Origin of the sequence: Kitasatospora sp. NPDC056446 (assembly GCF_042796115.1) — a bacterium.
Lineage (GTDB): Bacteria > Actinomycetota > Actinomycetes > Streptomycetales > Streptomycetaceae > Kitasatospora.
In genome coordinates this window covers 1-48,753 of sequence record NZ_JBHTRF010000070.1, presented here as the reverse complement: position 1 = coordinate 48,753, position 48,753 = coordinate 1, and the positions used below count along the sequence as shown (strand labels likewise).

Here is a 48,753-nt window from a genome sequence, read left to right as displayed (position 1 = left end):
GGTTTTTTTTAAAAAGACACCCCCCCCACCCCCCCCCGCCCCCCCGCCCCGGGCCCCCCCCACCCCGGCGCGGTGGGCGCCGCCACCGCCGGCGCCCTGGTCGGCGTCCTCGTCGAGGTGGGCGACCATCTTCCGCCGCCACCCCGCACCACCGAGCTCCTTCAGCCGGGCCTGGTGCGCGGCGACCGCCTCCCCGTACCCGCCCAGCAGCTCGGCCGTCGCGGCGGCGTCCGGGCGCAGCGCCCGGGCCAGCGCGGCCGTGTCGGCCGGTGAGGGCACCCGGTTGGCCTTCGCAGCGAGGAGCTGCCGACGGCCCTTCAGCCAGTAGGACAGCAGCGGCTCGTCGATGCGGTGCCCGGCCAGTTGGAGCCGCCGCACCAGCACCTTGCGCGACGGCCGCTGGTCGCCGTCGGTGGCCTCCCCCAGGCACCGGGCCCAGTCGTCCAGTGCCCGGGCGAACGCGCCCGCGGCCTCCTCGAAAGCCTTCTCCCGCTGCTCCACAGGCGTCCTCCCGGAGTGGTCCGACCTGCACCGCCGACCGCTCGGGCGCAGGTCAGCGCGGTGCAAGACGAAGTGCAAGTTCCACTGTTCCGCATCCGATGGACGGCCAACCCCGGTGCCCGGAAGTCTCGGTGACGGCGCCGGGGACCGACCCGGGCCGAACCGAACAGAAGCGGACAGGAGCAGGACATGTGTACGAACCACTCGCACTCCGAGCACGGCACCCCCCGGCCGGCCCTCACCTCCCTGGTGCTCGCCGCCGGCCTCGCGGCGGCCTTCGCGACCGTGACCGCGCCCACCGCGCAGGCGGCGGACAACGGCGTCCGGATGACCTTCGTCAAGAACCACGAGCACCCCGACCACTCCACCCTCACGGTCCGCGTCAACGGCGAGACCATCGCCTCCTACCGGGCCGGGTCCGGCATCGGCGCGAGCACCGAGGGCCGCGACAGCTGCCGGACCGACAAGGGCTGGCTGCCGAACGGCACCTACCGGATCGAGGGCCACGAGCGCCACCGCGACCGCACCATCAAGGGCTTCGCCATCGCCCTGTCGGACAAGAAGTGCTCCGACGGCACCCTGCGGTCGGACCTCTTCATCCACAGCGAGATGACGGCCGACGGCGACCAGGGCAGCACCGAACCCACCAAGTGGGACGGCGACCAGGACTACCGCTCGCTCGGCTGCATCAAGCTGCACCCCGACCACATCAAGGCGCTCTTCACCAAGCTCGACGACCGGGGCTGGCCCACCACCCTGGAGGTCAGCGGCTGACCCGGCCCCACCCGGACGCCCCGGCCCGACGAGGAGGACCCCCGCCCGATCCCGGGCGGGGGTCCTCCTCCGGCTCCGGCACCGTACTACCCCTTCAGGGCGCCGAAGGCCTTCGTGAGCGCGTCCGCCACCTTCGCCCGGGTCTGCGGCCCCGGCGCGACCACCGTCACGTTCCCGCCGGCGGCGGCCTCCCCGACCACCAGGAAGCGCACCGCGGGGTTCGCCGGGGCGATCTGCGTCACCGCCTGCACCTGGACGCTCCCCGCCGCCAGCACGACGTCGCACTTCCGGGCCACCAGCGTGTTCGCGTACGGCACGGCGTTGCCCACCGACTGGTCCCCGATCACCGGCAGGCTCGACACCTTCCCCGCGGTGGCGGACGAACTGTCCTGCATCGCCCCCCACACTTCGGCGGCCTCCGGCTCCGCGACGCCCTGCTGACCCGTCAGCAGGCATGCCTGCGACGCCGCGTACTGCCGGGCCCGCGCCGGCGGCGGGTCCCCGTCGTCCTGGGCCGGCCAGACGGCCGTGCCGACGATCCCCACCAGGCAGGCACCGCCCAGCGCCGCGGCGGCGGCCCGCCGCTTCCCGGCCCGCCCGGTGCTCCCGGCCCTCCCCGCGCTACTGCTCATTGACCTGGTACGGGTGCTCGGCGTCCACGGTGCAGACGAAGACGCGCAGCGAGCCGTCCCGGCCCAGGACGACCCGGGTCGGGATGTTGAGGCCGCGGGTGGTGTCGTCCGCCTCCTCGACGGGGCGCCAGCTGAGGTTCCCGTTGTCCCATTCCCGGCTGGCGGCGGTGACCAGCAGGCGCATCGGCGCGCCGCACTCGCACACCATGGGCGCGGGGCCGGTCAGGTGCCAGGAGGCAAAGCCGCCGGCCTTCCAGCCCGGGGCGACGGACAGGTCGAACTGGTAGCCGGGGGCGTTCTCGTCGGCCTCCTCCTGCTCCTCCTCCCAGGCGCCGATGGCCTCCTGGAGGGAGACCGGGAGCAGTTCGACGTCCTGGTGCTCGGTGACCCGCTCCGGCTGGAGCAGGCAGGGCTCCGGGAGGTAGCCCTTGTTCCCGACGACCGTCAGCCGGGGCGGCTCCGGGAGCGGGTCGACGACCTTCGCCGAGTCCCGCCAGACCAGCCGGACGTCGATGGCGCGGTTCTCTCCGTGCGCGTCGAACGGGCACCAGAGGACCTGCAGCAGGTCCTTTCCTTCCGGGAATTCCAGATCCGGCACGTCCGAGCGGAAGAGCTGGAGCACCGGGAGCAGCGGGATCGGGGCGTCGTCCGCGATTTCTGGGGCGTATTTCCCCCGCTTCGTGAGGGCGTCCAATTCGAGGCGTTCGTCGGCGGAAGGGCCGACGGGATTCCCCGCGGAATCACGCCGGCTCCAGATCTCGGACAACAGTCGCCGGTACTGCCGGATGTTCGCCACGAGTTCACCGCGGGACTTCCGGTGGACCGCCGTACAGGTCGGCCAGGGCTCGCCGGAGGGCCAGGACAGCATGCCCCCGACCGAGCTGTCGGACGGCTTCGGGTCGCCCGGCCTCGGGTGGAGCCTGGTCGCCGGGGCGGTGTGGTGCCGGAGCTCGGGAAAGAGGGCTTCGACGTCCACCGGCCGGGCCGGCGTGGTGCGGGACATGCGGACCTACCTCCGGATTCGCAAAAAAAGTCGCGTCAGTATAACGGACCGTTCAGGCCCGCGCGGGGGCGCGGGCCTGAAAGCGGTTCACCCGATATCGAATCCCGGGGTGAGGGGATTTGCGGCCGGGTTGTCCAGGTGCCCGGTCAATTGGAAGCCCTGGTTACCGTGCGCCGTGAATTCCAGGCGGATCGGAGCGGGATTGCTCCCCGCGTAGATAGGCGTCACGGTGTACTGGACGACCTGTCCCTTGTCGACGGCGTCGTAGATGGGCCCCTCGACGATGTCGCGCATCCACGGCGAGTTGACCGGGTTCTGGGTCAGCGTGACCAGGTTGTACTTGGACATCGGGCCCTTGCCGGGCCCGCCCAGGCGGCCGGCGAGCAGGTGGCCGCGCGCCTCGTTCCAGAGGGTCCCGTGGCCGCGCCAGCCAGGGGTGCGGCGCTTCCCGGCCTCGGTGCCCTTGTCCAGCATGTCGCCGCGGACCGAGGCGTGCATGGCTCCGGGCCGGCCGAGCGCGTCCGGGGCTTCGAACCGGACGCTGCCGTCCCAGATGTACTGGTCGCCGCCGCAGTTGTGGACCAGGAGCGGGGTGGTCCCGGCGAGGACGTAGTAGGTGTGGAGGCCGTCGACCGTGAGGTCGTAGGTGGTGGTTCCGGCTTCGTAGCGGTGGGTGGTGCGGACGGTGGCGGTGCCGGTGGGGGTCTGGAGGCGGTCGCCGGGGCGGAGGTCCTTCGCCGGGACGAAGGCGTTCCGGGTGAGGTCGTAGAAGGGGTGGTTGTCGGTGGTGGTCAGGGTCGAACCGGCAGCCGGGGCGGTGGCCGCGACCGGGGCCGGGGCGGTGGCCGCGGCGGCCTCCGGGGCGGCACCGGGGACCGCCGACAGGGCGGTGAAGGCGGCGACCGAGGCGGCGAGGCCGAGGGCGAGGCGCTTCAGCGGGCCGAGCCGGCCGGTGCCGCTGCCGCCGTTGTCGGCAGCGGTCCCGGCACCGGTCCCGGCAGCGTCCGGGGTGACGGTGACGTCGACGTAGTCGTGGTCGGTCGTGGTGACGATGACCTTGTCGACCTTGTGGGTCTCCGTTCCCTCCTTGCCCGGGACCGAGTTGGCGATCTCGTCGCCCTCCTTGAGCTGCGCGATCGGCCGGGTGCTGCCGTCGGCCATCAGGACCGGGGTGTCGCCGGTGAAGCTGTGCGTCTCGCAGCCTTCCGCGCCCCGGCCCGAGCCGGAGCCGCCGCGGTCCTTCACGGCCCGGACGCCCGCGCCGAAGGCCCCGCCGGCCGCTCCGCCGACGGCGCCGTCGACGGCTCCGCTGACGGTGGCCTGCCCGGCACCGGCCCAACTGCAGCCGGTCTGGGAGGAGTCGCAGGTGACGCCGTAGTTGAGGGCGCCGGTGGCGGCTCCGGAGATGCCGCCGATGGCGGTCTCCTCCAGGACGGTGGTGACCGCGCGGGGCAGCATCTTGCCGACGACGGTCTGGGCGAGCTTGCCGCCCAGGGCCCCGCCGATGCCGCCGCCGAGCGCTCCGCCCAGGGCGCCGAGGCCGGCCGCCATCGCGAAGCTGCCGACGGAGCAGGCGCCCTGCTGGCCGCCGAGGCACTTGGCGCCCTGGTCGACGGCCCCGCCGGCCGCGCCGGCGAGGGCGCCGCAGGCCATGGCGCCGGGAATGGACATGGTGCCGCCGGTGGCGACCGTCACCACGGCTTCGCAGCCCATGAAGACGGCGGCCGAGACCGCGAAGGAGGCGATGGTGGCGGCGTGGTCCTTGACGTACTGGGTGACGCCCTTGGCGGTCTCCACCACGGTGTCGGCCGCGGTGGAGACGAACTGCTCGGTGGCGTGGTACGCCTGGGCGACTTGCTGGCGGGCCTGGCTGACGTAGGCGGCGGTCTGTCGCTGGAGCCTGGCGATGTTGTCCTTGATCCGCGCGATGTCCTGTTCGATCGAGCGGTAGACCCGCTCGGCCTGCCGGACGGCGGCCTTGACCGCGTTGTTGTAGGTGTCGACGACGAAGTGGTAGGCGTCCCGGGCGCGGTCGGCGACCCAGCTGGTGGCGGCGTGGTAGGTCTCGGTGACGGCGTGCCAGGCCGTACCGGCCGCGCTGGTGACCGCGTTCCAGGCCGAACTCGCCACGCTGACGACCTTGTTGACGGCCTTGTTCGCAAAGCTCTTGATGCTGCCCCAGAGTCCGTGCCCGCTCGGGTCGGTGCCGCTGAAGGGGTTGTCGTCGGCGTAGGCGAAGGGGTTGGCCGCGGCCGAGTTGGGGGTGGGGCTGAGCGACCAGGTGTCCTTGTTCATGAACTGGCCGGTGCCGGGGTTGTACCAGCGGGCGGCCATGTTGACCCGGCCGGTGGACTGCTCGGTCCAGCCGGACTGGTAGCCGAGTTGGCCGATCGACGCGCCGCTGGCACCGATCGAGGCGCCGAAGGGGTCGTACGCGACGGAGGAGGTGAGCGTGGTGCCGGTGGCGGTGAAGTCGGCGACCACGTCGGTGTGCTGGTCGGTGAAGGCCAGCGTGTTGGCGGTGGCCTGGCCGACTGTACCGATGCCGATCAGGTCGCCCGCGACGCCCCGGCTGTAGGTGCTGGTGCCGTCGGAGGCGACCAGGTTCCCCTGGCCCGAGTAGCTGAACGTACGGCTGCCGACCGTGGTGGTCTGGCCGGTGACGACCCGGCCGAGGGCGTCCGCGGTGTAGCGCTGGGCGCCCTGGAGGACCTGCTGGCCGAAGGCGTCGGAGCCGTTGGCGGTGATGGTGAGCCCGGCCTTGACGGTGGTCAGGGTGCCGCGCGCGCTGTACGTGTACATCGCGTTGCCGTCGCCGGTGAGCTGGTTGCGCTCGTCGTAGGTGTAGACGTTGCCGCCGACCCGGGTGCGGTTGCCGGAGGCGTCGTACTCGTACGCCGTGGTGGTGGTGCCGTTGTTCCAGGAGGCGAGCCGGTTGGCGTAGTCGTAGGTGTAGGTGTTGGCGGCCGGCCCCGCGAAGCCCTGGGTGGTCTTGGAGGTCAGGTTGCCGGCCGGGTCGTAGCCGTAGCCGATGGCGGCGACGGTCGCTCCGCCGGGCTTGGCGAGGGTGTCGCTGGTGAGCCGGTGCAGCTTGTCGTAGCCGTAGCTGCGGATGTTGCCGCCGGCGCCGTAGGTGACGGTGGCGGGCTGGTTGAGCGCGTTGTAGCCGAGGCTGAGGGCGGTGCCGGTGACCGGGTCGTTGAGCGTCTTGAGCCGGCCGGCGCCGTCGTAGCCGTAGGTCGCGGTCCCGGCGGCGTCGGTGCGTGAGGTCATCAGGCCGTCGGTGTTGTACGCGAAGCTGCTGGACCCGCCGCTGCCGCCCGCGGTGAGCAGGCCGCCGCGGTCGTTGTAGCTGAAGGTCTCCGCGGTGGCCGCGGTGGTGGTGCCGACGGCAGCGGTGGAGGCGCCGGTCATCCGGCCGTCGGGGTCGTAGTCGAAGGTGCGGGTGGCGGTGTCCGCTTCGGCGCCGCTGCCGCTCTGCGAGGTGACCTGGTCGAGGTCGTCGTAACCGAGCTGCTGGCGCACCCCGCCGGGGGCGAGCTTCAGGGTCGGGCGTCCGGCCGCGTCGTAGACGGTGCGGCTGGTGCGGTCCGCGTCGGCGGTGTAGGTGTACGCGGCCGTGGAGACGGCCGGTTCGGTGACGCTTTCCGGCAGGTTCCAGCTGTTGTAGCCGTAGATCCAGTTGTGGTTGCGGCCGTCGGTGAAGCGGGTCCGGTGTCCGGCCGCGTCGTAGCCGTAGGTGGTGGTGATCGAGGCGGTGTCGCTGACCGGTTCGGTCTGGCTGGTCAGCGCGCCGGTGGCATCGTAGGTGAAGCGCTCGGTGCGGCCGGTCGGGTTGGTGGTGGAGAGCATCCGGCCGCCGGCGTCGTAGGTGGCGGTGCTGGCGGCCAGGACGGTGCTGCCGTCCAGGTCGAGCCGGCGGGTCCGGACCACGTTGCCGGTCTGGTCGTAGGTCACCTTGGTCCAGGTGCCGTCGGGTGCCCGGGTGGCGGCGGGGCGGCCCAGGGCGTCGTACTGGACCTGGGTGATGTTGCCGGCGCCGTCGGTGGTGGAGACGGCCTCGCCGACCTGGTCGTAGCCGGTGGAGGTGGTGATGCCGCCGGGGCTGGTGACGGAGGCCAGGAAGGCGCCGCCGGGGTTGCTCGCGGAGGGGGCGTAGGAGTAGGTGGTGGTGGCGGTGACCGGGGCGGGGTAGCGCTCCAGCGTGGTGGTGGTGGTCCGTCGGCCGAGCCAGTCGTAGGTGGCCCGGCTCTCGGCGCCGCCGCGGCTGACGGTGGCGAGCACCTGGCCGGCGGCGTCCCGGACGGTCCGGGTGGTGCCGCCCTTGGGGTCGGTGGTGACCGCGAGGTCGCCGAGCTGGGTGTAGCGGTAGGTGGTGACGCGCTGGAGCGGGTCGGTGCTCTTGGTGAGGCGCCCGTCGGGGTCGTACTCGCGGGTCGACCTGGCCCCGGTGACGGTACCGCTGCCGTCCGGCTTGGCGTAGGCGGGCAGGGTCACGCTGGTGGGGCGGCCGCCCGCGTCGTACGCGGTGGTGACGGTGTTGCCGTTGGGGTCCTGCTGCTCGGTGATGTCGCCGAAGGTGTCGTACCCGACCGTGGTGGTGGGGTGCATGGCGACGGGGGTGCCGCCGCCGGTCTCGACGTTGACGGTGGGGGCGCTGGTGAGCACCCGGTGGCCGGCCTCGTCGGTGAGGTAGCCGGACTTGTTGCCGTTGGGGTCGGTCATCTCGACGGGCAGGCCGCGCTGGTCGAGCTTCCAGCTGACGGTGGCCTGCTGGGGGGTGGTGGAGGTGACGGTGGCGCCGGTGCGGCCGTTCCTGGCGAGGTCGGCGACGTCGCCGTCGCGCAGGGCCCAGCGGTACAGCTGGACGTTGGCGACCTGACCCTTCATCAGATCGCGGGGCGAGTCGTTGGCGGGCATGGTGGCGCCGATGACGGTGCCGGCGGTGCCGTTCCAGGCGGTGGTGTTGGTGCCGGTGCCGGCGAGGGCGCCGTCCACGTAGAGCCGCATGGTGCCGGTCGGGGCGTCGAAGACGCCGACCAGGTGGGTCCAGGTGTCGCGCTTGGGCGCGGCGGTGCCGGAGGAGGCGGTGCGCCAGACCGGGCTGTAGACGTCGGTCGAGGTGGTGTGGAAGGCCCAGCCGACCGTCGGGGAGTACTGGAGGATGAAGGCCGCGGTCTGCGACCCGCTCTGGGTGACGATGCTGCGGTAGTCGGAGAAGTCGGAGACCTTGGCCCAGGCCGAGACGGTGTACGAGGCCGTGGTGTCGACCACCGACGCGGCCTTGACCGCGCCGCCGGTACCGTCGAAGGACGCGGAGGAGTCGGTCCAGCCCACGGCCTTGAGCGCGGTGGCGCCGCGGTTGCCGCCGCCGGCGTCGGGCACGGCCGGGCCGTTGGCCTGGTCGAGCTTCCAGACGGCGGCGGGCTGGCCGAGCTGGGTGGCGGCGGTGCGGCCGGCCGTGTACAGGGTGCCGGCGTCGGTGTCGGTGACCGCCCGCTGGTACAGCTGGACGTTGGATATCTGGCCGTTCATCAGGTCGCGGGCGTTGCCGGTGGCCGCCTGGGTGGCGCCGAGGTACACGTTGCCGGTGCCGTTCCACGGCGTCGGGTTGGTGCCGGTGCCGGCGAGGACGCCGTTGACGTACAGCTTGATCGCGCCGCCGGCGGAGTCGTAGACGCCGACCAGGTGGGTCCAGGTGCCGGTCTTGACCGCGGCGAGGCCGGAGGCGGCCTGGGTGTAGCCGGTGTTGGTGTTGTCCGTGCCGGCGATGGTGAAGGCCCAGCCGGTGTTCTTGTCGAAGCCGAGCAGCATCGCGAGGTTGTTGGTGCCGCCCTGCATGACGGCGGCGTGCCAGTTGCCGGTGTCCGCGAGGTTCACCCAGGCGGAGGCCGTGAAGGAGGTGGCGGTGTTCAGCACCGGGCCGGTGCCGGCGATCAGGGCGCCGTTGTTGTCGAAGGCGGCCGCGTCGCCGGTCCAGCGGACGGTGTTGGGGACGGTGCCGGGGTAGCCGTTGCCGGTGCTGTCGGGGACGCCGAGCCCGGAGGTCTGGTCGAGCTTCCAGGCGGCCGCGGCCGGGCGGGGCGCGTTGGTGGTGCCGCCGCCGCGTCCGGTGGTGAACAGCGCCGAGGCCTCGGAGTCGCCGAGGGCGCGCTGGTACGCCTGGACGTTGGCGACCTGTCCGTTCATCAGGTCGCGGGCGGGGCCGGTGGCCGCCTTGGTCGCGCCGATGACCAGCGGGCCGCCGCCGCTCCACGGCGAGGGGTTGGTGCCGGAGCCGGCCAGGACGCCGTTGACGTACAGCTTGATCGCGCCGCCGGCGGAGTCGTAGACGCCGACCAGGTGGGTCCAGGTGTTGGTCTTGACCGCGGCGAGGCCGGTGGAGGCCTGGCTGAATCCGGAGCCCGCGGAGTCCCGTCCGGAGACGGTGAACGCCCAGCCGGCCCACCGGTCGAAGCCGAGGAGCATGGAGAGCTGGTTGGTGCCGCCCTGCATGACGGCGGCGTGCCAGGTCCCGGTGTCCGCGAGGTTCACCCAGGCGGAGACGGTGAAGGAGGTGGCGGTGTTCAGCACCGGGCCGGTGGTGGAGACGGTACCGCCGGTGCCGTCGAAGCCCGCCGCGCCGCCGGGCCAGCTGACGGCGCCGGTGGTGCTCGCGGTGTTGCCGGTGCCGGAGGCGTCGGGCACGGTGGCGCCGGACGCCTGGTCCAGCACCCACCAGCCCACCGGGTTGCCCGCACCGTCGAACTGGATCGAGCGGCTGGTCTGCTGGCCGGTCGCGTCGTAGGTGCTGCTGGTGGTGTGGGTGGCGCCGGTGGCGTCGCGCAGTTGCTGGGCGGCGACGTGGTCGTCCGGCGTGTAGGTGAGCGTGGTGGTGCGGTTGACGCCGTTGGGGTCGACGGTGCTGGCGGTGGTGCGGTTGGCCGCGTCGTAGGCGTTGCGGGTGACGGTGGCGCCGTTGTTGGTGCGCTGTTCGGCGACGTTGCCCGCCGCGTCGTAGCTGTTGGACTGCAGCACGTACGACTGGGCGCCGGTCGGGTCGGTTCGTGTGACGGTCGCGGTCAGGCCGTTGTCGGTGTAGGTGTACTTGGTGGTGTTGCCGTTGACGTCGGTCAGCGAGGCGAGCCGGCCGGCCGGGTCGTAGGCGCGCGAGGACTGCACCAGGTCCTTGGCCGGGGAGGGGTTCGCCGGATCGCCGGTGTGGTTCTTGAGGGTCTGGGTGAGCAGCCGGCCCAGCGCGTCGTACGCGGTCGCGGTGGTGTTGCCGCCCGGGGCGGTCTCGCTGGTCCGGGCGCCGCTCGGGTCGTAGGTGTTACGGGTGACGCCGCCCGCCGCGTTGGTGGTGGTCTCCAGCTGGTCGTAGGCGTTGTAGGTGTTGGCGACGGTGCGCGGGGCGTCCCCGCCGCTGAGGTCGCTGACGGTCTGCGCGGTGACCAGTCCGTCGGCGTCGAAGGTGCTGGCGGTCCTGGCCTGGTGGACCGCGCCGGTGACCCGGTTGGTGGTGGCCGGGTCGGTCCGGGTGTCCTGCTGGCCGGCCTTGTTGTAGGTGTAGGCGGTGGTCAGTCCGGCCGGGTAGGTGTCCGAGACGGTGGTCTTGGTGAGGATCTGGCCGAGGTTGTCGTAGGTGAACCGGGTGACCAGGCCGCTGGGCGAGGTCACCGAGGCGATGTCGCCGTTGCGGTTGTACGCGATGGCGGTGACGGCGCCGCCGGGCGAGGTGGTCCGGTACGGCAGGCCCTTGGGGGCGAGGCCGGAGTCTGCGGCGGCGTTGGTGGTGCCGTCGGTGTAGGCGATCGCGGTGGTGCGGCCGTTGGGGAAGCCGGCCACCGCCGGGGTGGTGACGCCGGTCTGGTTGCCTGCGGCGTCGTAGCTGTAGGAGGTCTGGTAGCTGGTGTCGGCGGCGTCGGCTGAGCGGCCGTCGCGGACGCTGGAGACCAGGTCGTTGAGCGGGCTCGGGGTGAGCTTGGTGGTGGTGGCGTCCGGCAGGAAGGAGGAGTAGGTGGTCGAGCACTTCTGCCGGGCCTGGTCCTGGCAGGTGGTCTTGGTGACCACGTTGCCGCGGGCGTCGTGGCCGGTGGTGGTGACGTTGCCGTTGGGGTCGGTCTCGGTGAGCAGGAAGCCCGAGGTGTCGTAGCCGTAGGTGGTGCGGGCGCCGAGCGCGGTGGTCTGCGCGATCATGCGGTTGCCGTTGCGCAGGTCGTGCTCGTACTTGACCGTACCGCCGCGCGGGTCGGTGACGGCGATGGTCTGCACGGGGGCGAGGCCGCCGGAGTCCGCGCCGGCCGCCCAGTGCGCGCCGACCTGGGCGGCACTCAGCTGGGCCCGGTAGTAGGCGACCTCGGCGATCCGGCCGGGGAAGTAGCCGAGCTGGTTGGTCGGGCCGGCGGGCCAGCTGTAGGACTCGCCGGCGCCGACGTAGACGTGGTCGGAGGCGGAGGCGGCGCGGGTGCCGTTGGTGTAGCCGACCTGCTTGCCGTCCAGGTAGAGGGTCTGCCCGGTGGCATTGGCGGCGAGCACGGTGTGGTGCCACTTGCCGTCGTTGACGGTGCCGGGGGTGACGATCTGCCAGTTGGTGCCGTACTGGTCCCAGAACTTGCCGCGGAGCTTGCCGTCGGTGCCCACGTACAGCGCGGGGACCCAGTTGTTGGCGCGCGGATTGTCGCTGTTGATCGGGGCGCCGGCATAGTCGAACAGCACGCCGCCGGCGGTGGAGCCGCTGTTCATGGTGAACCACAGCTCGACCGAGTCGTTGCCGGTCGACACCTGGACGGTGGACGGCATTTTCAGGAAGGAGGAGGTGCCGTCGAAGCCGGCCGCCTTGGCGTCGGCGAACGGGCCGTCGCCGCCCAGCGCGGTGTTGTTGTACGTGGCCAGGCCGGAGTTGACCTCGTTGACGGCACCGGAAGCTCCGGCGCCCTCGTTGAGCCGGAAGTAGGCGGCGGGGGCGGAGCCCATGACCGCGCCGCGGTAGACCTGGCTGGAGCCGGTGACGGTGGGGGCGGCCGGAGTCCAGGTCCCGCCGTTCTCGTCGGTGAGCTTGGTGACACCCGCGGTGGCGGTGTCGTAGCCGACCGAGGCGAAGGTCTTGCCGGAGGGGCGCAGCGCGCTGTTCAGCAGGTTGGCGGGGGTGGTGCCGGCCTGGTAGAGGGCGCTGACGTCGTCCTTGCCGAGCGGCTTGGTGTACCAGCCGGCCTGCGCGATGGAGCCCTTGAAGTAGGTGGCGTAGACGGTGCTGGGGTTGGGGCCGGGGTGCGGCTGGTTGGGCCAGTTCGCGCCGAGGTAGCCGGTGCCGAGATAGACCTGGTTGTACATCCAGGGCAGGGCGTTGGTGTGGCCGAGGGTGCCGAAGCCCGGGGCCGGGTTGCCGACCTGCTTGCCGTCGAGGTAGAGGGTCTGGGCGTTCCAGGAGCCGGTGAGCGCGACGTGGTGCCAGGTGCCGTCGTTGACCGGGGCGGCGGTGGTGATCGGGGCCGGGGTGTCGCCGGTCCAGAAGATGCCGTGGAGCTTGCCGTCGTCGCCGATGTACAGGGCGGGGGTGAAGTTCCCGCGGGCGGAGGTCGCGGCGATCGGGCGGTCGGAGTAGGAGAACAGCACGCCCGGACCGGAGCCCGCGTCGGCCTTGAACCACATCGCGACGCTCTGCGAGGAGGTGGTGCCGAGGCCGAGCTTGGGCAGCTGGACGTACGAGGAGGTCCCGTCGAAGCCGGCGGCGGTGGCGGTGGTGCCGGCCAGCGGTCCCGGCTTGCCGAGGGTGACGCCGTGGTAGGTGGCGTTGTCGTTGCCCTGGCGGGCGATCACGGCGCTGGCGGCGGTGGTGCCGCCGGCCTCGCCGAGCGGCCAGAAGGAGGCCGCGTCCTGGTCGAGGGAGAGGCTGCGGTACTGCGACGCGGCGGTGTAGCCGTAGGTGGTGCACTGGGTGGTGCTGACCGGGGAGCAGACCTTGGTGAGCTGGTCGCCGGTGAAGCCGTAGGTCCACACCAGGGAGCTGGTGGCGTCGCCCGCGGTGACCGGGTCGGTGGTGACCTGGGTGACGTGCGGGTTGGCGGCGCCGCTCGGGGTGGACCAGGTGAGCGCGAGGCTGCGGCCGGCGGCGGCCGAGGTCATCGTGGTGATCCGGCCCGAGGCCCAGGTCAGGTTGAGGGCGCGGCCGTTGGCGTCGGCGATCGCGGTGAGGCCGTAGCCGCCGGAGCCGAGGCCCTGGGCGAAGGTGTAGACGTTGGCGCTCTTGTCGGTGAGCGTGTAGCCGGTGGCCGGAGCGGTGGCGCGGGCGAGGGTGGCGAAGCGGCCCTGCGGCGGGGCGAAGGTACCGTCGGTGTTTCGGCCGAAGCCGACGGCGGAGCCGTCCGGGTAGGTCACCACCACGCCGGTCTGGGTGCCGGCCGGGTCGTACTGCTCGGCGACCTTGGCGTCGAGCAGGCTCGACCAGCCGGCGCCGAACGCCCCCGTGATGCGCGGGTCGAGCGAGTTGTAGTCGCGTTCGACGGCCAGGCTCGGGCCGGGGACGGAGATCTTGGCGTCGGTGGCGCGGGTGGTGTAGTTCCCGATGGCCGGGTTGAGGCCGTGGTCGTCGGTGTTCTGGGAGAGCTTGGAGGTGACGACGGGCTGCGGGACCTGGGTGGTCAGCGCGTACCAGGACGGGTTGGGAGAGTAGCCGACGCCGTCGAAGGCCTGGACGGTCCAGTAGTAGGTCTGACCCCAGGCCAGCTTCCCGGCCGGAACGGCCCAGCTGGACTGGAAGTCGGTGGAGTCGACGGTGCCGGACTCGGCGACCTTGGTGCCGTCGGTGGAGAACACCTGGAAGGCGAACTTCGGGCTGATCAGCGGTCGGCCGCCGGACTGGTCGATCTGTCCGCTGGCCGCCAGCAGCGGGGTGAGCGTCTGGACGCCGGAGCCGTTCGGCGGCGACTGGATCAGGACCTGCGGCTGGAGGACCCCGGTGTAGGTGATGGTCAGCGTCGGCGCGCCGTCCGGGTTGTACATCGACCCGAACTTCTTGTAGGACGCCGCGTCGTTGGTCGCCGCGTAGAGCGCCACGCCGTAGTCGGGACCGCCCTGGGCCCAGCCGTTGAGGGTCGCCGGGGACAGCGCGACGGTGATGTTGTCGCCCTTGGAGGGGTCGCCGGCGGAGTTGGCGCAGGCTGCGGAGGGGGTCGGGCTCGCACTGCCGATCGAGCCGCCGTACGCCGGGCCCGGAGCGGCGGTGACCTCCGCGGGGGTCCAGGGCGTGGTGATCGCCGCGGCGTCGAAGCGCTGCGGCGTGCAGCTCGCGGCGTAGGTCATGAAGAGGTTGAGCGTTGCCGACTGCACGGTGGCGAAGGAGCCGTCCAGCCCGAGGTTCGGGAAGGACAGGAACGAGGTGGAACTGTGGGTGCCGCCGTCGTAGGAGCCGACCTTGAGCTCCTGTTCCATGGAGTGGTCGCCGACGGGCGTGTTGGACTCGGTGTAGGTGGTCGAGCCGCCGGAGCTGAAGGAGGGGTCGACGGTCACCGGGAAGACGCGCTCGGGGGCGTGCAGCCACGCCTCGTCCAGGGTGACCACCAGCGAGGTGCGTCCGCCTTCGGTCTCCAACCGGTAGCCGACGGCGTGAGTGGTGACCGGGTCGCCGGAACGGGGGTCGATCTTCGAGTCGTACGCGTAGCCGGGAGGGATGGTGCCGGCGGGCTTGCCCTCGCCGTCACGCAGGTCGACGCCACCGTCCTTGGTCAGGGCGGCGGTCAGGCCGTGCAGCTCCAGCGGGAAGACCCAGCGATTCCCGGCCTGCGCGGACTTGAGGACGATGGCCTCCTTGAGGCCGCTCGGACGGGCGGTCAGGTGCAGGTCGGTGTCCGGGCCGACCTGCTGGTAGCGGACGGTGCCGTCCTTGGCGTCGGCGGCCGCGTCGGCGGCGCCCTGCAGCCCGAAGGCGAAGGACTTGTCGCCGCCGATGGTCACCTTTCCGAGGTGGTCGTCCTTGGCGTTGCCCGCGAAGTCGACCGCGTTCCCGGGGGACTTCTGCTGCCAGCGCCCGCCCTGGCCCTGGGTCAGCTTCGGCTCGGGCTTCTGCCAGTTCCCCTTGGCGTCCTTGACGTTGACCGCGCTCTGGTGGAACTCGCGGGTGTAGGAGCCGTCCGGGTTCTCGTAGTAGTCGGAGGTCTCGGTGGACTTGTCCGCGCGGCGCTTGCTGGCGCCGGGGTCGAAGCCGGCGGCGGTGGCGCTGCGCCCGGCCGGGACCTTCGCCACCGGCGGCTGGTAGGCGGGGAGTTCGCCCGGGCTGCGGCCCGCCGGCCGGCCGTCGGCCTCGCTTGTGTTGCTGGTCTCGGCCGCCGGGGCGTCGTGGCTCTTGCCCTCGGCCGTTCCTGAGGCCTGCTGCGGCAGCTTGCCCCAGTTCGGCGCGGGTTTGTCCGTCCAGAGGTCGGAGAACCAGGTGCGCACGGAGTCCAACGACAGCGGTTGGAGCGTCGCGCCCCGGGCCATCGCCGACTCGGTGGTGAGCAGCAGCGCGATCGACGTCAGGACGGCGAGCGCGACCGCGCGCGCCCAGCGTCGACCGGGCGAGAAGAGGCGAAGGTGCCGACGCGAAGTGCCGTGGCGGCGGGGCATGTCTGCTCCTGGAGAGATTCGTGCGCACAAGGGCGCCGCCGAATCTGTCCTACATGGACATGCCTTGACTAGGCATTGATCGGAAAATGTGGATCTTGTTTATCTGAATTTTACATAACGCAGGCATCTTGATCACTTACGTTCCGTGTGCGGTTTTCGTACGCAGATGGTTCGCCTCGTCACTGAATACCCCTTTGTTGACGTGTCGACAATCACAGCTTCAGCGGCGGGTGGTGAGGGTCTCCCAGGTGGGGCGGCGACCCGTGAGAGCCGGGCGGGGGCGGCCGCCTGGACGGGAGTGGTGGGCTGACAGGCTGTAGGGGTCGGGGTGCCGCCGGGCATCCCTCGGGCGAGGGGGTCCTGGTGGTGGACGGATCAGCGTCGGCAGCGGCATCGGTAGCGGTGTCGGCATCGGCAGCCCGGCGGGTGCCGGCGCCTCCGCTGGATCCGCAGGTGCGGGCCGCGGTGGCGGCCGCCGGTGAGCGGGCTCGGGAGGTGCTCACCCCGGACGGCCTGGCGGCGTGGCAGGAACGGGACGCCGCCACCCGGCCCCGACCGGCGCTCGACCGGCTGCGCGACGGCGGCCGGTTCGAGGTCGAGGAACTGCGCGTGCCGCGGGGCGGGACCGACGGCGGAGAGCGGGGCGGAGAGCGGGACGAGGAGCGGGGCGGGGAGCGGGACGAGGGCGACGTCACCCTCGTCTGCGCGCGGCCCGCCGGGGTCCGCGAACCGCTGCCGCTGCTCTACTACCTGCACGGCGGCGGGATGGTGACGGGCAACGCGTGGTCGGTCCTGCCCCGGCTGCTGCGCACCTGGGCGCTGCCCCTGCGGCTGGCGGTGGTGTCCGTCGAGTACCGGCTCGCGCCGGGCACCCGCTTCCCCGGCGCCGTCGAGGACTGCTACGCCGGGCTCCTGCGGGTGGCCGGGCACGCGGACGCACTGGGCGTGGACCCGCGGCGCATCGTCATCGGCGGCAAGAGCGCCGGCGGCGGGCTCGCCGCCGCCCTGGCCCTGCTGCTCCGCGACCGGGGCGGTCCGGCGCCGGTCGGCCAGCTGCTGCTGAGCCCGATGCTCGACGACCGCGGCGACACCTTCTCCAGCCGCCAGATGGCCGGCCACGACACCTGGGACCGCACCTCCAACGCCACCGCCTGGCAGGCCCTGCTCGGCGACCGGTACGGCGCCGCCGACCTGTCGCCGTACGCCGCCCCGGCCCGCGCCACCGACCTGTCCGGGCTGCCCCCGGCGTACGTCGACGTGGGCTCCGCCGAGACCTTCCGGGACGAGGCCGTCGCCTACGCCGACGCGATCTGGCGGGCGGGCGGCGAGGCCGAACTGCACGTGTGGCCCGGCGCCTGCCACGGCTTCGACACCCTCGCCCCGGACGCGGCCCTCTCCCAGGACGCCCACGAGGCCCGCACCCGCTGGCTGCGGCGCGCCCTCAACGGGTGAGCCCGGCAGACCCGGTGAGCCGACCGGGCCGGGCGGACCCGGTGCCCCGGTAATTCGAACGACCCCTGGCACCCCGTCAGGTACCGTCACACCTCGCCGCATCCGACCGGTGGGCCCTCCGAGCCTGCGGGAAACCGGGGAAGCGGAAAACGCGGGACAACGGAAAACCAGGGAGACGCGACAGATGGCGAACCAGCCGAACCAGGTCCTCCTCACCGGTGCCGCCGGCCGCATCGGCACCTGCCTGCGGGAACTGCTGCCCGCCTACGGCTACCGCCTGCGCTGCTTCGACCGCCTCCCGGTGCCCGGCGACCCCGACGCGATCACCGCGGACCTGCGGGACGCCGCGGCGCTGGCGGCGGCCACGGAGGGCGTCGACGCCGTGGTCCACCTGGCCGGGATCCCGGGCGAGGCGCCGTTCGCCGACATCCTGACCGCCAACATCGAGGGCACCTACCGGCTCTACGACGCCGCCCGGGCGGCAGGGGTCCGGCGGATCGTCAACGCCGGGAGCAACCACGCGGTGGGCTTCACCGAACGGCCCGCCGACGGCGGCACCGTGCCGGTGGACACCCCGCAGCGGCCCGACACGTACTACGGGCTCTCCAAGTGCTTCGGCGAGAACCTCGCCTCGCTGTACGCCGACCGGCACGGGATCGAGACGGTCTCGCTGCGGATCGGCTCCTTCGCCCCCGAACCCCGCAGCGTCCGGATGCTCGGCACCTGGCTCAGCCCGGGCGACTGCGCCCGGCTGATGCACGCCGCGCTCACCGGGCCGGTGGCCGGCCACACCGTCGTGTACGGGATCTCCGCCAACACCCGGGCCTGGTGGGACCTCGCCTCGGCCCGGGCGCTCGGCTACCGGCCGCTGGACGACGCCGAGGTGTTCGCCGCCGGCCTGATCGCGAAGCTCGGCGAACTGCCCGCCGACGACCCCGAGTTCCGCTACCTCGGCGGCCGCTTCACCCAGACCGGGGGCTGACCGCCGGGCCGGGCCGATCGCGGCGACCGGTCGGGCCTGAGGATACGAGGCCGGCCCTCACTTCCGAGCTGAGCGCACTGCTCGAACACTGGGGGGCGAGGCCTCAGGGTGTCAGGCGGGCCTCAGGGTGCGAGGCGGGCCTCGATCTCCTCCAGGAGCGGCCGGTAGGCCCGCTCGGCTGCCCGCATCAGGGCCTCGCAGTCGGCGAACAGCCGCCGGGAACGGGCCTTGCGGCCGGGCATCAGGTCGTACCGGCGTAGGCGCACCGAGCGGTGGTCCACCATGAAACCCGCCTTGCAGCGCACCCCGTGCGCGTATCGCACGGTGTCCTCGGCCTCGCGCAGCAGGGCGTGGTAGGCGTTGTGGGCCGACTTCCAGCGGGCGGCGTCCTCCTCGGTGCCGTCCACCTCGGCACCGCCGAACTGGACGACGTCGTACAGCGTGAACTCGAGCCCCTCCGGCACCTGGGCCCAGGACATCACCCGCCACGGCCACGGCGTCAAGGTGAAGGTGCCCTTCCGAACGCGTATCACGCAACCCCCCTGGATCTGTGCGCACCGGACCGGGCACCCGACGCCCGGCCCGGCGCCAGCGTAGAGGCACGCACCCGCTCCCGGCGAGCCCCGGCCGTACCCGCGCCCGCCTCCGCGCCCGCTCCCCCGTACCCGGGTTACAGGAGGACGAGCAGCTTGGTCCCCGGAACCAACTTCCGGTTGACGGAGGTCGATTGGACGAACACGGTGTACGACGGGTTGTCGCCCGGCTTCACCGTGGCCTCCGCCGCGGGCAGCCCGAGCAGCCGGCGGGCCGCCGGGCCCGAGAACACCCGGCCCGTCATCCGCCCGGTGGCCGGGTCCTTCTCCGCCACGGCGAGCTGCTTGCCGCCCTGGATCTTCTCCCGCTTGGACAGCTCGTAGAAGGCGCAGCCGGTCTTGTACGCGTGCCCGGCGCTGGTGACGAAGGCACGTATCGGCATCGCCTCGTCGACCGGGACCAGGATGTACTTGCCCGCGCCCAGGGCGTCGAGGTTGGCCTTCACGTCGGCCGTGCTCAGGTCCTGGCCCATGGCGAACAGGTTCCTGGTGCCGCGCACGCCCTGCTCGCGGCCCCGCAGGAAGCTGGTGGCGGCCGCCTTGACGGTGCCGATGGCCTCCTCGACGCCCTGGCTGGAGTCCGCGTCCCAGATCGCGATGTTGCCCGCCGGGAAGCCGTACTCCTGGGCGGTGCGCTTGGCCAGGGAGTTCGGCACCAGGATCGCCGAGGTCCAGTGGTCGGGCAGGTCGCCCAGGGCGCCGTGGATCCGCTCGATCCACCCGCGCAGGACGGCGCTGCCCTGGCCGCCGGCGATCCTGGTGTGCATCTGGCCGCTCTGCGAGTAGCCGGAGGCGTTCTCCTCGCCGTCGGTGACGACGACCTGGAGGAAGGAGTGCTCCCCGTACCCCTCCCAGATGTTCTTCAGGTCGTCGACGGACTTCACCGCCGCCTCGATCAGCGCCGTCGCGCCGTTGTCGACCCGGTAGAGGCCACGCAGCGACGGCAGGTGCTTCACGTCCATGTCCCAGACCAGGTTCTGCACCTCGTGGTCGAAGGCGTAGAGGCTGATCCGGGTCTCGTGCCCGAGCCGGTCGGACTCCTCCTGGAGGCCCTTCACGAACTCGTCGACCACGCGGACCAGTTGGCCCTCGTGCTGGCGCATCGAGCCGGACTTGTCGACCACCAGGGAAACGTGGTTGACCTTGTGCTTGATCCTGTTCGTGGACATTCTTCTCCCCTTTTCCCGTGCCTTCTCGACGCCATTCCCGGCGCCTTTCCGGCAGCCCCTCCGACGTGCTTCCACACTATGGGGAGGGTCTGACAATCCGTCCCGCCCGAGACGGATCGGAAAGCGGTCCTCGCGCTCCGTCCGCACCCCTGCACGCCGGTGACGATTCGCGTACGCAGCCATACCGTTGGCCGGTACCACGGGGCGCACCCGGCGACCCGGTGTCCAGGAGGTCCCCACATGCGACGCCTCGTCACGACGCTCGGTACCCTCATCGCCGCGGGAACGCTGGCCGTGGCCGTCCCCACGTCCGCCCAGGCCGCCACGGGCACCCTGACGTTCTACAACATCATCTTTCCCGGCGGGACGGGCGTCGGCCCGGGCGTGCCGTACGTCGACCCGGCCCCGGGCTGCTACGACGTGCCGAGGGAGGCGCAGGGACCGCTGTCGGGCGTGAACAACGCGACGGACAGCACGGTCCGCTTCTACTGGGGAGAGGACTGCACCGGCGGGTCGCTCTTCAGCGTGTCGGCCGGCCGTTCGGTCAGGTTCAACTCGCACCCGCGCTCCTACATGGTCGAGAGCTGACCGGAGGGCCCCTCCCCCGAACGCGGCCGCGCCGTCCCCGTGGTCGCCGCCCGATCTGCGACGACGACGGGCGACGACTACGGGGACGGCGGCGGCGGGAGGTACGGCTGTTCAGCGCTTCGCGTCACGCGCCCGGTGGAAGCGCTCCAGGACGAGCTCGACCAGTTCGGGTGCGTCGCCCAGCGGCTGGGAGACACCGACCGCCCCGGCCGCGGTCGACGCGTCGACGGTCACGCGGAACAGCAGGCCGGAGGCGAGGCAGAAGGACGCGACCGCGATCCGGCGGGCCCCGGCGCGGCGCAGTCCTTCCACCGCCTCGCCGGGGGCCGGTGCGGTGGTCGACGCGAACGCGGCCCGGCACGGCAGGCCGAGGGCGGTGCCCAGCACGGCCGCCATGGCCGTCACCGACGCGCACGCGCCGACGTCGACGCTGCCCGCCGCCGCCAGCACCAGGGCGTCGAACTCGACGTCCAGCTCGACGAGGCGGCGGCGCAGCGCCGCGACCAGCCGCCCGTCGGGCACGCCTGTGGGACCGCCCAGCACCGGCGTCAGGATCGGCGCCCTGCCGGGCGGGTCGGACAGCGCCTTGGGCAGGTCGACCCGGGCATGGAAGGCCGAGGTGAGCAGCAACGGCACCACGACCACCTGCTCGTGCCCTGCTTCGGCGAGCGTGCCCAGCGCCTGACGGGCCGTGGGGCCGGCGTGCCGCAGGAACGCGACCTCGACCCGGCCCGGCCCGGAGGCCCCGACCGCGCGGGCGAGCGCCCGGGTGGACTCCTGCGCCTGGGGTTCGAGACTGCCGTGCGCCAGCAGGAGCAGTCCGCTCGGACCCCGCTCGGCGACCGGTCGGGACGCCTCGATCGTGTCGGTCGTGTCGGTCACTGTCGTACCACCCTCGTCATGCGGCGCGAGTACAAGGAAGTGAGCACCAGGCTACCGTCAGTGACCAATCCCTGGGGCCGGACCGCGCTGCCACGGACACGGCCGGCGACGCCGGTGGGATGCCGGGAGGACCAGCCCCGGTCAGGCCGCCGGGACGGTGTCGGTGGCGTCCAGCGCCGCGCGCAGCGTGCGGGCGAGGGTGAGGCCGTCGCCGATCGCCCAGAAGTGGACGAAGAACAGCCGGGGTTCTTCCGTGAGGCTGTGGTTGTGGAGCCCGACGATGTCGATCCCGCCGCCCCGCAGCGCTGCCAGCACGTTCTGCACCTCGCCGGCGGTCACGGCGAAGTCGCCGTTGACGGCGGCCCGGCGGGCGCCGACCGGCTGGACGCTGATGAGGGTGGTCACGCCGGTGGCCGGGGGCAGGACGCGTCCGTGGTCGGTGACCGTCTCGCGGCGGTTGAAGGTGAACCGCTGGGTTCCGCTGTCGTTGACCCCCTTCGCGTCCAGCGCGTCCTCGATGGCGGCGGTGTCCAGGTCGACCTGCGGCTGCGAGGCGGCCGGCGGGGCGGCGGGCGTGGTCGTGACGGCCAGGGCGGCCTTCACGCCCCGGGCCAGGGCCGCGGGATCGTCGCCGTGCCCGTGGAAGTGGGTCCACCACATGGCCGGCTCGTGGGCGAGCAGGTGCAAGGGTCGGACGGAAGAGTCGGACGAAAGGGTCGGACGAAAGGGTCGGCGCCCGAGAACCCGGGCAAATCGCCCGGCCGGTGCCATCCCCCGCCTCGTTTGACCTCGCGCACGCCGTACCGAGAGCATGGCCGCGACCGCCGGGGAGGGCTCGTGACGCAAGGTGCCGTTCGTCAGAAATCGAAGCGCGGACGACGGAACAGCTTGACCGCCGTGGCTGCCATAGCCGTTCTCGGCGGCGGCTTCGCGATCGACGCTTGGATGAACCGGGACTCCGGGACCAAGGTCCACGAAGGACCCGTGGCCGGCTACCCGCTGCTGGTCGGCTCGGACGGCCGGACCCTGACACTCAGCATCGGCTGGAGCTGCGAGAAGCAACCCGAGCTCGTGGCCCGGGAGAGCGCCGGCGCGGTGAAGGTCTCCCTGCGGCACACGGTCGCCTCGGGGTTCTGCGACCCGGGCGGCTACGGACAGATCACCACCCACCTCAACAAGCCGCTCGGGAGCAGGGCGCTGAACGACACCACCGGCAAGCCCGCCGTCCACTTCGACGAGCGCACGTTCCTCCGGCCCGCGTTCCTGCCGGAGAACTGGTACCCCTACCCCACCGGCAGGATGGCCCAGGTACCCGGCCTGGCCGCGCTCCCGACCGACACCCCGGCCTGGGCCGTCGGGTACCGGCTGGGAACGGGACCCGAAGCGGGATCCCTGATCATCAGCCAGATCCTCCGGAACAGCCCACCACCGGACGGCCGGGCCACCAGCGTCAAGGGCCACCCCGCGACCATCACACCATCGAATCCCGATGGCGGGCCCCGTTCGCTGACCTGGTCGGACGGGACCTACACCTTCGTCGTCACCACCGGCGGCCCCCCACGGCTCTCCGACGAGGAACTCATCCACGTCGCGGAGAGCCTCGGGTAGCCGACACCACGCCGGCCCGGTGCGTGGAGTACGTGAAGCCGGAACGGACCTACGGAGCATGCCTACGGGTCGATACCGGCGTCCTCGGGGGTATCCGGGTCACGCAGATCCGAGGCGTCAATCCAACAGATCGTCGCCACCAGACCGGGAGCCTTGTCGGTCGCTTCGGCTGCAAGAAGTGCCCAGTCCCGGCAGTCGGCGACGATCCGAGCCCAGGACAACCGGCGGTCGATGTCCCAGTCGATGCCTGGGCCGTGGCCCCCAAAGGCCCCGTTGTCCTCCTTGACCCGCCACACCTGGAAACAGAGCACCGCCTGATCGTGAGCGGCGAGATCCTCGATGACCTCGGCGAGGTGGGCCGTCGGCCATGCCGGGTCCAGGCCACCCAGCGAGGTCCGCAGTGCGGCGGCCCGGGGCGGGATCACGACCTCGCGGGCTCCGAGATCCGTCAGGGCCCAGCGAAGTGCCACTCCTTCGCTGTCGTCGGGGGCCTCACCTCGCTGCCGGAAGGCGTCATAGGCCCGTTGAAGAGCCGGCACGGCTCGCTGGATCTCCAGGTCCGCCACAGCCTCGGCCGCCCACTGGCGGACGGTGGCGTTCTCGCTGTCCAGCAGGTCGATCAGGACGTCTCCCGGCCGCGGATCCTTCAGCGCGGTGAAGACGTCGATGGCGCAGAGCTGCCCGAAGGCCCCGAGGTGAGGCGCTGCCGCGATCAACTCGTCCAGCACCTCCGGCCCCATGGCGATCAGCGCATGCTGGGCATCTTCTGCCACCTCGCTCGAATCCGCGTCCAGCTCGCCGACCCGCTGAGCAACCCTGCCGTCCATGGTCACGGAGTCTGGCTCATCCGATCCACCACGACCAGTCGATTATCCGGAGGCCTCGCGCCCGGGGCAGACGCGAGCCCTCGGCCCTGCCCTCCGGGACTCCCGGCTCGCACGAGAGTGAGCACCGCAGGTATCGGTCTTCCGTGCGCGATGGGCGCCCTGTCGGGCAGCCCGGCTGTCACAGCGGCCGGCGCGTCCGGCACGGCGTCGTCGCAGCTCACGCATCCGGTGGTCCGACCAGGGCAACGGGCCGCGCTACAGTCCGTTTCATGAGTGAGTCCATGCGCCCTCCCTTCGGAAACTTCACGGCCGTCTTCGCGGCGCTGGAGGTCTGTGGCGACCTCGCCGTTCCTGTGGCCGACGCCCTGAAGAACTGGGACGCCCGGGAGGCGGCCGAGTCCGTGCTGTACGTGGACACCGATCCCGAGAAGGCGGACACGGCGGTGTTCTGCGAGGTCTACGAGGTGGCGCCGGAGCTTTCCGCGAACTGCGTGGTGGTCGCGGCCAAGCGCGGCGGGGAGGTCACCCTGGCCGCGTGCCTCGCGCTTGCCGACACCCGGGTGGACGTGAACAAGGCCGTCCGTACGCACCTGGGGGCTCGGAAGGCGTCGTTCGCCCCGATGGACACGGCGGTCGACCTGACCGGCATGGAGTACGGCGGTATCACCCCCGTCGGCCTGCCGGGCGCATGGCCCCTGCTCATCGACGAGGCGGTGGCCGCGGCCCCGTACGTTCTGGTCGGCAGTGGCCGGCGTCGGGGCAAGCTCATCCTCCCCGGCTGGGCACTGGCCCAGCTGCCGGGCGCCGAGGTGCTGGTCGGCCTGGCCGGCTGAGAGCCCGAGCTGCCGGGGTCCGGACGGCCTCCGCGCCTCGGCTGCGGCCGGCCGGCACCGCCTCGGCCGCCTTGGTCCGCCGGCCCGGTGCCTGCGCCCGGTCCGCCCCTGCGCCGTAGGGGCGGTGCTGCTGGAGCGGGTTCTGTCATACGTATAACCTTCCGTCATCCGCTATCGAGGAGTACGTCATGACCGATCAGATCCGCGCCCACCTGCTCGCGGCCATCGAGCTGGCGGCGAGCGCTCGGGAGCACGGCAACCACCCCTTCGGCGCCCTGCTCACCGACTCCGCCGGGGAAGTCCTGCTCACGGCCGAGAACACCGTGCTGACCGACCGCGACGTCACCGGCCATGCGGAGACCAACCTGGTGCGGCTGGCCTCGCGTACGCTCACCCCGGCCCAGCTCACCGACGCCACGCTGTACACGAGTACGGAGCCGTGTGCGATGTGTTCCGGCGCGATCTACTGGAGCGGCATCCCGCGAGTCGTGTACGCGCTCGCGGCGAGTGAGCTGAACGTCCTCGCGGGAGTGGATCCCGAGGAGCCGCTGCTCGATCTGCCGTGCCGCCAGGTCTTCGCGGCCGGAGGGAACACCGTGGAGGTGTCGGGGCCGTACCTCTACACGGAGGCCGCCGCCGTGCACGCCGCCTACTGGGGGTAGCCGACGCGACCGGATCGAAGCAGCGGGCCGACGAGCCGCCACCGCAGTCGACGGGGGGCCTGCGGGCCCGCGTCTGCGCCCCGGACCTCCTGGACCCCGCGACCCTCCCGAACCTCCCGAACGTCCCGGATCAGTGTCCGCCGGCGCGCCGGCGGGCCCGGTAGGCACGCAGGTTGGCGGTGTTTCCGCAGGTCTTCACGTCGTGCCAGACGCCGCTGTTGTTGCGGGAACGGTCGAAGAACGCCACCTTGCACCGGGGGTTGCGGCAGGTCTTCAGACGGCGGCGGGTGTCCGCCCGCTGTCCCTCGAAGGCGGCCGCGACGACCAGCGAGGCCAGGCGCCGCCATCCGGTGCCGCGCGGTTCGAGCCGCACCAGGCCGTCCTCGCCGAGCTGGAGCGCGGCGGTGGCGGTGTACAGGACGGACACCGCAGCCCCCGCGTCCTGTGCGGCACCCGGCTCCGAGCCGATGAGCGCCTGCAGATCGTCGCGGAACGCCCGTACCTCCGCGAGGCTGTCGGCGTCGAGGACGATCTCGGGAACGGCCTGCCCGACGCCCTCCGACCACCGGGCTGTCGCTTCGTCCACCCATCGCTGGGCGGCCTCGACGTTCCCCAGAAGGTCGGGCTCGCGGGGCGAGCCGGCCGAGATCGTGTTGAGCAGGTCCTGGACAAGGCCGAGGCTGCCCGGCGCGGCTTCGAGGTCGTACCGCGCGGTCGCGGGCCACGGCATGGCGGATGACACCTCCTGGAGGGCTGACTGGCCTCTTCATCTTTTCACAGGGCTGGAGAGAACCTCGGCGGGCCGGAGACCGGTGGCCGAGGGCAGGTCCCCGGGGCCCACCAGATCCTCACCCGGACGAACGCGAGGCCGCTGGGCACCGGCTCCAGGCCGTGCCGGGCCGTGGCCGCCCGGGCCGTGGCCGCCCGGGCCGATTCGGACACCGCCTTCCAGCAGGACGAAGGATTTTGAGGCGTTTCAGGATCCGAGGAGGCCGACCGCGCCGTACCACAGCGGCCCCGGGTTGAGGCGGGTGCCGTGGAGCCGCATCATCCGGTCGAAGAACTCGCGTGCGGTGGGCTTCTCGTCGAGCAGGCGCCGGGCGTCGCGCAGGTACTGCCGGGTCTCCTCGATGATGGCGGGGTCGTCGGGGCGGTCCTGGTTCTTGTGGCCGGCGACGACGGCGCGCGGTTCGAGCGCGGCGATCCGGTCGAGGGCTTCGAGCCAGGCCGTCAGGCCGCCGTCGCCGCCTTCGAGGATGTAGGGGTGGACGTCGTTGTAGGCGACGTCCCCGGCCACGACGAGGCCGATCGAGGGCACGTGGAGGAAGGTGGTGTCGTCGGTGTCGGTGTGCCCTGCCTCGTACGCCGTGACGACGTTGCCCTCCAGGAGGAAGCCGTCCGCGGGGATCGGCCGGGCCAGGACGGGGGTCGCCGGGATCCGGCCGGGGAAGACCCTGTCCCACATCTGCCCCCGGCCCGCCGTGGCCTGCTGGTGCATCATGCGGATCGTGCCCTCGGTCGCGTAGGCGACGGCGCCGGGGAAACGCTCGACGAGCTGCCCGGTGCCGAACCAGTGGTCGCCGTGCCCGTGGGTGGCGTAGATGACCGCGAGCCGCTTGCCGGAGCGCTCGACCCAGTCGCCGACCTGCCGGATCTGGTCGTGGGTGAACGGCGGGTCGACCAGGACGGCGTCCCGCTCGCCGTGGATCAGGGTGGACGTGATCGGCGAGGACACGATGGGGGTGCCGTCGGGCATCCGCTGGTCGCCCGCGCGGGGAGCGCCCGGCGAGACGAAAGCCTCGTAGGACAGGGGGGTGGGTGTGGCCATGGCGGCCACCTCCTTTCGGCGGACTCGGCCGCGGTGTAGTCGGTGGTGCGGGGGATACCGAGCCAGGACGGCACGGCCGGCACGGACAGCACGTCGAGCAGCGCGCCGCCGCCGTTCGCGGCGAGGGACGGGCGCGCCCGCGGGTCAGGCGCGGTGGAAGTGGTCGCGTCCGACGGCATCGCCGACGCGGTTGCCGAGTTCGTCGGAGAAGGCCAGCAGGTTGTCCAGCGGGCGGTGCTGGATGACGGCGCGGGCGATCCTGCCCTCGTCGTCGACGGTCAGGATGGTGGAGCCGCGCAGTTCCTTGCCGCCGAAGGCCTTCGCCTCCCACTCGATGCAGGTGCGGGTCCCGTCGCTGATCTCGTACGTGAAGACGAGCGCTTCGTAGATGCCGCTGGCGGCGCCCATGACCTGCTTGACGTTCTCACGCCCCCGGACGGGGCTGCGCAGCGCGCTGGCCTCAAGGACGACGTCCTCGGCGAACGCCGCGGCGAAGGCCTCGGCGTCCTTGGCGGCGAACGCCTTGGTCCAGGGCTGGGCCTTGACCTCGTCGCTGGTGTTCGTCCTGGCGGTGGAACTCATGGGGGTCACTCCTGCTCTGTGGTGCGAGGCGGTCCGAGCCTGGGCTGCGATGATTCCCGCCTCGATGGCTACGTAATAACCATAATCCTTTTACCTCTGTCGTCAATGAGCATCAAGCGCCGCCATTTCGATCTTGTAGCCGCTAGGAACACGGATGGTGTCCATGATCTCGACCCTTGCCGGACACGAGCTTGTGGCTTATGGCTCTTTCACTCGGTGAGCTGTGGCGACACCCCGAGGCGCACCGGCCCACCAACGCGATGACGCGGAGTACCGCAGATGATCAGCGTGCGACGGCCGGCACGCGTCCCCTTGAGCCGCGGGTCGCACCGACTGTCGCCGGGCCTTGACACTGCGTCACAGGCCGAGAACCCTTGGTGTCGAACTCCAGGGACGCGAGGGGCACGGCATGCCATGGGTTGACGAGAGCAGGCGCCATCAGGGTTTCCCGGCGGCGGTGTTGGCGGACGGCAGTGAGCCGGCGCCGTTGCCGGACGGGCGTACCACCTGGTGGCTCTACAACGGTGCGGATGGCCCTCGGGCCGTTGCGGTGCGCGGTGGTTGCAGTTGCGGCTGGCGGGGTGAGCGGACGCACCTGTTGGACTTCGGTGACGACGGGGCGACCGAGGCGGTGGGCGAGGCCACCGGTCCGTTCGCGGACTGGGAGTGGCACGTCGACCTGGTCGAGGGGGTGGTGCCGCGCGAGGTCGAGGAACTGCTCGCGGCGCTGGTGGACCGGATCTGCGATCTGACGGAGAGCAAGCCGTACGCCGCCGCCCGTGCGGCCGCCCGGTTCGAGCGCGCCGCCGGTTCGACCGCGCTGCTGGCCGGCCGCATGGCCCACAACAGCCTGATGACCTGGGAGTACATCGGCCGCGCCTTCGGCTGCGGGCCGGAGCAGGCGCGGGAGCGGTTCGGCGAGACACCGCACGATGCCGACCAGGGTGATGAGGGCGGCCTCTGAGCTGTCAGTACCCCTGGCGGGGTCGGTGCGTGGCGAGGTTGCGAACCGGAGGCGACACGAACAACCATGCCCGGGGCGGCGGGTGAGGTCAGGGACGGCCGTCGGAGGAGGCGGTTCCGACGGGATCGGCTCCCGAATCGGCGGGAACAGGGGGTCCGGATTCGATCCGGGCGCGGACGAGGTCGACCGGGCCCCGGAACCAGCCCAGTTTCTCCACCCACCAGGTGAGGCCGGCCGCCCGGTACGGGGCGACGACCATGGCGTCGGCGTCCCGCCGGAGCCCGGCCGTCCGGCCCTCCATGACGACGTCGAACGGCCCGTTCCGGACGGCCTGTTGGGCACGGACGTAGGAGACCACGGCTTCCAGGTCGGCCGGGGGCATCATCTGGGTGTGGCCCACCCCGGCCCGAGTGGGGAAGACACCGTCCCAGTGCGCGGCCCGCCGCATGGGGCGTCGCGAGGGCCAGGTGCCGGCGATCCACACCGGGATGCGCGGACGTTGCGGGCTCACCGGCTGGAAGGCGAGGTCCGTGACCGTGAACCAGCGGCCGTGGAAGGTGAACGGCCGCCCCGCCCACAGCCCGTCGAGGACCTGGAGGGCCTCGTCCAGCTTCTCCGCACGCACCCGTGGGTCCGGATCCTGGCCCAGCGCCCGGAACTCGGCGGAGGAGGACCCCAGGCCGGCGCCGAAGATCAGCCGTCCGCCGCTGAGAAGGTCCAGCGCGACGGTCGCGCGGGCGACTTCGGCAGGACGCTTGAGGGCGAGCACGCTCACCATGACGCCGAGTCGCAGGCGCTCCGTGTCGGCGGCGATCGCGGCGAGGGTGGTCCACGAGTCGGTGACGTGCTCGTCCGGGTGTTCCGCGACCTGGCCGTCCCAGAGGAAGAAGCCGTCCCAGCCGGACCGCTCTGCCAGCGCTCCCAGTTCGCGGAGCAGTCGGGGATCCGCGTACTCGCGCCTGTTGGGCAGTCCGACGGCGTAGCGCAGCGGTTGCTGTGGCGTGGCGTCCATCGGTTGTCGCCTTCCCGGTCGGACACGGCGGTCACTGACGCGACGGGTTCCAGCCTCGATGATGGCGGCCGCTCGACGACCGGGGCAACCGGACGGGCCGTCGCTCCGGTCACCTGGCCGGGTGACCGGAGCTGGGCGGGCGGAGCTGGGCGGGCGGAGACGGGTGACCGGAGCTGGGTGACCGGCGACGGGTGGCCGGAGACGGGCGGGCGGACGCCCCTGCGACGCCGTGGCCGCCTGCTGTCCCGTCGTCGGGCGATCGCCCGACCGGGCAGTCACCCGTGCCCGAATCAGAGCCGGATCTCCATGCCGCGCAGCAGGTCAGCGGTCCCTCCGCAGGCCGGGAGCCAGGCGCGGTGCTACGGTCCACTGGGAGCCTGAATCGCCGGCGGCGGTTCCGATGCCCTCGCCGCGCGGCGGCGTCCCCTTCGGCGGGACGGCACGCCACCCTCCCCTGACATCAGTGATCGACCGGAGTCCCCCGGCCGCTGCGGGTTGCGGCGGGGCGGAGGGCGCCTCCGATGCCGGCGCGGCCCGGCCTGCGCCGCCCAGACCTCCCACACCTCCCACACCCATCGCCTTCGGACGCGACAGCACCGGAGGAGTTCGAGGGGAGCAGCGATGTCCGAGAACAGCGCGGCCTCGGGGCTCGGTCCGCGGTACCTGATCAGCGTCGTGGTCCCGTGTTTCACCGAAGGGGCTGTCCTGCCCGCGACCTACGAGCGGCTGACCGCCGTGATGAGCCGTCTGGTCGGCTGCGACCACGATTTGGTTCTCGTGGACGACGGCAGCACGGACCGTACCTGGGAGGTGCTGCGGCAGCCGGTCGCCGGTGACCCCAGGGTCCACCTGGTGCGGTTCAGCCGGAACTTCGACGATCGGGCGGCGGCCTCGTGAGCGGCCCGACGGCGGGCGCGGGACGGCAGGACGGCCGGGCGCCCGCCCCGGCGCCCGGCGACGAGGTCCTGGTGATCGGCGGCGGGTTCACCGGCCTGGCCGCCGCCCACGAGCTCGCCCTGGCCGGGGTGGCCTGCCGGGTGCTGGAGCGTGAGCCGTACGTCGGCGGCCTGGCGGGGTCGTTCGAGGTCGGGGGAGCCCGGCTCGAACGCTTCTACCACCACTGGTTCTCCTCCGACCTGGAGATCCGGGGGCTGTGCGCGGAACTCGGCTGCTCCCACCTGCTCCAGCCGCACCGGACCCGGACCGGCGTCTACTACGCCAACTCGGTGTACCGGTTGTCGAGCCCGTGGGACGTGCTGCGCTTCGCCCCTCTCCCGCTGCCCGACCGGGTCCGGCTGGGCTGGTCCGCGGTGCGCGCCCACCGGGTGAAGCACTGGCGGGACCTGGAGGACCTCACGGCCCGCGAGTGGCTGGTGGAGCTGAGCGGGCCACACGTCTACGAGACGGTCTGGCGTCCGCTGCTGGAAGGCAAGTTCGGCCAGTACGCGAACGAGGTCGGCGCCACCTGGATGTGGACCAAGCTCCACCTGCGCGGTGGCAGCCGGTCACACAGCGGCCGCGAGGTCCTCTACTACCTGCGGGGTGGCTGCGCCGCCCTGCTGGACGCGTGGGTCTCGCGCCTCACCGAACTGGGGGTCCGGATCTGCACGAGCACCCCGGTCCGGCAGGTGCTGACCGACGCCCACGGGGTGTGCGGGGTCCGCACCGGCAGCGGCGTACTGCCCGCACGGCGGGTCCTGGCCACCACGGCACCGGACCTGCTCGCCGGCTTCCTCGACCCCGCCGCCGGACCACCGCCCCATCCGGACGTGCCCGCCGTCCGCCGGCGGCTGTCCGGCATCCCCTACCTCGCCAATCTGTGCCTGGTGCTGCAGAACGACCGGTCCCTGTCGGACACCTACTGGCTCAACGTCACCGACCCGTCGTTCCCCTACGTCGGCGTCATCGAGCACACCAACCTGGAGGCTTCCGACGCCTACGCCGGGCGCCACCTGGTCTACCTGTCCGCCTACCTCCCGACCAGCGCCGAGCTGTACCGGATGGACGACGACGCGGTGTTCCACGCCAGCCTTCCGCACCTGAGCCGGATGTTCCCGCAGTTCCGGCGCGACTGGGTCCGGCGCCACCACGTCTGGCGGGCCGATCACGCCCAGCCGGTCATCACCCCGCACTACTCCGACCGCATCCCGGCGATGGAGACCGACGTGCCGGGGCTCTACCTGGCCGGCATGGCCCAGGTCTACCCCCAGGACCGGGGCACCAACTACGCCGTGCGGCAGGGGCGGCACGCCGGCCGCCTGATCGCCGACCGGATGCGCACCGCCCCCCACACCGATCCCCGCACCGCCCGCCGCATCGACCCCGACCCCGACCCACGGCTTCCGGACGCCGGGTACGGCACGGGTCCGCGGTCCGGCCCCGAGGAGGGGACGCCATGAACTCCCTGATCAGCACCGAGGACTGCGAGCGGATGCCCATCGCGCGGGTGCACGAGCTCTACCGCCGTCATGTCAGCCGGGGCCAGGTGACGCTGCTCTCCGCCTTCGGCTTCGGCCGCGATGTCGTGGACAGCGCCTCGGGCTGCTGGATCACCCTGCGCGACGGGCGGCGGGTCCTGGACTTCACCGGCGGGATCGGCGTCCTGAACCACGGCCACAACCACCCCCGCATCCTGGCCGCCCGCCGACGCTTCCAGGAACTGCGGCGCATGGAGGTGCACAAGAACTACTTCTCACCGTACGTCGCCGCACTCGGGCACAACCTGGCCCAGCTGCTGCCCGCGGACCTCGACGTCAGCTACTTCCCCAACTCGGGCGCGGAGGCCGTCGAGGGCGCCCTCAAGATGGCCTACAAGTACCACCGCGGCCATCGCGGCACCGTCCTGCACTCCGACATCGCCTTCCACGGCAAGCTGCTCGGCGCCGGAAGCCTGACCGCCTCGCCGGAGGTGCACTTCACCTTCCCGAGGATCCCCGGCACGGACGGTTTCGCCTTCGACGACCTCCCCTCCCTCGAACTGGCCCTGGAGCGGCACACCACGCCCGAGGGCGGCAGCGACGTCTACGCGCTGGTCCTGGAACCCTTCAGCGCCTCCAGTCTCCGCGAGTGCTCGGAGGAGTTCCTGCGCGAGGCGCGCCGGCTGTGCACCGAACACGACATCGTCCTGGTCTTCGACGAGGTCTACACCTCCTGGGGCAGGACCGGTTCGCTCTTCCACTTCATGCGCCACCCCGGCCTCGTCCCCGACGTGGTGACCACCTCCAAGTCCTTCGGCGGCGGCAAGGCGTCCATCTCCGGCTACGTGGCCAGGGAGCCCGTCTTCCGCCGGGCCTACGACTCGCTCCCCGACGCCACCCTGCACAGCACCACCTACTACGGATTCGGGGAGGAGACGGTCACTGCCCTGGAGGCCGTGGCGATCGCGGTCGAGGACGACTACCCCGCCCGGGCCCGCCGCCTCGGCGATCGGCTGCGCCGCGGCCTCACCGCCCTCGCCGCCCGCCACCCGCAACTGATCGCGGAGGTGCGCGGCGCCGGCGCCCTCCAGGGCGTCGTCCTGCGCCACGGTCCGGCCGCCCTCGGCCACGCGCTGCGGCTGCTGCCGTCCTCCTTCGCGCGCGACCCGCAGGCCGGGGCCAAGCTGGCCACCGCCGCCGTGGTCGCCGCCCTCTACCGCGACCACGGTGTGCTCACCTACTACGGCTCCAACCGTGACCTCCCCCTGATCGCCGCGCCCCCGCTGGTGGCCGAGGACTCCGACGTCGACCTCTTCCTGGCGGCCCTGGACGCGGTACTGGCCAAGGGCATGCCCCGGCTCCTGGCGGGCCTGGTCAGGGAGAAGATCACCGCATGAACTCCCCGCCGGCCCGGCCCGCACCGCCCGCCGAAGGGTTCCGTACCGCGCGGGAGCACCGCCGCCTGCGGGTCTGGGAACGGCGCGTGCGCTCCGCCGGGCTCCCGCCGCTCTGGGCGGACCGCTGCACGGCGCTGTCCGAACCGGCCCGCCAGGCCGCCGCGGTCCGGCACACGGCCGCCACCTTCGCCGCCCTCCCGAAGCCGTACCGCCTGGTCTTCGCCCTGCTGCTGCGGGTGTTCCCGGTCGCCGCAGTCCTCGCCGACCCGACGGGCCCGCTCCGGGGCGCCTCGGACCGGGGCGCCTCGGACCGGGCCCGTCCGCGACGGGTCGCCGACCGGCTGTCCACGGTGCCCGGCTGCGCCGAACTGCTCAGAGTGAGCCTCGCGCTGGCCCTGCACGGCGCCCTCGACGGACCCTCCGCCACGCCCCGGCAGGAGCCCCTGTGAGCAGCACCGTCCGCACCGTTCGCACCATCCGCTGCGACGCCCTGGTCATCGGCTCGGGAGCCGGAGGCAGCACCGCCGCCCTGGAGCTCGCCGGCGCGGGCCGGGAGGTCCGCGTCCTCGAGGAGGGCCCCCTCGTCCCGCAGGCGCGGATCACCCGGGCGTCCCCGGCGGAGAACCTGCGCCTGCTCTACCGCCAGGGCGGTCTGGTGCCCATCCACGGCGCGCCCACCATCCCCTTCGGGGAGGGGCGTTGCGTCGGGGGGACCACCGTGGTCAACGGAGGGCTGCTCTGGCGCCCTCCCGAACACCTGCTGGAGTGCTGGGCGTCCGCAGGCGTCGACGGCTTCCGGGCCCACCACCTCGCCCCCCACCTGGCCGAGGCGGAGCGGCGCCTCGGTGTCGTCGACCAGCCGCCCGGGCAGGGAAACCGCGACTCGGTGCTGCTCGCCCAGGCCGCCGACCGGCTCGGCTGGCGCTGGGCACCGGCACGCCGGGCGGTACGAGGCTGCGGGCACGCCAACCGGTGCGTCACCGGCTGCCCCACCGGGGCCAAGCAGAGCATGCTGGTGAGCTACCTGCCCGCCGCCGAACGGCTCGCGGCGGTCATCGAGCCCGACACCCGGGTCGTCCGGCTCGAACACGACGGCACCCGGGTCACGGTCGTGCACGCCCTGCGCGACGGCCACCGCCTGCGCTACCTCCCGCGGACGGTGCTCCTGGCCGCGGGCCCGATCGGCAGCGCGCTGCTGCTGCGGCGCAGCGCCATCGGCGGACGCGGCCCCGGCCGGGCCATCGCGTTCCACGTCAACTTCCGTACGGTGGCGCGGTTCGGCGAATCCGTCCGCGCCACCGAGGGCACCATCTTCACCGCGCAACTGCAGGAGTTCGCCGACCGGGGTGTGCGGGTGATGCCCGCGAACCTCACTCCGGGGTCGCTCGCCGCGGCGCTGGCCGCCCACCCCGCCGGGACCGTCGACCGGATGCTGGCCCAGCTGGACCGGATCGCGGTCTACACGACCCAGGTCAGCGTCCAGGGCACCGCCCGGCTGCTGGCCGTACCCGGGCTCGGCGCGGTCCTGCGGCACCGCCTGACCGGGAGCGACCGGGACCTCCTCCGCTCCGCCTTCCGGCACACCGCCGAACTCCTCATGGAGGCCGGCGCGGTCGAACTGCTGCCGCCCGCCCCCGCCTGCCTGACCACCGCCGCGCGGGCGGCCGACTTCGCACTGCACGGCCGGCCCGAGAGCTGGGACCTGATCTCCGTCCACGCCATGGCGTCCTGCCGGATGGGCCCACCCGCCCTGGGCGGAGTGTGCGACGCCCAGGGACGCCCGCACGGCTTCACGAACCTGCGGCTGTGCGACGCGAGCGTCCTGCCGGGCGCCACCGGTATCAGCCCGCAGGAGACCATCATGGGCTTCTCCCACCTGATCACGGCCCGCTACCTGGACCAGCCCACCGGCCACCGGCCCGGGGGCACCTGAGCAGCCGCCGTCGGCCCGAGCCGGCCCGCTCGCGGACGGGAGACCTGCCGGGCGGACGTGTCAGCCGGCCCGGAGGCCCACGGCCAGGGTCAGTTCGAGGACGCGGTCCGGCGAGGCGAGGTCCGGGAACAGCTCCCGCAGCTGCGACATCCGGTACCGGACCGTCTGCGGATGGACGAACAGCGCCGCCGCCACCTCGTCCCGCCTGCCCTGGTGCAGCAGCCACGCCCGCAGCGTCTCCTCCAGCCGTCGCGCGGTCGCGGCAGGCAGGGCCCGCAGCGGTGCGAGGGCTCGGGCGCGCAGGTCCGCGAACGCGTCCGCGTCGGCGCTCAGCACCAGCTCGGGCAGGTGGGCCTCGGTGTCGCGGATCTCGGCGGAGAGGGAGCGCGCGCGTACGGCCCGGGCGTACGAGGCGGACGCGCGGGTCCATGGCCGGGCCGGGCCGACCACGGCGGTGCGGTCGGTCAGCTGCCGCAGGAGGTGTGACCGGTCGGCGTCGGGGACGAGCAGTACTCCGGTGGCGTCGGGCAGGTCGTCGAGGACGAGGGTGCCCGGGTCGAGCACGCGGTAGGCGGGCCGGGCCTGGGCGGCGGGCAGCAGGACCACGGTCAGCGAGACCGGGGGCTGCCACGCGGCCCGCTGCACGGAGGCCAGCAGCACGTCCGGGCTCGCGTCGGTGAGGAGGTCGCGGGCCAGGTGTTCCAGGTGGCGCTCGTGCGCCCTGCCCCGGGCGGCCAGTTCGTCGGCGTGGCCCGCGGCGCTCGCGGCGGAGAGCTCGTCGATGTAGGCGAAGGTCAGCTCGGCGAACCTGGCGACCTCGGCGGCGGGCAGACCCGCGGGTACGGCGCCCGCCGCCAGGGACCGCCATGCCACCCGGGCGCCGACGCGGTAGGCGCTGAGCAGCGCGTCCATCGAACGGCCGTCGCGCACCTCGCCGCGGCCCAGCTCGTAGGCCGCGTCGCCGGCGTCGCCACCCGTGGCGTTCCCGCTCGCGAGGTCCAGGTAGTGCCCCAGGGCGGTGCGGACGGCCCGGCGGATGGTCGCGCCCATGCGGCCCGAAAGCGCGTTGGCATAGGGCGGGACCTCGTCGATGATCGCCCGGACGACCTCGTCGGCGGTGGCCGCCAGCGCGGCCCGAAGCGCGGTGACCGTCGTCTCGTCCAGGACCGGTTCGCCGGCCCTCCTGATTGCATGGCTCACGTTTTTGTTCCCTGCGAACAATTCGGCCGACCAGATTCACGTCCTACGGTCAGGACTTTACGCCCCTAGGCGCAGCAAGCTGGAGTCATGACGAGTGCAGCCCTCCGCAACAGGGCATGGAAGCTGCTGGAGATGGTCACGACGCCGCTGTTGCCGTCGGACTACCTCGACCTGGTCAGCCCGCTGCGCGCGGGCGCCGACCTGCGTGGGCGCGTCGAGGCCGTGCACCCCGAGACGGCTGACGCCGCGACCGTCGTGATCAGGCCGGGACGGGGCTGGCGCGGCCACACGGCCGGTCAGTACGTGCGGATCGGGGTCGACGTCGACGGGCGGCGCCTGTGGCGTGGCTACTCCATCACCTCGCCGACACACCGCCGGGACGGCCGCATCACGATCACCGTGAAGGCGGTCCCGGACGGCAAGGTCAGCAACCACCTCGTCCGCAGGGCGACACCGGGCACGCTGGTCCGGCTCGAACAGCCGACCGGTGACTTCGTGCTGCCGCAGGCCAAGCCCGCCAAGGTGCTCTACCTGACGGCCGGCAGCGGCATCACGCCCGTGATGGGCATGCTGCGCGACACCGAGGTCGACGACGTCGTCATGGTCCACTGCGCGCCACGGCCGCAGGACGTGATCTTCCGCGACGAACTGCACGGCCTGGTCGCGGACGGGAAGCTGCGCCTCACCGAGGTGCACACCGGCACGGACGGCCGGCTCGACATCGCCCGCCTCGGCGAACTCGTGCCCGACTGGGCCGAGCGCGAGACCTGGGCCTGCGGGCCCGAGGGCCTGCTCGACGCCGCGGAGGAGCACTGGACCGGGCACGACGTCCGGGAGCGCCTGCACACCGAACGGTTCCGCCCCCGCACGATCGTCTCCGGCGTCCTCGGCGACGGGGGCGGCAACAGCGGCGGCGAGGTCACGTTCAGCGCCACCGGCAAGACCGTCGATGCCAACGGCACCACGCCGCTGCTGGACGTCGGCGAAGAGGCCGGCGTGCTCATGCCCTCCGGGTGCCGCATCGGCATCTGCTTCGGCTGCGTCACGCCGCTCAAGGCGGGCGCCGTCCGCGACCTGCGCACCGGCGAGATCACCGAGGCCGAGCCGGGTGTCCTCATCCAGACCTGCGTGTCCGCCGCGGCGGGCCCCTGCGACATCGAACGGTAGGCACCTTGACCGCCATCGACCCCACCGCCCACCTGACCGCAGCGCAGATCGAGGAGCTCGGCCGCGAGCTGGACGCGATCCGCGACGAGGTGCTCGCCGACCGCGGCGAGAAGGACGCCGCCTACATCCGCAAGGTCATCTCGGCGCAGCGCAAGCTCGAACTGGCCAGCAGGGGCGTGCTGCTGTTCTCGATCTTCCCGCCCGCGTGGCTGCTCGGCACCGCCGGCCTGTCCGTGGCGAAGATCATGGAGAACATGGAGATCGGCCACAACGTCCTGCACGGCCAGTGGGACTGGATGCGGGACCCGAAGATCCACTCCACCACCTGGGAGTGGGACCACGTCTCGCCGTCCGAGCAGTGGAAGCACTCGCACAACGAGCTGCACCACACGTACACCAACGTGATCGGCAAGGACAACGACCTCGGCTACGGCATCATGCGCGTCGACGAGGACCAGCGGTGGCACCCGTTCCACCTCGGCCAGCCGCTGTGGAACTTCATCAACGCCTGCTTCTTCGAGTACGGCATCGCGGCGTACGACCTGGAACTCGGCAAGAACCTGCACAAGCGCCGCCGCAAGGACCCGGAGTTCCGCGCCCGGGCCAGGGCCGTGGGCCGCAAGATCCGCAAGCAGGTGCTCAAGGACTACGTGATCCACCCGCTGCTGTCGGGCCCGTCCTTCCTCACCACGCTCGCCGCCACGTTCACCGCGAACCTGGTCCGCAACATCTGGTCCCACTCGGTGATCATGTGCGGGCACTTCCCCGAGGGCGTACAGGTCTTCGAGCGCCGGTCGATCAAGGGCGAGACGCGCGGCCAGTGGTACCTGCGCCAGATGATGGGCTCCGCGAACATCAGCGGCAGCAAGGCCATGCACTTCATGACCGGCAACCTGTCCCACCAGATCGAGCACCACCTGTTCCCGGACCTGCCGAGCAACCGGTACGCCGACGTCGCGGTGAAGGTGCGCGCGCTGTTCGAGAAGTACGAGCTGGACTACGTCACCGGGCCACTGCCCAAGCAGGTGTTCTCCGCGTGGCACAAGGTCTTCCGGCTCTCACTCCCGAACAAGAAGCCCAAGGTCACGACGCCCGACCCCGAGAAGGAACTCGTCACGGCCTGATCCCCGGCACCGGGTTCGGCCGGATGGAGGTTCGAGCCCCCGGGCTCTCACGACAGTGTCCGCCCGGTGCTACGCGGGGCGAAGAGCAGGGTCGATCTCGGCCAGGATCTCGTGCAGCTGACGAGCCCCCAGCGCCACGCGGTCGTCGGTGTCCCGCAGCATCTCCTCGCACAGCCGCATCGCGTCGTCCCGGTCCTCGGAGAAGATGCCGAGCACATCGAGGATCGCGGTATGGATCCAATCGCTGTGATTCGAGTCGGCGACCGCCAGTGCCGAGGCGACCACCGCCAACCCGATCCTGTCCATTCGCCGGAGCAGGGCTCCCGCGGTCGCCCGGGTGACGAAGGTGTCACCCGGGTCGAGCACGAGCTCCAGCAGTGGCCCGAGGGCCTCCCGCATCTCGGCGAAGCCCGCCAGGCCGCGACCGGCGTCCGCCCGGTCGCGGTAGTCGTGGCTTCGCCCGAGCTCACGGAGCGCCACGACAGCCTCATGCCGCCGGTCCCTGTCCACTGCTCGCCCGTTCCTCCCGCGTCTTCCGGTCAGGCCCGGAGACTGACCACGCCGTCGGCGAGCCGCAAGAACTGGCGGGCGCCTGGGTGGTAGTGCGTGGGCGAGAAGCCGGGGACGGTGCCCAGGAGCTTCCCCTCGGTCGGATCCCATATCGACAGGTCTGCGTCAGCACAGCTGAACAGGTGGGTGCCGTCGCTGAAGAAACGTCCGGTCGGGCCCTCGAACGCAAGGAGCTCCACGGCCGTCGGCATCCGCCACATCCCGCTCTGACCGGTTCGACTCGTATCGAAGATCCGTACCCCCGGCCGCATGACATCGTCGGCGTCGCCGAGACCCTCGACGGCGACCCGGGTCGAGTCGATCCAGGTCATGGCGTGATCCCAGTAGTACTCCCGACCGCAGACATCGACCCGGCTCGGACCGTCCTCGGACTCCCAGACGTTGCCCTCGATCCACTGGTCGAGATCCCACACCGCGGGGATCCCGACCGGATGCCACATCCAGCCGTCATCCAGGATCCGCTTCCCGTCAGGGCTCACATACAGCGAGCCGTGGAAGTAGTCGAGGTGGTGTTCCGGCACGGCATCCGGGTTTGCGGGCGCGGGGAGCGAGCGATCGGTCAGCAGCGCCCCCGTCTGCGCGTCCGACACGTCCAGCCGGTTCCACGCCGTGCGGTGGATCACTACGCAACGCCCACGACTGTGCGCGAACTCCAGTGAGAACGGCACTGTCTCCTCGTCACCACCCTGGTTGTCCAAGGCCAGAGTCACCTCGCCGGTCCGGAGGTCGACCACCTCGCCGAAGCGGCCGTAGTCATTGACCACCGCGGCGAACATGCCGTCGTGGGAGGCGTGCAGGCGCCTGCGGAGGTGACGGCCGTTCCATGGCTCGCGATCGGATTCCGCCGCCAAGGTGATGGCTCCGACAGTCTCGTGGTCACCGGTCGCCACGTCCCACCGGCTGATCGTGCCATCCTCACTCAGCGTCAGCCACACGGGGCGATCGCGATCGCGCACCGGTGCCAGATCGGTGACAGCACCCAACCGCGGTGGCACCGGGACCTCACGGACGGCGTCGTTGCCACCGATCATCACTGCCCCCGATTCCCCGACACTCCCCCGACCGAACCGACAGCGTATCCGGGTGTGGCTCACGGCCCGATGCTCGCCCGTTGGACAGGCGACCGGGCTTGAGTCTCCCGTAGGGGGAGACGCCAGGGTAGGGGCATGGACGGCGACACGCTTTACCCGATCGGCGAGCTGGCTCGGCGGACCGGTCTCACGGTCAAGACCATTCGGTTCTACTCCGATCGCGGAATCGTGACGCCGACGGACCGCAGCCCGGCCGGCTACCGCCGGTACGACGTCGACGCCGTCGCGCGCCTGGACCTGGTGCGGACCCTGCGGGACCTGGGGCTGGACCTTCCCACGATCCGCAGGGTCGTCGAACGGGAGCTCTCGCTCACTGAGGTCACCGCGGCGCATGCCGAAGCACTGGCGGTGCGGATCGGCATCCTGCGCCTGCGGCACGCGGTGCTGACCACGGTGGCCGAGCGCAGACTCACTCCCGAGGAGACCGAACTCATGCAACAGCTCGCCCGGCTCTCCGAGGACGGACGCCGACGTCTCATCGGTGACTTCCTCGACGCGGTCTTCGACGGTCTCGGCGCCGACTCGGCGTTCGCAGGGGTCAAGCGCTCGATGACCCCCGAACTGCCCGACGACCCCGAGGCGGAGCAGACCCGGGCCTGGGTGGAGTGGGCCGAACTGGCCCTGGACCCCGACTTCCGGGCCGGCCTGCGACGAATGGCCGAGGATCTGGCGGCCGAGCGGGCACAAGGCGACACCACGGGCCCGCGCCGCGACTTCGCCGCAACCGTCCGTGACCTGGTCGCCCCGGCCCTGGCGGCGGGCGTCGAGCCGGCCTCGCACCGGGCCGATCCGATCGTCGCGGCGTTCGCGGCCCACTACGCGCACGTCCACGGCCGCCCTGACGACGCCGAGCTTCGCCGGCGGCTGCTGCTTCGGCTGGAGAGCGTGAACGACCCCCGCAGGGACCGGCACCTCCGGCTGCTCGCGGTGATCAACAGCTGGCCCGCTCCGGAGAGTCTGGCGCCCGTGCTCGACTGGTCCCTCGAAGCCGTGCGCGTTCGGATGCCGCGGTAGCGGGCCGGGGACCGTCGGTGCCCGGCCCGAACGCCGGCGCGTACGATCGGCCGGTGAACGGCACCGTCATTCGCGGCCCTTGAAGCGCAACCCGATTCAGCCCGTGGGCAGTCGGTCGGCCATGTGGTCCTCAAGGACGTAGCCGGCGCAGGCGCCCCCTCGACGGTGCGGTGAAGCGCGTACGCCACCGTCGATGACGTTCGAGTCCACACCGACGCCCCGGTTCGGGGCACCGAGGAGCCGTCGATGCGCCACCCCGAGTCCCGGCACGCCGCCCGTCTGGCTGCCTACGGGACCGTCGCCACCCGGCTGTCGCTGCTGAGCGACCGGCGACTCGGCGAGGTCGTGGCGTCCGCGCCTCCGGTCGGATCCGGCATCGGCGGCAGGTCTGCGGAGCTGGACATCGACGGGACGCGGGTCTTCGTCAAGCGGGTGCCGTTGACGGACGTCGAGACCCGGCCGGAGAACATCCGGTCCACGGCGAACCTCTTCGGGCTGCCGATGTTCTACCAGTACGGCGTGGGCTCGGCCGGGTTCGGTGCCTGGCGGGAGCTGGCCGTCCACATCATGACCACCCACTGGGTCCTGGGGAGGGAGTACGAGGGCTTTCCCCTGATGTACCACTGGCGCGTCCTGCCCGACTCCCCTCCCGAGGGCTTCGTGGACGAGTTCGGGGGCATCGACGGAGCGGTCGCCCACTGGGAGGGCTCTCGGGCCGTGCGCGAGCGGCTGGAGGCCATCGGCCGGTCCTCCCGCAGCCTGGTGCTCTTCCTCGAACACGTGCCGCAGACACTCGGCGGGTGGCTGCACGAGCAGCGGGAGCAGCGGGAGCAGCACGAACAGCGGGAGCACGCGGCGCCGACCGGCACCGGCTCCCCCTACCCGTGGGCGGAGGACTCCTTGACGCGGGGAGCGGCATTCATGAGCTCTCGCGGGCTCGTGCACTTCGATGCCCACTTCCGCAACATCCTCACCGACGGCCGGCTGATCTACTTCGCGGACTTCGGGCTGGCCCTGAGCTCCCGTTTCGAACTCTCGACGGAGGAGGAACAGTTCCTGGCCGACCACCTCCGGTACGACCACCACTACACCGCGAGCCATCTGATCCACCACCACCTCGTCGACCGCCTTCGGGGCGACAGGGAGACGGACGTGTTCCTCCAGGAGTGGATCGCCGGTCGGAGGCCCGACGGTGTTCCGCCGGAGATCGCCGCGATCATCGAGCGCCATGCCGGGGCCGCCGCCGTCCTGGACCGGTTCCACCGCCGGCTGCTCTCGGAGAGCAAGCGGACACCGTTCCCGGGCCCCGAACTCGACCGTCCCGCACAGGTCCGCCCCGGGCCGTGAGACCACCCGAACGGCTGCCGCCCCTGGAACGGACACCTGGGGTGGCGCCCGATATGCTCCCTCAGCCGGGGGTGCCTCCGACCGGAGTGGGGACAAGGGCCTCGACGGCCCTGCCCCCCGACCAGCTGTCGGACACCGCACTTCATGACGTGACGATGGGGTTGAATCCGATGCCTCTTGAGGGCGAGTACGAGCCGAGTCCGGCGCAGTGGGTGCGCGATCAGGTGGAGCTGTACGAGAGTTCGGGCGGCACGCAGGGATTGACGCTCTGGGACACGGGCCTTCCCGTCATCATCCTCACGACGCGCGGCGCGAAGAGCGGCAAGATCCGCAAGACCCCGTTGATGCGCGTGGAGCACGAGGGGCGGTACGCGGCCGTGGCCTCGAAGGGCGGCTTCCCGCGTCACCCAGTCTGGTACTTCAACCTCAAGTCCGACCCGCACGTGGAACTCCAGGACGGGCCCGTGCGAATGGACATGACGGCCCGTGAGGTCACCGGCGACGAAAAGGCCGAGTGGTGGGAACGCGCGGTCGCCGCGTACCCGCCGTACGCCGAGTACCAGGAGAAGACCGACCGGGTGATCCCCGTCTTCGTGCTGGAGCCCGAGCCCGGGCAGGCGTGAAAGTAGGTCACCTCGCGGGTGCGCTTGTCGGTCGCCGGAGCCGGCCGGCCCGTCCCCGCTCGGCCCCGCCGCCGATGTCGGCCCGGACCCACTGCACGCCGGTCACGCCACCACCCGGCCACGGTCGCCGGTCGTCCCGTTTCCGGAATTGGCGGCCCCGGGCTCACGGCCACCGGGATCGCGATGGGGAAACGCCCGATCGGGGTGCCTCATCGGACATGTTCCACGGAATTCTGTGCGCACAGCCGTCCTTGTCATGGATCTCATTGGTGCCCGTATGCGGCCGTGATTCCCGTGTCCGGAATGCGGGCACGTCTACGGTGCGTTCGAGTTCATCCAGCAGGGAATCCACCAGCACGGCCGGGAGATCGCCGAGGCCGCGCTGACGATGGACAACGCCTGCGTGCTCCGGGTCAATCCCAATTCGATTCCCGTCTGCCCGAACTGCGGCTTCGTGATGAGGGGGGGCGTCGGAGGCTCATTACTACATTTGCAGGCAGTACGGATGCTGCAGGGAGGAGTAGCCGGCGGCGGATCGCGACCTCGGCAGGAGGAGGCCCCGGAGCGGTCGTGGACCGGTCCTCCGGGGCTCCTCCGCCATGGTCAGGACTTGCCGACGCTGCCCCCGCCGGCGATCGGCGGCCCGTCGACGTACCAGGAGTTCCAGTTGCCGCTCTGGCTGCGGTCGCGGGACCACATGTGGTTGTAGTCGCCGCCGCGTGCGGTGATGGTGAAGGCGCCGCCGATCGTCTGACGGGTGATCGAGACCTTGCTCGTGAAGGAGCCGCCCAGGGAGGTCCAGTTGCTCATCTTGTGGGAGCTGCCGCTCGTCCAGCGCGTCCACACGGCCTGGTCGGTGCCGATGACGAAGATCTCGCTGTTGCCGTCCTGGAAGAAGAAGTACGTCCCGCCGTCACCGTAGTCGCCGCCGCACAGGAAGGTGCCGCCGAACTGCTTGTTGCCGCAGTGCGCCGGGACACCGATGTCGCCCGCCGACGCGGGAGCCGCCCCCAGCCCGATTCCCACGAGGGCCGCCGCCGCCGCGACAGCCGCCTTGATCTTGTTCATGTCTGCTCCTGACTGGTCGGGCGGGCCTCGTCGGCCGCCCCGGGCACCCGGGCCCCGCATCCGTCCGGCGCCCGCCCGGCGCCGTCCTGACGGGCCTTCACGGGGAGGAACGGGAGTGGCGGCCGATCGAGTTCACCCCCCGTTCCCGCAGCCACCGAAGCGACCAGAGCGACCGAAGCGACCGGGGCGGGCAGCCGGAGCAGGCGATCCGCCCCAGGGCCAGGGCAGGCGGTGGCAGAGGCCCCGGGGGCGGATCGGGTCGCCGGGTGCCTTGTGCGGAGCGGCCGGCCCGCCATATCGTTTGAGTTCAAATGTCTTGCGTTCCGCGAGGAGGACCCATGGCGGCCCCGCACACCCACGCCGACTGGCGCGCCCTGGCGGCGGCCTTCGCCCCGCCCACCGGCCACCACATCGACGGAGCGGAGGAGCCGGGCGGCGGGGCCCTGTTCGACGTCGTCTCCCCTCGGGACGGCCGGGTCCTGGCCGCGGTGGCCGACAGCGGGCAGGCCGAGGTCGACCACGCGGTGGCCGCCGCCCGCCGGGCGTTCGACCACGGGCCGTGGCCGCGGCTCGCGCCCGCCGACCGCGGCCGGGCCCTGATCCGCCTCGCCGAGCTGGTCGAACGCGACCGCGCCGCACTGGCGTTGGCGATCAGCCTGGAGATGGGCAAGCCCGTCACCGAGGCCCACGACATCGAACTGCGCGCCGTGGCCGGCACCTTCCGCTGGTACGGCCAACTCGCCGACAAGCTCACCGACGAGGCCCCGCAGGTCTCCCCCGACGCGCTGGCCCTGGTCACCCGGGAGCCGGCCGGGGTGGTCGGCGCGGTGGTGCCGTGGAACTTCCCGCTGACCCTGGCCGCCTGGAAGCTGGCCCCCGCGCTGGCCGCCGGCTGCACGGTGGTGCTCAAGCCCTCCGAACTGTCCCCGCTGTCCGCCCTGCTGCTGGCCCGGCTCGGCGCGGAGGCCGGACTGCCCGCCGGTGTGCTCAACGTCGTCGCCGGCGACGGCCCGACCGCCGGACGGGCGCTCGGCCTGCACCCGGACGTGGACGTGCTCGCCTTCACCGGCTCCACCGCCGTCGGCCGCCGGTTCCTGCACTACGCGGCCGACTCCAACCTCAAGCGGGTCTGGCTGGAGCTCGGCGGCAAGTCCCCCAACCTGGTGCTGCCCGACGCCCCCGACCTCGGACGGGCCGCCGCCACCGCCGCCTGGGGCATCTTCTTCAACCAGGGCCAGATGTGCACCGCACCGTCCCGGCTGCTGGTGCACTCCTCGATCGCCGAGGAGGTCACCGCCGCCGTCGTCGACCGCGCCCGCGCGCTGCGCGTCGGCGACCCGCTCGACCCGGCCACCGAGATGGGCCCGCTGGCGGGCGAGCGCCACCTCGGACGGGTCCTCGGCCACGTCGCCGCCGCCGCGCAGGACGGCGCCCGGCTGCGCACCGGCGGCAGCCGCGCCCTGCCTGGCAGCGGCGGCAACGGCAGCGGCAGCGACGGCGGCAGCGACGTCAGCGGCGGCAGCTACCTGGAGCCCACCGTCTTCGACCGGGTCGCCCCGGACTCCCGGCTGGCCCGCGAGGAGGTGTTCGGCCCGGTGCTGGCCGTCCTGCCGTTCGACGACCTCGACCAGGCGGTGCGGCTCGCCAACGCCACCGAGTACGGCCTCGCCGCGGGCCTGTGGACCTCCGACCTGTCCACCGCGCACCGTCTGTCCCGGGCGCTGCGGGCCGGGACGGTCTGGGTCAACTGCTACGAGGAGGGTGACCTGAGCGTCCCGTTCGGGGGGATGAAGCAGTCCGGCAACGGGCGCGACAAGTCCGTCCACGCGCTGGAGAAGTACACCGAGCTCAAGACCACCTGGATCGCCCTGTGAGGCCCCTGGTCGCGATCCCCGCCCGCTTCGCCGCCACCACCTCCGCTCTGCGGTACGCCGCCGAGGTCAACGCCCGCGCCCTGCTGGACGCCGTCTGGCGGGCCGGCGGCGAACCCGTGTCGCTGCACCCGCACGCCCCAGGCGGCACCGCCGACCCGGCCGCACTCGCCGACCGGTTGGCCCGGTTCGACGCGGTGCTGCTGCCCGGCGGCGGAGACCTGTCGCCCGCCCGCTACACCGACGAGCCGGTCCACGCCGGGGTGTACGACATGGACGCCGAACAGGACGGTTTCGACCTCGAACTCGCCCGGCAGGCCGTCGCGCTGGGCCTGCCGCTGCTCGCCGTCTGCCGGGGCCTCCAGGTGCTCAACGTGGCCCTCGGCGGCACCCTGGAACAGGACATGGGCGACCCCGGCCACCACCGCCACCTGCGCCACCGGGTCACGCCCGCTCCCGGCGGGCCGCTCGCCGCCGCCCTCGGCACCGCCGGCCTCGACGCCTCCTGCTACCACCACCAGCGGGTCGCCCGCCTCGGTGCCGGGCTGCGCCCCGCCGCCCGGGCCGCCGACGGCACCGTGGAGGCCCTGGAACTGCCCGCCGCCACCGGCTGGCTCACGGCCGTGCAGTGGCACCCCGAGGACACCGCCGACCGCGACCCCCGCCAGCAGGCGCTGTTCGACGCCCTGGTGGAGCAGGCCCGGGCAGAGAACTGACGTACCGTCAAGACCACAACGCCGCAGGCCGCTTCCCGGGGAAGGGGAGCGGCCTGCGGCGCGCCGGGGTCGGTCAGTCGGCCTTGGGCTTGCGGCCGGAGCGGCGCGGGGCCGGGCTGGCGCCCTTGAGCAGGTCGAGGCGCCGCTCCTCGCCGTGGGTCTCCACCTGGACGACGATCCGGCGCAGCGCCTCGGCGGTGGTGCGGCACTCCTCGTCGGTCAGCGGATCGGCGACGAAGGCCTCTTCGGCGTTGAAGGCGGGGAACAGGGTCCGCATGCGCTGCTCGCCCTCTGGGGTGAGGGCGAGCAGCGCGCGGCGGCCGTCGGACGGGTGCTCGGAGCGGCGCAGCAGGCCGCGGGATTCGAGGGTGCGGGCGACGCCGGTGAGGGTGCCCTTGGAGATGCCGGCCTCCTCGGCGACGTGGCGGGTCTCCATCTCGCCCCAGATCCACACCACCCACAGGACGGTGAAGCCGGTCCAGGTGAGGTCGCTGCCGCGCAGCACGGTGTTCTCGACGTGCTGGCGTACGGCGTTGGCGGCGCGGTAGATGTTGGAGACCACCGCCATCTGGTCGTGCCGGATGAGGGCCGCCCCGCCCAGCTTGGCCCGGACCCGCTTCTCGGTCTCGCCGATGCCCTGCTGCCCTGGCATTGTTCCCCTCCGGTGCTGTCCGCGTCGGTACCGGTCGACGCCGGTCGCTGTCGGTCGGCACCGGGCGATGCCGACCGGTACCGGACGATACCGGTCGCGTCGGTCGTTCGGAGTCAAAGTACACGAGCGGACGGGGCGGCGGGTTCAGCGTCGGGGAGCGCGGACGCCCCGGAACTCCCAGTCGCCGCCGAGCGCGGTGGAGAGCACTTCCTCGGAGGCGGTGGGCTGGGCGCCGACGTCGGCGCGGACCGGGACGGGGCCGGCGACGACGCGGTTGGCGAGCCGGCCGAGCCCTTCGACCTCCACCTCGACCAGGTCGCCGGGCTCGACCGGCCGGGAGTTGGCGGGGGTGCCGGAGAGCAGCACGTCGCCGGGTTCGAGGGTGATCGTGCGGGCGATGTCGGCGACCAGGTAGTGCATGTCCCATTCCATCTCGCCGGTCGAACCGTCCTGCGCCAGGCGGCCGTTGACGTAGGTGCGCAGGTACTTGCCGCGGAAGTCCCAGTCGGTGACCAGCCCGGGCCCGAGCGGGCACAGGGTGTCCGAGCCCTTGACCCGCAGCATGGACCCGGCGTCGGTGTCCCGGAAGTCGTGCAGGCCGAAGTCGTTGGCGACGGTGTAGCCGGCGATGTACCCGGCCGCCTCGTCGGGGGCGATGTTGCGGCAGGTGCGGCCGATCACGATGGCCACCTCGCCCTCGTAGTTGAGGTAGCGGCAGCCCTCGGGGCGGACGATCGCGCCGCCGTGCGCGTTGAGCGCGGAAACGGGCTTGTGGAAGTAGGTGGGGGCGGAGGTGAGCCCGATCCCGAACTCCTCGACCCGGCTGCGGTGGTTGAGGTGCACCGCGATGACCTTGGAGGGGACGACGGGCGGCAGGTGGTGGGCGTCCTCGGCGCGGACCCGCCGGCCGTCGGCGGCGACCAGGTCCTCCCCCTCGCGGACGGTGCGGACGACGGCGCCGTCCAGCAGGACGCGGCGGTACTCGGGCATGGGTGTGTCCTTAAGAATGGTTGGCGGTCCGGGAGGACCGGGTGTGGCTGATGGGTGTTTGCCGTTGATGGCTCCAGGAGAATGGCCGCCCGGTCCTCCGGG

General features: G+C 72.3%; 39 protein-coding genes. 20 read left to right on the top strand and 19 right to left on the bottom strand.

Annotation, left to right across the window (positions count from 1 at the left end; genetic code table 11):
- On the bottom strand, positions 1 to 501 hold a 501-nt coding region (locus ACFQ6N_RS31590), incomplete at its 3' end, for a hypothetical protein (protein ID WP_380656484.1).
- 189 nt (positions 502 to 690) lie between these two features.
- On the opposite strand from ACFQ6N_RS31590, the gene ACFQ6N_RS31585 reads away from it, so the two are divergent.
- Positions 691 to 1,275, top strand: coding sequence for a L,D-transpeptidase family protein (locus ACFQ6N_RS31585; RefSeq protein ID WP_380656482.1), 585 nt, complete (start codon positions 691 to 693; stop codon positions 1,273 to 1,275).
- Between the two features lie 86 nt (positions 1,276 to 1,361).
- On the opposite strand, the gene ACFQ6N_RS31580 is transcribed toward ACFQ6N_RS31585, so the two are convergent.
- The 3 genes from ACFQ6N_RS31580 to ACFQ6N_RS31570 all read right to left on the bottom strand — a co-directional run bounded on the left by ACFQ6N_RS31580 (position 1,362) and on the right by ACFQ6N_RS31570 (position 15,489).
- Positions 1,362 to 1,907: a BMP family ABC transporter substrate-binding protein gene (locus ACFQ6N_RS31580; RefSeq protein WP_380656479.1), complete on the bottom strand. Its 546-nt coding sequence runs from the start codon at positions 1,905 to 1,907 to the stop codon at positions 1,362 to 1,364.
- Entirely contained in the window at positions 1,897 to 2,910 is a 1,014-nt protein-coding gene (locus ACFQ6N_RS31575; protein ID WP_380656476.1) for a hypothetical protein, read from the bottom strand. The genes ACFQ6N_RS31580 and ACFQ6N_RS31575 overlap by 11 nt, the downstream gene beginning before the upstream one ends.
- An 87-nt stretch (positions 2,911 to 2,997) precedes the next feature.
- The gene (locus tag ACFQ6N_RS31570; protein ID WP_380656473.1) at positions 2,998 to 15,489 is read right to left on the bottom strand and encodes a LamG-like jellyroll fold domain-containing protein; all 12,492 of its coding nucleotides are present in this window, start codon (positions 15,487 to 15,489) and stop codon (positions 2,998 to 3,000) included.
- Positions 15,490 to 15,942: 453 nt separating this feature from the next.
- Here ACFQ6N_RS31570 and ACFQ6N_RS31565 point away from each other — a divergent pair, with 453 nt between their 5' ends.
- Positions 15,943 to 16,941: an alpha/beta hydrolase gene (locus tag ACFQ6N_RS31565; protein WP_380656470.1), complete on the top strand. Its 999-nt coding sequence runs from the start codon at positions 15,943 to 15,945 to the stop codon at positions 16,939 to 16,941.
- 184 nt (positions 16,942 to 17,125) lie between these two features.
- The gene (locus ACFQ6N_RS31560; protein WP_380656468.1) at positions 17,126 to 17,923 is read left to right on the top strand and encodes an NAD-dependent epimerase/dehydratase family protein; all 798 of its coding nucleotides are present in this window, start codon (positions 17,126 to 17,128) and stop codon (positions 17,921 to 17,923) included.
- Positions 17,924 to 18,045: 122 nt separating this feature from the next.
- Here the strand turns inward: ACFQ6N_RS31560 and ACFQ6N_RS31555 are convergent, their stop codons facing one another.
- Positions 18,046 to 18,456: a hypothetical protein gene (locus ACFQ6N_RS31555; protein WP_380656465.1), complete on the bottom strand. Its 411-nt coding sequence runs from the start codon at positions 18,454 to 18,456 to the stop codon at positions 18,046 to 18,048.
- Between the two features lie 137 nt (positions 18,457 to 18,593).
- Positions 18,594 to 19,685 (bottom strand): VWA domain-containing protein, encoded by a 1,092-nt coding sequence (locus ACFQ6N_RS31550; protein ID WP_380656463.1) that lies wholly within the window; start codon positions 19,683 to 19,685, stop codon positions 18,594 to 18,596.
- Between the two features lie 240 nt (positions 19,686 to 19,925).
- Here ACFQ6N_RS31550 and ACFQ6N_RS31545 point away from each other — a divergent pair, with 240 nt between their 5' ends.
- Positions 19,926 to 20,273, top strand: coding sequence for a hypothetical protein (locus ACFQ6N_RS31545; protein ID WP_380656461.1), 348 nt, complete (start codon positions 19,926 to 19,928; stop codon positions 20,271 to 20,273).
- Between the two features lie 111 nt (positions 20,274 to 20,384).
- Here the strand turns inward: ACFQ6N_RS31545 and ACFQ6N_RS31540 are convergent, their stop codons facing one another.
- Both ACFQ6N_RS31540 and ACFQ6N_RS31535 read right to left on the bottom strand, forming a co-directional pair.
- A complete protein-coding gene (locus ACFQ6N_RS31540; protein ID WP_380656458.1) occupies positions 20,385 to 21,155 on the bottom strand; it encodes a sirohydrochlorin chelatase in 771 nt (256 codons plus the stop codon).
- Between the two features lie 141 nt (positions 21,156 to 21,296).
- Complete coding sequence (locus ACFQ6N_RS31535; RefSeq protein WP_380656455.1) at positions 21,297 to 21,842, bottom strand: DUF1259 domain-containing protein; 546 nt, start codon at positions 21,840 to 21,842, stop codon at positions 21,297 to 21,299.
- A gap of 210 nt (positions 21,843 to 22,052) precedes the next feature.
- On the opposite strand from ACFQ6N_RS31535, the gene ACFQ6N_RS31530 reads away from it, so the two are divergent.
- Entirely contained in the window at positions 22,053 to 22,763 is a 711-nt protein-coding gene (locus ACFQ6N_RS31530; protein WP_380656452.1) for a hypothetical protein, read from the top strand.
- A gap of 62 nt (positions 22,764 to 22,825) precedes the next feature.
- Here ACFQ6N_RS31530 and ACFQ6N_RS31525 read toward each other — a convergent pair whose 3' ends face one another.
- Positions 22,826 to 23,590, bottom strand: coding sequence for a HEAT repeat domain-containing protein (locus tag ACFQ6N_RS31525; RefSeq protein ID WP_380656492.1), 765 nt, complete (start codon positions 23,588 to 23,590; stop codon positions 22,826 to 22,828).
- Positions 23,591 to 23,871: 281 nt separating this feature from the next.
- Between ACFQ6N_RS31525 and ACFQ6N_RS31520 the strand changes: the two genes are divergently transcribed.
- Together ACFQ6N_RS31520 and ACFQ6N_RS31515 are read left to right on the top strand one after the other, a co-directional pair.
- On the top strand, positions 23,872 to 24,423 hold the full coding sequence (locus ACFQ6N_RS31520; RefSeq protein WP_380656489.1) for a YbaK/EbsC family protein: 552 nt from the start codon (positions 23,872 to 23,874) through the stop codon (positions 24,421 to 24,423).
- Positions 24,424 to 24,611: 188 nt separating this feature from the next.
- A complete protein-coding gene (locus tag ACFQ6N_RS31515; RefSeq protein WP_380656449.1) occupies positions 24,612 to 25,085 on the top strand; it encodes a nucleoside deaminase in 474 nt (157 codons plus the stop codon).
- A gap of 130 nt (positions 25,086 to 25,215) precedes the next feature.
- Here the strand turns inward: ACFQ6N_RS31515 and ACFQ6N_RS31510 are convergent, their stop codons facing one another.
- From ACFQ6N_RS31510 to ACFQ6N_RS31500, 3 genes are all read right to left on the bottom strand, one after another.
- On the bottom strand, positions 25,216 to 25,815 hold the full coding sequence (locus tag ACFQ6N_RS31510; protein ID WP_380656445.1) for a CGNR zinc finger domain-containing protein: 600 nt from the start codon (positions 25,813 to 25,815) through the stop codon (positions 25,216 to 25,218).
- Positions 25,816 to 26,061: 246 nt separating this feature from the next.
- Positions 26,062 to 26,913 carry an MBL fold metallo-hydrolase gene (locus ACFQ6N_RS31505; protein ID WP_380656443.1) on the bottom strand — a complete coding sequence of 284 codons (852 nt, stop codon included), beginning with the start codon at positions 26,911 to 26,913 and terminating at the stop codon, positions 26,062 to 26,064.
- 144 nt (positions 26,914 to 27,057) lie between these two features.
- A complete protein-coding gene (locus ACFQ6N_RS31500; protein ID WP_380656440.1) occupies positions 27,058 to 27,495 on the bottom strand; it encodes a nuclear transport factor 2 family protein in 438 nt (145 codons plus the stop codon).
- A gap of 598 nt (positions 27,496 to 28,093) precedes the next feature.
- Between ACFQ6N_RS31500 and ACFQ6N_RS31495 the strand changes: the two genes are divergently transcribed.
- Positions 28,094 to 28,459 (top strand): hypothetical protein, encoded by a 366-nt coding sequence (locus ACFQ6N_RS31495; protein ID WP_380656436.1) that lies wholly within the window; start codon positions 28,094 to 28,096, stop codon positions 28,457 to 28,459.
- An 88-nt stretch (positions 28,460 to 28,547) separates the two neighbouring features.
- Here ACFQ6N_RS31495 and ACFQ6N_RS31490 read toward each other — a convergent pair whose 3' ends face one another.
- Positions 28,548 to 29,471: an LLM class flavin-dependent oxidoreductase gene (locus ACFQ6N_RS31490; RefSeq protein ID WP_380656433.1), complete on the bottom strand. Its 924-nt coding sequence runs from the start codon at positions 29,469 to 29,471 to the stop codon at positions 28,548 to 28,550.
- Positions 29,472 to 30,092: 621 nt separating this feature from the next.
- On the opposite strand from ACFQ6N_RS31490, the gene ACFQ6N_RS31485 reads away from it, so the two are divergent.
- The 5 genes from ACFQ6N_RS31485 to ACFQ6N_RS31465 are packed head-to-tail and all read left to right on the top strand — an operon-like array spanning position 30,093 to position 35,218.
- Positions 30,093 to 30,368 carry a glycosyltransferase gene (locus ACFQ6N_RS31485; protein WP_380656430.1) on the top strand — a complete coding sequence of 92 codons (276 nt, stop codon included), beginning with the start codon at positions 30,093 to 30,095 and terminating at the stop codon, positions 30,366 to 30,368.
- Complete coding sequence (locus tag ACFQ6N_RS31480; RefSeq protein WP_380656427.1) at positions 30,365 to 31,870, top strand: NAD(P)/FAD-dependent oxidoreductase; 1,506 nt, start codon at positions 30,365 to 30,367, stop codon at positions 31,868 to 31,870. Before ACFQ6N_RS31485 ends, ACFQ6N_RS31480 begins: the two co-directional genes overlap by 4 nt.
- Positions 31,867 to 33,285 carry an aspartate aminotransferase family protein gene (locus ACFQ6N_RS31475; RefSeq protein WP_380656424.1) on the top strand — a complete coding sequence of 473 codons (1,419 nt, stop codon included), beginning with the start codon at positions 31,867 to 31,869 and terminating at the stop codon, positions 33,283 to 33,285. Before ACFQ6N_RS31480 ends, ACFQ6N_RS31475 begins: the two co-directional genes overlap by 4 nt.
- Positions 33,282 to 33,734: a hypothetical protein gene (locus tag ACFQ6N_RS31470; RefSeq protein WP_380656421.1), complete on the top strand. Its 453-nt coding sequence runs from the start codon at positions 33,282 to 33,284 to the stop codon at positions 33,732 to 33,734. The genes ACFQ6N_RS31475 and ACFQ6N_RS31470 overlap by 4 nt, the downstream gene beginning before the upstream one ends.
- Positions 33,731 to 35,218 carry a GMC family oxidoreductase N-terminal domain-containing protein gene (locus ACFQ6N_RS31465; protein ID WP_380656418.1) on the top strand — a complete coding sequence of 496 codons (1,488 nt, stop codon included), beginning with the start codon at positions 33,731 to 33,733 and terminating at the stop codon, positions 35,216 to 35,218. Before ACFQ6N_RS31470 ends, ACFQ6N_RS31465 begins: the two co-directional genes overlap by 4 nt.
- Before the next feature lie 60 nt (positions 35,219 to 35,278).
- Here ACFQ6N_RS31465 and ACFQ6N_RS31460 read toward each other — a convergent pair whose 3' ends face one another.
- Positions 35,279 to 36,418 carry a PucR family transcriptional regulator gene (locus ACFQ6N_RS31460; protein WP_380656416.1) on the bottom strand — a complete coding sequence of 380 codons (1,140 nt, stop codon included), beginning with the start codon at positions 36,416 to 36,418 and terminating at the stop codon, positions 35,279 to 35,281.
- An 87-nt stretch (positions 36,419 to 36,505) separates the two neighbouring features.
- Here ACFQ6N_RS31460 and ACFQ6N_RS31455 point away from each other — a divergent pair, with 87 nt between their 5' ends.
- Together ACFQ6N_RS31455 and ACFQ6N_RS31450 are read left to right on the top strand one after the other, a co-directional pair.
- Positions 36,506 to 37,585 carry a ferredoxin reductase gene (locus ACFQ6N_RS31455; protein ID WP_380656413.1) on the top strand — a complete coding sequence of 360 codons (1,080 nt, stop codon included), beginning with the start codon at positions 36,506 to 36,508 and terminating at the stop codon, positions 37,583 to 37,585.
- 5 nt (positions 37,586 to 37,590) lie between these two features.
- Positions 37,591 to 38,709 (top strand): fatty acid desaturase family protein, encoded by a 1,119-nt coding sequence (locus ACFQ6N_RS31450; protein WP_380656411.1) that lies wholly within the window; start codon positions 37,591 to 37,593, stop codon positions 38,707 to 38,709.
- A 69-nt stretch (positions 38,710 to 38,778) separates the two neighbouring features.
- Here ACFQ6N_RS31450 and ACFQ6N_RS31445 read toward each other — a convergent pair whose 3' ends face one another.
- Together ACFQ6N_RS31445 and ACFQ6N_RS31440 are read right to left on the bottom strand one after the other, a co-directional pair.
- Entirely contained in the window at positions 38,779 to 39,189 is a 411-nt protein-coding gene (locus tag ACFQ6N_RS31445) for a hypothetical protein (protein WP_380656408.1), read from the bottom strand.
- A gap of 59 nt (positions 39,190 to 39,248) precedes the next feature.
- Positions 39,249 to 40,310: a hypothetical protein gene (locus ACFQ6N_RS31440; protein ID WP_380656406.1), complete on the bottom strand. Its 1,062-nt coding sequence runs from the start codon at positions 40,308 to 40,310 to the stop codon at positions 39,249 to 39,251.
- A 135-nt stretch (positions 40,311 to 40,445) separates the two neighbouring features.
- Here ACFQ6N_RS31440 and ACFQ6N_RS31435 point away from each other — a divergent pair, with 135 nt between their 5' ends.
- The 3 genes from ACFQ6N_RS31435 to ACFQ6N_RS31425 all read left to right on the top strand — a co-directional run bounded on the left by ACFQ6N_RS31435 (position 40,446) and on the right by ACFQ6N_RS31425 (position 43,354).
- Entirely contained in the window at positions 40,446 to 41,384 is a 939-nt protein-coding gene (locus tag ACFQ6N_RS31435) for a MerR family transcriptional regulator (protein WP_380656403.1), read from the top strand.
- Positions 41,385 to 41,630: 246 nt separating this feature from the next.
- On the top strand, positions 41,631 to 42,731 hold the full coding sequence (locus ACFQ6N_RS31430; RefSeq protein WP_380656400.1) for a protein kinase family protein: 1,101 nt from the start codon (positions 41,631 to 41,633) through the stop codon (positions 42,729 to 42,731).
- Positions 42,732 to 42,901: 170 nt separating this feature from the next.
- Positions 42,902 to 43,354: a nitroreductase family deazaflavin-dependent oxidoreductase gene (locus tag ACFQ6N_RS31425; protein ID WP_380656487.1), complete on the top strand. Its 453-nt coding sequence runs from the start codon at positions 42,902 to 42,904 to the stop codon at positions 43,352 to 43,354.
- 603 nt (positions 43,355 to 43,957) lie between these two features.
- On the opposite strand, the gene ACFQ6N_RS31420 is transcribed toward ACFQ6N_RS31425, so the two are convergent.
- A complete protein-coding gene (locus ACFQ6N_RS31420) occupies positions 43,958 to 44,422 on the bottom strand; it encodes a hypothetical protein (RefSeq protein WP_380656398.1) in 465 nt (154 codons plus the stop codon).
- Between the two features lie 338 nt (positions 44,423 to 44,760).
- On the opposite strand from ACFQ6N_RS31420, the gene ACFQ6N_RS31415 reads away from it, so the two are divergent.
- Together ACFQ6N_RS31415 and ACFQ6N_RS31410 are read left to right on the top strand one after the other, a co-directional pair.
- A complete protein-coding gene (locus ACFQ6N_RS31415) occupies positions 44,761 to 46,296 on the top strand; it encodes an aldehyde dehydrogenase (RefSeq protein ID WP_380656395.1) in 1,536 nt (511 codons plus the stop codon).
- The gene (locus tag ACFQ6N_RS31410) at positions 46,293 to 47,009 is read left to right on the top strand and encodes a gamma-glutamyl-gamma-aminobutyrate hydrolase family protein (RefSeq protein WP_380656392.1); all 717 of its coding nucleotides are present in this window, start codon (positions 46,293 to 46,295) and stop codon (positions 47,007 to 47,009) included. The genes ACFQ6N_RS31415 and ACFQ6N_RS31410 overlap by 4 nt, the downstream gene beginning before the upstream one ends.
- Positions 47,010 to 47,082: 73 nt before the next feature.
- On the opposite strand, the gene ACFQ6N_RS31405 is transcribed toward ACFQ6N_RS31410, so the two are convergent.
- Both ACFQ6N_RS31405 and ACFQ6N_RS31400 read right to left on the bottom strand, forming a co-directional pair.
- Positions 47,083 to 47,661 carry a MarR family winged helix-turn-helix transcriptional regulator gene (locus ACFQ6N_RS31405; RefSeq protein ID WP_380656389.1) on the bottom strand — a complete coding sequence of 193 codons (579 nt, stop codon included), beginning with the start codon at positions 47,659 to 47,661 and terminating at the stop codon, positions 47,083 to 47,085.
- A 144-nt stretch (positions 47,662 to 47,805) separates the two neighbouring features.
- Positions 47,806 to 48,651: a fumarylacetoacetate hydrolase family protein gene (locus ACFQ6N_RS31400; RefSeq protein ID WP_380656387.1), complete on the bottom strand. Its 846-nt coding sequence runs from the start codon at positions 48,649 to 48,651 to the stop codon at positions 47,806 to 47,808.
- Between the last annotated feature and the right edge of the window lie 102 nt (positions 48,652 to 48,753).

Bases quoted from the DNA above. Each gene is read 5' to 3' on its own strand.
- ACFQ6N_RS31585 (WP_380656482.1), top strand. From the start codon at position 691: ATGTGTACGAACCACTCGCACTCCGAGCACGGCACCCCCCGGCCGGCC.
- ACFQ6N_RS31580 (WP_380656479.1), bottom strand. From the start codon at position 1,907: ATGAGCAGTAGCGCGGGGAGGGCCGGGAGCACCGGGCGGGCCGGGAAG.
- ACFQ6N_RS31575 (WP_380656476.1), bottom strand. From the start codon at position 2,910: ATGTCCCGCACCACGCCGGCCCGGCCGGTGGACGTCGAAGCCCTCTTT.
- ACFQ6N_RS31570 (WP_380656473.1), bottom strand. From the start codon at position 15,489: ATGCCCCGCCGCCACGGCACTTCGCGTCGGCACCTTCGCCTCTTCTCG.
- ACFQ6N_RS31560 (WP_380656468.1), top strand. From the start codon at position 17,126: ATGGCGAACCAGCCGAACCAGGTCCTCCTCACCGGTGCCGCCGGCCGC.
- ACFQ6N_RS31550 (WP_380656463.1), bottom strand. From the start codon at position 19,685: ATGTCCACGAACAGGATCAAGCACAAGGTCAACCACGTTTCCCTGGTG.
- ACFQ6N_RS31545 (WP_380656461.1), top strand. From the start codon at position 19,926: ATGCGACGCCTCGTCACGACGCTCGGTACCCTCATCGCCGCGGGAACG.
- ACFQ6N_RS31525 (WP_380656492.1), bottom strand. From the start codon at position 23,590: ATGGACGGCAGGGTTGCTCAGCGGGTCGGCGAGCTGGACGCGGATTCG.
- ACFQ6N_RS31520 (WP_380656489.1), top strand. From the start codon at position 23,872: ATGCGCCCTCCCTTCGGAAACTTCACGGCCGTCTTCGCGGCGCTGGAG.
- ACFQ6N_RS31515 (WP_380656449.1), top strand. From the start codon at position 24,612: ATGACCGATCAGATCCGCGCCCACCTGCTCGCGGCCATCGAGCTGGCG.
- ACFQ6N_RS31510 (WP_380656445.1), bottom strand. From the start codon at position 25,815: ATGCCGTGGCCCGCGACCGCGCGGTACGACCTCGAAGCCGCGCCGGGC.
- ACFQ6N_RS31505 (WP_380656443.1), bottom strand. From the start codon at position 26,913: ATGGCCACACCCACCCCCCTGTCCTACGAGGCTTTCGTCTCGCCGGGC.
- ACFQ6N_RS31500 (WP_380656440.1), bottom strand. From the start codon at position 27,495: ATGAGTTCCACCGCCAGGACGAACACCAGCGACGAGGTCAAGGCCCAG.
- ACFQ6N_RS31490 (WP_380656433.1), bottom strand. From the start codon at position 29,471: ATGGACGCCACGCCACAGCAACCGCTGCGCTACGCCGTCGGACTGCCC.
- ACFQ6N_RS31485 (WP_380656430.1), top strand. From the start codon at position 30,093: ATGTCCGAGAACAGCGCGGCCTCGGGGCTCGGTCCGCGGTACCTGATC.
- ACFQ6N_RS31475 (WP_380656424.1), top strand. From the start codon at position 31,867: ATGAACTCCCTGATCAGCACCGAGGACTGCGAGCGGATGCCCATCGCG.
- ACFQ6N_RS31470 (WP_380656421.1), top strand. From the start codon at position 33,282: ATGAACTCCCCGCCGGCCCGGCCCGCACCGCCCGCCGAAGGGTTCCGT.
- ACFQ6N_RS31455 (WP_380656413.1), top strand. From the start codon at position 36,506: ATGACGAGTGCAGCCCTCCGCAACAGGGCATGGAAGCTGCTGGAGATG.
- ACFQ6N_RS31440 (WP_380656406.1), bottom strand. From the start codon at position 40,310: ATGATCGGTGGCAACGACGCCGTCCGTGAGGTCCCGGTGCCACCGCGG.
- ACFQ6N_RS31435 (WP_380656403.1), top strand. From the start codon at position 40,446: ATGGACGGCGACACGCTTTACCCGATCGGCGAGCTGGCTCGGCGGACC.
- ACFQ6N_RS31430 (WP_380656400.1), top strand. From the start codon at position 41,631: ATGCGCCACCCCGAGTCCCGGCACGCCGCCCGTCTGGCTGCCTACGGG.
- ACFQ6N_RS31425 (WP_380656487.1), top strand. From the start codon at position 42,902: ATGCCTCTTGAGGGCGAGTACGAGCCGAGTCCGGCGCAGTGGGTGCGC.
- ACFQ6N_RS31420 (WP_380656398.1), bottom strand. From the start codon at position 44,422: ATGAACAAGATCAAGGCGGCTGTCGCGGCGGCGGCGGCCCTCGTGGGA.
- ACFQ6N_RS31415 (WP_380656395.1), top strand. From the start codon at position 44,761: ATGGCGGCCCCGCACACCCACGCCGACTGGCGCGCCCTGGCGGCGGCC.
- ACFQ6N_RS31405 (WP_380656389.1), bottom strand. From the start codon at position 47,661: ATGCCAGGGCAGCAGGGCATCGGCGAGACCGAGAAGCGGGTCCGGGCC.
- ACFQ6N_RS31400 (WP_380656387.1), bottom strand. From the start codon at position 48,651: ATGCCCGAGTACCGCCGCGTCCTGCTGGACGGCGCCGTCGTCCGCACC.